General features: G+C 73.0%; 28 protein-coding genes and 1 riboswitch. Of the genes, 12 read left to right on the forward strand and 16 right to left on the reverse strand.

All coding sequences use genetic code 11. The features are described from left to right. Window positions 1–3: 3 nt before the first annotated feature. The 4 genes from ABZ565_RS17480 to ABZ565_RS17495 form a co-directional block, all read right to left on the reverse strand. Window positions 4–1509, reverse strand: coding sequence for a DUF4246 domain-containing protein (locus tag ABZ565_RS17480; RefSeq protein WP_361026900.1), 1506 nt, complete (start codon window positions 1507–1509; stop codon window positions 4–6). 75 nt (window positions 1510–1584) lie between these two features. Next, the gene (locus tag ABZ565_RS17485; protein WP_361026903.1) at window positions 1585–3300 is read right to left on the reverse strand and encodes a PP2C family protein-serine/threonine phosphatase; all 1716 of its coding nucleotides are present in this window, start codon (window positions 3298–3300) and stop codon (window positions 1585–1587) included. Between the two features lie 112 nt (window positions 3301–3412). Then, complete coding sequence (locus ABZ565_RS17490) at window positions 3413–4210, reverse strand: triphosphoribosyl-dephospho-CoA synthase (protein WP_361026906.1); 798 nt, start codon at window positions 4208–4210, stop codon at window positions 3413–3415. A 186-nt stretch (window positions 4211–4396) separates the two neighbouring features. After that, the gene (locus ABZ565_RS17495) at window positions 4397–5386 is read right to left on the reverse strand and encodes a polysaccharide deacetylase family protein (protein WP_361026909.1); all 990 of its coding nucleotides are present in this window, start codon (window positions 5384–5386) and stop codon (window positions 4397–4399) included. A gap of 359 nt (window positions 5387–5745) precedes the next feature. On the opposite strand from ABZ565_RS17495, the gene ABZ565_RS17500 reads away from it, so the two are divergent. Both ABZ565_RS17500 and ABZ565_RS17505 read left to right on the forward strand, forming a co-directional pair. Continuing rightward, window positions 5746–6933: a cellulose-binding domain-containing protein gene (locus ABZ565_RS17500; RefSeq protein ID WP_361026912.1), complete on the forward strand. Its 1188-nt coding sequence runs from the start codon at window positions 5746–5748 to the stop codon at window positions 6931–6933. A 144-nt stretch (window positions 6934–7077) separates the two neighbouring features. Then, a complete protein-coding gene (locus ABZ565_RS17505; protein WP_361026915.1) occupies window positions 7078–7236 on the forward strand; it encodes a hypothetical protein in 159 nt (52 codons plus the stop codon). 52 nt (window positions 7237–7288) lie between these two features. Here ABZ565_RS17505 and ABZ565_RS17510 read toward each other — a convergent pair whose 3' ends face one another. Genes ABZ565_RS17510 through ABZ565_RS17520 form a run of 3 tightly spaced genes read right to left on the reverse strand, consistent with a single transcriptional unit; the run spans window position 7289 to window position 10091 of the window. Continuing rightward, window positions 7289–7987, reverse strand: coding sequence for a helix-turn-helix domain-containing protein (locus ABZ565_RS17510; RefSeq protein WP_361026918.1), 699 nt, complete (start codon window positions 7985–7987; stop codon window positions 7289–7291). After that, on the reverse strand, window positions 7984–9216 hold the full coding sequence (gene fahA / locus ABZ565_RS17515) for a fumarylacetoacetase (protein WP_361026921.1): 1233 nt from the start codon (window positions 9214–9216) through the stop codon (window positions 7984–7986). Before fahA ends, ABZ565_RS17510 begins: the two co-directional genes overlap by 4 nt. A 26-nt stretch (window positions 9217–9242) precedes the next feature. Beyond that, entirely contained in the window at window positions 9243–10091 is an 849-nt protein-coding gene (locus ABZ565_RS17520) for a hypothetical protein (protein ID WP_361026924.1), read from the reverse strand. A gap of 176 nt (window positions 10092–10267) precedes the next feature. On the opposite strand from ABZ565_RS17520, the gene ABZ565_RS17525 reads away from it, so the two are divergent. The 4 genes from ABZ565_RS17525 to katG all read left to right on the forward strand — a co-directional run bounded on the left by ABZ565_RS17525 (window position 10268) and on the right by katG (window position 17219). Next, window positions 10268–11488, forward strand: coding sequence for a chitinase (locus tag ABZ565_RS17525; protein ID WP_361026927.1), 1221 nt, complete (start codon window positions 10268–10270; stop codon window positions 11486–11488). A 190-nt stretch (window positions 11489–11678) separates the two neighbouring features. Next, complete coding sequence (locus ABZ565_RS17530; RefSeq protein WP_361026930.1) at window positions 11679–13901, forward strand: serine/threonine-protein kinase; 2223 nt, start codon at window positions 11679–11681, stop codon at window positions 13899–13901. A gap of 36 nt (window positions 13902–13937) precedes the next feature. Then, on the forward strand, window positions 13938–14552 hold the full coding sequence (locus tag ABZ565_RS17535; RefSeq protein ID WP_361026933.1) for a class I SAM-dependent methyltransferase: 615 nt from the start codon (window positions 13938–13940) through the stop codon (window positions 14550–14552). A 435-nt stretch (window positions 14553–14987) separates the two neighbouring features. Further along, window positions 14988–17219: a catalase/peroxidase HPI gene (katG, locus tag ABZ565_RS17540; RefSeq protein ID WP_361026936.1), complete on the forward strand. Its 2232-nt coding sequence runs from the start codon at window positions 14988–14990 to the stop codon at window positions 17217–17219. 60 nt (window positions 17220–17279) lie between these two features. Here katG and ABZ565_RS17545 read toward each other — a convergent pair whose 3' ends face one another. The 5 genes from ABZ565_RS17545 to ABZ565_RS17565 form a co-directional block, all read right to left on the reverse strand. Next, on the reverse strand, window positions 17280–20561 hold the full coding sequence (locus ABZ565_RS17545; protein WP_361027005.1) for a GH92 family glycosyl hydrolase: 3282 nt from the start codon (window positions 20559–20561) through the stop codon (window positions 17280–17282). A 281-nt stretch (window positions 20562–20842) separates the two neighbouring features. After that, complete coding sequence (locus tag ABZ565_RS17550) at window positions 20843–23053, reverse strand: helicase (RefSeq protein ID WP_361027008.1); 2211 nt, start codon at window positions 23051–23053, stop codon at window positions 20843–20845. Between the two features lie 164 nt (window positions 23054–23217). After that, window positions 23218–23850 carry an isochorismatase family protein gene (locus ABZ565_RS17555; RefSeq protein ID WP_361026939.1) on the reverse strand — a complete coding sequence of 211 codons (633 nt, stop codon included), beginning with the start codon at window positions 23848–23850 and terminating at the stop codon, window positions 23218–23220. Window positions 23851–23882: 32 nt separating this feature from the next. Beyond that, window positions 23883–25541, reverse strand: a complete 1659-nt coding sequence (locus ABZ565_RS17560) for a (2,3-dihydroxybenzoyl)adenylate synthase (protein WP_361026942.1) — start codon at window positions 25539–25541, stop codon at window positions 23883–23885. 51 nt (window positions 25542–25592) lie between these two features. Continuing rightward, window positions 25593–26435, reverse strand: a complete 843-nt coding sequence (locus ABZ565_RS17565; protein WP_361026945.1) for a 2,3-dihydro-2,3-dihydroxybenzoate dehydrogenase — start codon at window positions 26433–26435, stop codon at window positions 25593–25595. A 421-nt stretch (window positions 26436–26856) separates the two neighbouring features. After that, window positions 26857–27041: riboswitch (cyclic di-AMP (ydaO/yuaA leader) on the forward strand. 3 nt (window positions 27042–27044) lie between these two features. Between ABZ565_RS17565 and ABZ565_RS17570 the strand changes: the two genes are divergently transcribed. The 4 genes from ABZ565_RS17570 to ABZ565_RS17585 all read left to right on the forward strand — a co-directional run bounded on the left by ABZ565_RS17570 (window position 27045) and on the right by ABZ565_RS17585 (window position 32599). After that, on the forward strand, window positions 27045–27911 hold the full coding sequence (locus tag ABZ565_RS17570; RefSeq protein WP_361026948.1) for a LysM peptidoglycan-binding domain-containing protein: 867 nt from the start codon (window positions 27045–27047) through the stop codon (window positions 27909–27911). A gap of 220 nt (window positions 27912–28131) precedes the next feature. Then, on the forward strand, window positions 28132–29658 hold the full coding sequence (locus ABZ565_RS17575; protein WP_361026951.1) for an esterase: 1527 nt from the start codon (window positions 28132–28134) through the stop codon (window positions 29656–29658). 85 nt (window positions 29659–29743) lie between these two features. Then, the gene (locus ABZ565_RS17580) at window positions 29744–29929 is read left to right on the forward strand and encodes an antitoxin (protein ID WP_361026954.1); all 186 of its coding nucleotides are present in this window, start codon (window positions 29744–29746) and stop codon (window positions 29927–29929) included. A gap of 189 nt (window positions 29930–30118) precedes the next feature. Next, a complete protein-coding gene (locus ABZ565_RS17585; protein ID WP_361027011.1) occupies window positions 30119–32599 on the forward strand; it encodes a SpoIIE family protein phosphatase in 2481 nt (826 codons plus the stop codon). Window positions 32600–32773: 174 nt separating this feature from the next. Here the strand turns inward: ABZ565_RS17585 and ABZ565_RS17590 are convergent, their stop codons facing one another. Beyond that, the gene (locus ABZ565_RS17590; RefSeq protein ID WP_361026957.1) at window positions 32774–34246 is read right to left on the reverse strand and encodes a DHA2 family efflux MFS transporter permease subunit; all 1473 of its coding nucleotides are present in this window, start codon (window positions 34244–34246) and stop codon (window positions 32774–32776) included. Between the two features lie 79 nt (window positions 34247–34325). Here ABZ565_RS17590 and ABZ565_RS17595 point away from each other — a divergent pair, with 79 nt between their 5' ends. Further along, window positions 34326–35036, forward strand: coding sequence for a TetR/AcrR family transcriptional regulator (locus ABZ565_RS17595; RefSeq protein WP_361026960.1), 711 nt, complete (start codon window positions 34326–34328; stop codon window positions 35034–35036). On the opposite strand, the gene ABZ565_RS17600 is transcribed toward ABZ565_RS17595, so the two are convergent. From ABZ565_RS17600 to ABZ565_RS17610, 3 genes are all read right to left on the reverse strand, one after another. After that, window positions 35026–35823, reverse strand: a complete 798-nt coding sequence (locus ABZ565_RS17600) for an alpha/beta fold hydrolase (RefSeq protein ID WP_361026963.1) — start codon at window positions 35821–35823, stop codon at window positions 35026–35028. The two genes, ABZ565_RS17595 and ABZ565_RS17600, sit on opposite strands and share 11 nt — an antisense overlap. Window positions 35824–35890: 67 nt before the next feature. Further along, window positions 35891–37213 carry a geranylgeranyl reductase family protein gene (locus tag ABZ565_RS17605; protein ID WP_361026966.1) on the reverse strand — a complete coding sequence of 441 codons (1323 nt, stop codon included), beginning with the start codon at window positions 37211–37213 and terminating at the stop codon, window positions 35891–35893. A gap of 162 nt (window positions 37214–37375) precedes the next feature. Further along, window positions 37376–37861, reverse strand: coding sequence for a potassium channel family protein (locus ABZ565_RS17610; RefSeq protein WP_361026969.1), 486 nt, complete (start codon window positions 37859–37861; stop codon window positions 37376–37378). 343 nt (window positions 37862–38204) lie between these two features. Here ABZ565_RS17610 and ABZ565_RS17615 point away from each other — a divergent pair, with 343 nt between their 5' ends. Next, entirely contained in the window at window positions 38205–40805 is a 2601-nt protein-coding gene (locus ABZ565_RS17615; protein ID WP_361027013.1) for a SpoIIE family protein phosphatase, read from the forward strand. Window positions 40806–40997: the final 192 nt, after the last annotated feature.

Genomic DNA, 40997 nt, shown 5'->3' on the forward strand with positions numbered 1-40997 from the left:
TACTCAGTGCTCGCAGAGGGAGAACTCCCGCTCGAAGAGCTGCTCGTTGTGCTCGTCCACGAAGAACTTGCGCTCCCGCATGAGCTCTTCGCGGTACGTCTTGGCCTCTTCGAGCGTCATGGTCGACGTCTCGGCCCAGGGCTGCTGCGGAGGCACGTCGGCGGTCGAGACGATTGTCTCCGACGGGTCCACCAGGAAGAACGCCAGGATCTTGCGGTGCCCGGCACGGCTCGGGTCCGCGAGGCGGAACGAACCCACGCGGTGCTGAAGGATGTTGGGGAACGCCAGACAGCGGCCGGCCGGGGTCGAGGCGGAGCCCAGTACCTGGTTCAGCGCGCCCTCGTTCTCCAGGCCGTACACCTCACGCACGCCGGTGTAGTCGCTCTGCTCGTAGTCCGGATCGTCGACCGCGGTCCGGAAGCCCAGCCGGCTCTCCGTGATGTTCTCGCTGTCCCAGTAGTAGATGCCGGTCGAGACGATCCGCTCGTTCAGCATGCCCTCGACGTGCCAGGAGCCCCCGGCGTACTCGGGCTTCTCCGGCGTCAGACCGATCGTCGCCAGCTTGGTGATGACCTGGAGCCGGCGTCCTCGCAGACTGACCGGGGAGTCGTCGCACGGCTCGGGCGGGGTGTACTCCGGGGCGTCCGGGACGGCCGGGCGACGGTTCTCGTACCAGTCGTCCTGGGCTTCCTCGTGCGCCTCGACCGCTCGCTCGTACGCTTCCTTGTCGCTGAAGTCGTCCTCGTCCGGGTACTCCGGCTCCGGGCCGTACCAGCCGTACGGGTCGGCCTCGATCCGCAGGGGCCGCGTGCCGCGCAGATCGGTGAGCACGTTCTCCCACAGCGGGAGCATCCGGGTGAACAGCTCCGGCAGGACGGCGGCGAGCTCCCGATGGTCCTCGGGGTGGACGTTGTTCACGTACGAACGGAAGACGGCCTCGCCGTCCGCGCTGACGTCGACGTCCGTGGGCAGCCACTGGAACCGGTCCGAGAACTCGTACTTCGAGTAGCGGTTCGTCGGGTTCTCCCAGGCCCGCTCCGGACCGCCGCTCACGTCCCGTACCAGGCAGAACAGCGAGGGATGCACCAGGTCCAGCACCTGGCCGTCCGACCCCGGATGCCAGTCCTTCGCCGCCTCGGGGACGTCCTCCAGCACCCGGACCGCTTCACGCAGCCGCGACCGCAGCTCCTCGTCGATCAGCGTGTCCGACTGCCAGACACCGTCGACGGCGGACACCTCTATGCCGGTACGGGCGTCCCGCAGCCGCGCGTAGTACGCGAGTTCGGCCAGCACGTAGCGCACCTGCGCCTCGGTGAGGCCCTGGTCGATCGCCTCCCGGGTCCACTTGGCGGCTATGGCGGTGTCGTGCATCTTCTCGAACCATCCCGGCTTCGCCCGAAGGTGCGCACTGCACGCGATCATCTCCAGCTCGCGCAGGGTCCGGGGCGCCGCGGACGTATGGGAGCGGGAGGTGTGGAACGGCAGCGGAAAGGCGGACAGGCCAGTCAACTCTCTTGGTCCTTCCAGGCGGTGAGTGGTGGCCGGAAGACTACGGGAGCCCGCTGACACGACCCCGGACACGGGTCAGGGCCGGCGCAGGGCCAGGAGCGTCGCGTCGTCGGTGCAGTGGGGACCGTCCAGGCGGGCCACGAGCCGTTCGACGTAGTCCTGGAGCCCGGCGTGGCCGGGGCCCGGCGCGGCCTCCCGGAAGCAGCGCTCGGCCGCGTCGAGGAAGCGGAGCGTGTCCTCCTCGGGGTCGGCGGGACGGCGTTCGGTCAGCCCGTCCGAGTACATCAGGACGATGTCGCCGGTCTCCAGCGTGGTCTCGGTGGCGCTGTAGGACGTGCCCGGCAGCACGCCCAGGGTGAGCCCCGGCCCCCCGGCGGGCGCCGGCAGCTGACCGGCGCGGCCGTCACGCAGCAGCACCGGGCGCGGATGCCCGGCGCAGGTCCAGCGGAGCAGGGTGCGCTCGGGGTGGTAGCGGGCGATGATCGCGGTGGCGGTGGACTCCCTGTCGTCCGCGCAGGCCACCTCGTTGAGCCACTGCGTCAGCCGCTCCACGGGCTCCGAGGTGTACGCGAGCCCCGCGAGCGCGTAACGGAGTTTGGCCATCAGGGTGACCGCCTCCAGGCCGTGGCCCCGGGCGTCGCCCAGCGCGAGCAGCAGACGCCCGTCGGGCAGCCCGCGGGCCTTGTACCAGTCACCGCCGACCCCGGCCCCGCGCGCGTCGGGGCGGTAGACGGCCGCCGCCTCCAGACCGTAGCCGTCCAGCTCGTCCTGGAAGTGGGGCAGCACCGCGTCACGCAGGACACCGGCGACCTCCGCGACGGCCTCGGCGCGCTCGTGCTCGCGGCGCGCGTCGTGCTCGGCCCGCCGTGCCGCCTCCCGCCTGCGCCGGTCCGTGGTGACGTCGATCAGGACGGCCCGCAGGGCCCACACCAGCCCGCCGGGCGCGATGCGGACGGGCTCGGCGACCATGCGGAAGACGCGCGCGCTGCCACGGAAGCGCAGCTCGCACTGGGTGACGCGCTTACGCAGGAGCACGTCGTACAACGCCTGGTACAGCGTGGGCAGGCAGTCCGGTGTGGTGGCGGCGGCCAGATCGGCCAGGCTGGGCACCGGGACGTCATCCGCCAGGCCGAGCACCTGGCGGAACCCCCGGGAGGGCTGGATGCCGTCGTCGGCGAGATTCCACTCCGCCCAGCACGTGCGCACCAGCTGCTGGGCCGCGGCGGCCATGGTGAGCCGGCCGCCCGGCTCCCAGGTGAGCAGGAAGTGGTCGCCGCAGGGTGCGATCCGGACCTCCGCGCTGATCCGCACCGGCCCGGTGCGCGTGTTCACCAGCCACTCCACCGTGTCGCTCAGCTGCGGTGCGCCCCGGCGGTGCGCGTCGGCCAGCATGCGCGGGATCGCCGTTGCGGCCAGGGAGGGGACGCGTTCGAAGAGCGAGACCGGCCCGGTCCACGGAGGCAGGGCCTCGCCGGGGAACCGGGAGGCCGCGTAGGCGCGGGCCGTGGCGTTGCGGGCGAGGAGGACGACGTCCCGGATCTCGCCGTCCTCGCCGAGCTCCGGGGTCAGCAGCAGGGCCGCCACCGGGAGGGCGTCGAGCACGTCCTGACCCGAGGGCGGGGGAGCGGCGACGGTGTGCGGGGGCGGGGGCCCCTCGTCGGGGGCGGGGGCCCCGTAACGCTCGGCGTACCGGGTGACGCGCCGGCGCTGCGCGTCCAACAGTGCCCGGACCGCCTGGAGTTCCAGACGTGCGCGTGTGCTGCCCGCAGGAGCGGGTTCGTCCACGGGCATGTCGGGCCTCTCGTTGCGGGTGTACGGGCGGCGCCGGAACAGCATCGGGGCGGGGGAGCGGGGGCGCCACTCGGTGTACGCCGGGTGGCGGCTGCCCGGCCACCGGCTCGGCTCAGGCGGCGACGGCGAGCGGCCGGCTGTCCACGGAGTCCAGGAAGAGCACCACGGTGAGCAGCGCGCCGCTGGTCGCCGGGCAGATGCCGTACCGGGTCAGCTGCTCGTCCAGCTCGGCCAGGCGCCGGCGCCCCTCGGGCATCCCGGCGCCCCCGGCGGCCAGGACCGCGGCGGCGTCCTCCTTGACCATGCGCAGCGCGAGCGGTCCCTTGTCGCGTATCACCCGCTCGTCGTCCGTGGCCGCCATCAGCGTCAGGAGCGCGTCGAGCTGCGCGGTCTCCTCGGCCACGCCCCGCGCCCGGGCCGCGCGGACGGCGGAGAGCGCTGCCTCGGTGGTGGTGAGGCTGTGCCACTTGGCGCGGCCCGACAGCAGCCGGTAGTCGTCCCGGAAGTCGCCGGACGGTTCCGCCCGTTCGTCGAGGACGAGGGCCTGCGCGCAGGCGTCCCGGGGGCCCTCGGCGCCCTGCGCCCACGCGGCCGTGAGCAGGCACAGCGCGCGGGCCGCCACATCGGACCCGTGCAGGGACGCGGTGTGGGGCACCTCCTCCTGGGCCGCCCGGCAGGCGGCGGCGAGCCGGCCGGTGTCCGCTCCGGCGGCGGCGGCCTCGCGCAGCGGGCCGTGGAGCCGCACCCCGACGTCGACGAGCGAGGAGAACACCGAGTTCGCCGGGGTCTGCGCGGTGCGGCAGTCCGGCAGCCCCGGCTTGGGGGTGAGGAACACCTCGCGGGTGAAGGCCGCGACGGCGAGGTCCGCGAGGCCGTCTGCGTCGGTCCGGGGCAGGTGCTGAGAGGGCATGCGTTTCGCTTCCACTGGGCGGTGCGGGCGGACGGGTCCGGCACGGGGCCGGGCTCACAGGGTGATGCCCGCACCTCTCGGGTGGGAAAACCGGGACGAAGGGCCATAAAAGCCACATAAGTCGCCAGTCCTCGTCAGTGCTTCCCCCCCCGCCGGTCCCGCGTACCGCCCAGTGGCGGGCCGGCGTCAGCCCGTGGCGCAGGAGACGGTCGGCCAGGTCCAGGTGCCGTTGGTCTGGATCGTCAGCCCCCAGTTGTTGCCGCTGCCGTTGGGCTTCGCGGTCAGCACCTGGGCGCCGGGGTAGGAGGCGCTGACGTTCCAGGTGGTGAGGACCCGTTCCGGGGAGGGGAGGCGCAGGGTCACCGTCCAGTTGGACGAACCCGTGACGGCGACGTTGAGGTTGTAGCGGTCGCCCCAGCTCTGGCCGGCGGACAGGGTGGCCGTGCAGCCGCCGGTGTTGCCGCCGTCTCCGCCGCCGTTGCCGCCGTCGGGCGCGACGGCGCGCCCGGTCTGCGGCGAGATCATGCCGGAGCACAGACCCCGGGAGGCGAGCGACTGGGCGATGCGCGGGATGGCGGCCAGGGTGTTGGCGGGCCACTCGTGCATCAGGATGACCTGGCCGCTGGAGAGGCGTGACACGGCCTGGACGATCGCGTCGGTGCTCGCCCCGTTCCAGTCCTGCGAATCGACGTCCCAGATCACCTCCGTGAGCCCGTACTTGGCCTCGACGGCCTTGAGGGTGGCGTTGGTCTCCCCGTACGGCGGCCGGAACAGCTTCGGTGTGCCGCCGCCGGCGTTGGCGATGGCCTGCTGGGTCCGGGAGACCTCCGAGTCGATCTGGGCCTGGCTCTGCTGGGTGAGGTGGGGGTGGGTGTAGCTGTGGTTGCCGACCCACATACCCGCGTCGACCTGGGCCTTGACCTGCGCCGGGTACGAGGCGGCGAACTGGCCCTCGTTGAACATGGTGGCCCGCAGGCCGTTCTGCTTGAGGGCGTTGAGCAGGGCGGGGGTGTGGTCGTTGGACGGGCCGTCGTCGAACGTCAGGCCCACGTAGCCGTTGCAGGTGGCGGCCTGGGCCGGGGCGGCGGCCGTGGCGGTCAGTCCCAGGGAACTCGCCGCGGCGAGCACGAGCCCCGCCGCCAGGGCGGCCGGGCGGCGGTGGAATCGGAGACGCATGAGGGGGTCCTCCAGATGAGGGGAGTTCCGGCCGCACGGGCGGCACGGCCGGGCCTGAGCACGGAGTTTTTGGGCCGCCTCCGGCGACTGTCAATAGTTTCGGCAACTGTTTCGAAAGCGTCGGTCTCGTACGGTTCCGGCTTGTGCTGCAACGGTGCACGTCAGATGGTATGCGGTGCCGTTCCCGGGAGTGCGGCTGCGGCGGTAGGGGCTGCGGTGGCGTCGCGGCAGGAGCTCGCACGGCGAAACTTTCGAGTCCTCGGAAGTCCCGCGCCTGCCGCCATATTGACAGTGTGCCGTCAAGTCGCTCTCATGCATGGGAGCGCTCCCATATTTCCCCCCGCCCCGAGGAGGCGCACATGACCACCCACCCCCGCCGCTTACTGCGCAGACCCTGGACGGCGGCCGGCTCAGCCGTCGCGCTGGCCCTGTCGCTCTTCGTCGCCATGCCCGCCGGCGGACCGGCCGCGGCGGCGGAGTCCGCGCCCGGGTGCCAGGTCGACTACACCGCCAACGAGTGGACCGGCGGCTACACGGCCGAGGTCCGCGTCACCAACGAGGGCCCGGCGCTCAGCGACTGGCGGCTGACCTGGACGTACGCCGGTGACCAGCGCATCACCTCCGGCTGGAACGCCACCGTCACGCAGACCGGCCACGCCGTGACCGCCGTCAGCACGGCGTGGAACGGGGCGGTGGCCGAAGGCGGCACCGTCTCGTTCGGCGTACAGGGGACCGCGCAGTCGGGCGGCCCGGCGCCCGCCGACTTCGCCCTCAACGGCGTCTCGTGCGGCGGCGACGGCACCACGCCCCCGACCACACCGCCTCCCACGACACCGCCGCCCACCACGCCGCCCTCCGCCGAGTGCGGTGACGCGGTCGTCTGCGACGACTTCGAGGACCAGGCGGGCCCGGCCCCCGCCGGGAACTGGCGGTTCACCGCACCCGACTGCCAGGGCACCGGGACGGCCGCCGTGGACACGGGGACCGCGCACAGCGGCACCCGCTCGCTGAGGCTCGACGGGAAGGCCGGCTACTGCAACCACGCCTTCGTGGCCTCCACCGCCGATCTGTCGGCGGTCGGCCCCGTGCTGTACGTCCGCATGTGGGTGCGCCACACCACGGCGCTTCCGGCGGCGCACGTCGCCTTCGTGTCGATGCCCGACAGCTCCCAGGGCGGCAAGGCCCTGAGGATCGGCGGGCAGAACGGGGCGCTCCAGTGGAACCGGGAGATCGACGACGCGACGCTCCCGGCGCAGAGTCCGACCGGGGTGGGGCTGAGCAGGCCCCTGCCGACGGGCAGTTGGCAGTGCCTGCGGTTCGCGGTCGACACCTCGGCCCCGGGGCTCGACACCTGGCTGGGCGACGAGCAGGTGCCTGGCCTGCACGCCGACGGCGTCCCCACGCGTGACGTGGACGACCAGTGGCTCTCGCGGACCACCCCGCCCCGGCCCACCGCCCTGCGGCTCGGCTGGGAGAGCTACGGGGTCGGCGACGACACCCTGTGGTTCGACGACGTGGCCGTGGGCTCCGCGCCGATCGGCTGCTGACGGGTGGGCGCGTACCGGCCGTGGTGTCCGGTACGCGCCCGCGCGTGCGTGGTCCGGTTCGTCGTGGTTCGTCCGGGTACCCGGAGGGCGGACTGTCCGCCCCGCAGCGTCTGCGCGCTGCGGGCCACGCGAAGGAGAGGCGCCATGAGCGAGACCACCCCCAGCCAGGCCGAAGGCGGACGGGACGAAGAGGAGACGGACCGGAACGGGCAGGACCAGCCCTCGCGCACCACGCCCTCCCAGGCAGAGGGCGACCGGCGGGACGAGGGGAGCGAGGAGGACGGGCGGGGAAGCCCCGCCTGAGGACACGAGCGACCGCCGGCGGACCGGCGGAGGCGTCTCCGCTCCCGCCGGGTCACTCCATGCCGAGGTGGCCGCGCAGGGTGCCGACCGCCGCGGCGGCTTCCAGGACGTGCGGGACGGCCCGGTCGGCGAGTTCGGGGTCGGAGGTGACCACGTTGATCGCGGCCCGGACGGGCCAGCCCGGCAGGGGGGCCGCGATGCCGTGGGCGCCGATGTTCACCTCGCTGTGGGTGATGACGTAGCCGGCCTCGCGGATCGCCTGCACGCGGGGCGGTTCGGTGGTGCGCGGGGACCCGGAGGCCAGGGCGGCCAGGCCGCCGGAACCGTGGTCCAGGGGGTCGCGGCTGCCCTTGCGGTACCAGAACAGCGGGCCGTCCGTCGGTGGTTCGGCCACCACCGTGGTGACCGCGGCGGTGCCGACGGCCTCGACCAGGCTCGCGGTGGCGTCCAGGCGGCGGGCGAGGCGTTGCAGGACGGGCTCCGCGACGGACCGCAGGCTGGGGCCGGCGCCACCGAGGAGCCCGGTCACGGCCGGGCCCACGGTGTAGCGGCCGCTGTCGTCGCGCGCGGCGAACCCCGTCCGGTGGAGCGAGACGAGCAGCCGGTGCGTGATGGAGCGGTGCAACCCCGTCGCGGCCGACACCTGACTGGTCGTCACACCCTCCGGGTGGCGGCTCAGTTCGACCAGGAGGGCGAGTCCGCGCTCCAGGGTCTGCGAGCCGCCGCTCTCGGAGTCGTTCGGCGGTGTCATTCCACCTCTTCGGGGAGCGGCCGGATGGTGGGGAGGATCCTGCCACGGACCTCGCCCAGGCCGATGCGCCCCCGCGCGCCGGGCGCCGAGTAGCGCAGGACGACCTCGTCGCCGTCCTGGAGGAACGTGCGCTCCTCGCCGCCCGCCGTCCAGGTCTCCTTGCCGCCCCAGGACAGTTCGAGGAACGAGCCGCGCTGGTGCTTCCCGGGGCCGGAGATGGTGCCCGACGCGTAGAAGTCGCCGACCCGCAGCGAGGCGCCGTTGACCGTGAGGTGGGCCAGCATCTGCGCGGGCGACCAGTACATGGACGCGTACGGCGGACGCGCCACCACCGTGCCGTTGACCTCGACCTCCACGTCGATGTCGTAGCCCGACGGGCCTTCCTCGCGCAGGTACGGCAGTACGGCGGGTTCCTGGCCGGGCAGCTCGGTGCGGGCGTGCTCCAGCGCGGCGAGCGGGGTCACCCAGGCGCCGATGCTGGTGGCGAAGGACTTGCCCAGGTTGGGGCCGAGCGGGACGTACTCCCACGCCTGGATGTCGCGCGAGGACCAGTCGTTGACGCCGGTGACGCCGAACACGGTCTCGGCGAACTCGGAGGTCGCGACGCGCTGCCCGAGCGGGACCGTGCGGCCGACGACGAAGCCGAGTTCGGCCTCGATGTCCAGGCGCAGGGACGGGCCGAAGGTGGGCGCCGGGTCGGTGGGTGCCTTGCGCTGTCCGGCGGGGCGGTGCACCGGGGTGCCCGAGACGACGATGGAGCCCGCGCGGCCGTGGTACGCGACCGGCAGATGGCGCCAGTTGGGCATCAGCGCGTCCCCGTCGGGCCGGAAGATGCGCCCGACGTTCGTGGCGTGGTCCACGGAGGCGTAGTAGTCGACGTAGTCGCCGACCTCGAACGGCAGGTGCAGCGTGACATCGGCCAGCGGCACCAGGCGGACGCGGTCGCGGTGCGCGGTGTCGGTGAGCAGGCCGGTCGCCCAGGCCCGGACCTCCGCCCACGCCGTCGCGCCCGCGGCCATCAGCGGGTTGAGCGCGGGCGCGTCGAGCAGCGGAGCCCAGTCGGGGCGCAGGCCGGTGGCGGCGGCGCCCAGGTCCAGGACGTGGTCGCCGATGCGGACGCCGACGCGCGGGGCGGTGTCCGTGGTGGAGAAGACGGCGTACGGGAGGTTGTCCACGTCGTACGCGCTGCCGGCCGCGGCCTCGACCCAGGTGACGGGGTGGGTGGTCATACGTGGTGCCCTTCGGTGACGGGTGGTCAGGTGGTGGCAGGGCCCAGCAGGCCCAGGCCGGTCAGGTCCTCGAGCGGTTCGAGCACGCTGCACGACCCGTACGAGACGAACGCCTCCCGCGCGGCGGCGGTCTCGGCGGCCGGGAGCGCGGTCACGCCACGGGCCAGCGCCTCCGGGTCGCGCTCGGCCAGGGCCGCGCGGACATCGGGCAGGGACGCTCCGGCGCGGGCCCGTGCGGTCGCCAGGAGCACGTTGAGGTAGCCGTGGTGCTCGAATCCGGTGGCGGCGGCGGTGTGCCGGACCGCGTGGTGCAGCCCGGCCGTGCACTTGAAGGCGGCCCCGGCGGCGACGGCCCCGTGGATCCACGCCGCCACCTCGTCCTCGGCCGGGAACGCCGCCGCCTCGGTCCCGCCGGTGCGGAACTTCAGCCGGAAGCCCTGGCGTACGACCAGCGCGAGAGCCTCTTCCCACTCCGGCGCACCGGGGCGCGGCACCTCGACGTACACCGTCCCGGGGAAGCCCAGCGCGGCCGGCTCCTCGATCTGGGGTCCGAGCGGCCGGGCGGGGTCCGGCTTCAACTCCAGGGCCGCCGGCACCAGCCGGTCGGTCCCCGCGAAGGCGGCCAGGACCGCCGGGAGCGCGGCCGGTCCGGCCACCACGCTCACCCGCAGCCCGCCGGGGAACAGCCGGGGTCCGGCCAGCCCGGCCAGTTCACCGAGCCGGTCGGCGCCGATCACCAAGGGGCCCACGAGCTCGGCGTGGCCGGACGCGAGATGCCCGGCGTGATCGGCCACGGCGCGCGGCAGCGGAGCCAGTCCGGGCGGGAAGACCGCGGCGTCGTCCACGAGGTGACGGAAGGCGAGAGGGAAGGGCACGCGCGACACCCTAACCGAGGAGACCGCAATGCGGACGGATCGTGTTCCGATATCGGTCACGCGGCCCCCGATGGCCCGGTGGGAGCTTCAAGAATGCGCAATGGTCTAGGCCAACTCATTGACGTGAATGCGTCATCCTTCGATTCTGGCGGCACCTTCTCCCGACAGGAGCCTCCATGAGACGTCTTCGCGCTCTGCTCTCCGGCGTGGCCACTGCCGCCCTGGCCACCGCAGGGCTCGCGGCCTTCGCCGCACAGCAGGCTTCGGGTGCGTCCGCCGACGCCGCCGCGCTCTCCAACCGGTGGTACGCCGCCGCCCCCTATCTGATGCCGCACGACAACAACCCGCCGGACGCGGGCGCCATCATGGACGCCACCGGCCTCAAGGCGTTCCAGCTCGCCTTCATCCTGGCGCCCAACGGCGGTGGCTGCAGCCCCACCTGGGACGGTACGTCGCCGGTCTCCTCGGACACCGCGGTCGCCTCCGTCATCAGCGCGATCCGCGCCAAGGGCGGCGACGTGTCGGTGTCCATCGGCGGCTACGGGGGGACGAAGCTCGGCCAGACCTGCTCCGACGCGGCCTCCACCGCCGCCGCTTACCAGCAGGTCATCACCAAGTACCAGCTGAAGGCCATCGACTTCGACCTGGAGGAACCGGAGTACGAGAACACGGCCGCCATCGCCCGCGAGATCGGCGCCGCCAAGATCCTCCAGCAGAACAACCCGGGCCTCTACGTCTCGGTCACCACGGCGGCGACCGCCGACGGCACCGGATGGTTCGGCAAGCAGATGCTCAACGAGGCCAAGGCGCAGGGCTTCACGCCGAACAACTTCTCCATCATGCCGTTCGACGGCGGCTTCAACGGGGCCGCCGCCCAGACGAGCGCCCTGACGAATTTCAACGCGATCCTGCGCACCACCTTCGGCTGGGACGAGGCGACCGCGTACGCCCACGAGGGCTTCTCCGGCATGAACGGCCGCAGCGACACCGGGGAGTACTTCACCCAGGCCGACTTCCAGACCGTCCTGGACTTCGCCACCGGCCACCACATGGACCGCTTCACCTTCTGGTCCCTCAACCGCGACCGCCAGTGCACCCCGCCCGACAACAACGGCAAGACCTCCGGAACGTGCAGCAGCGTGGCGCAGGCCGACTGGGACTTCGCGAAGTACTCGGTGAGGTTCGCGGGCGTCACCCCGCCCACCACCACCCCGCCGACCACGCCGCCCCCGACCGGCGGCTGCACCGCCGCCGCGTGGAGCGCCGGCGCCGTCTACACCGGCGGCAACACCGTCTCGTACGGGGGCCACACCTGGAAGGCCAAGTGGTGGACCCAGAACGAGACGCCCGGCTCCACCGGTGAATGGGGCGTCTGGCAGGACCTCGGCCCCTGCTGACCCACTGACCCGCCGATGACCCGCCGGTCCGGTGGGCCGCCCCGGCCCCGGCCGGGGCGGCCCGTACCACGGACCCGCCCGCACGTGTCACCCGCTTTGCTCACCCCCACCACCCTGCGGCTAGTTTGTGTCCAGCACAGACGGGCGGTCCGTGGCGGCACAGGCGCACGGGGACGAGAGGTCGGGAAGAGTGTCGCTGCGCGCAGGCGATCCAGCCGAGATCGGCGGTTATCCGCTGGAGGCGCGGCTCGGTTCAGGTGGCATGGGCACGGTCTTCCTGGCCCGTACGAGCTCCGGCCGGCCCGTCGCGATCAAGCTGATCCACCAGCAGTTCGCCGGCGACAGCGAATTCCGTATCCGCTTCCGCCAGGAGGTCGAGGCGGCGCGCCGGGTCAGCGGCGCCTTCACCGCCGCCGTGGTGGACGCCGCGCCCGAGGCCGAGCAGCCCTGGATGGCGACCACCTACATCGAGGGCCCCACCCTCGCCGAGCGCATCGCCGCCGAAGGCCCGCTGAACGGGTCCGGACTGCGCAACCTGGCCATCGGACTCGCCGAGGCGCTGCGCGACATCCACCGCGTCGGGGTCGTCCACCGCGACCTGAAGCCGTCGAACGTCGTGCTGTCCCCCGAAGGGCCGCGCGTCATCGACTTCGGCATCTCGCGCGCCGCCGACCAGCAGACCCTGACGATGACCGGACGCGTCATCGGCACCCCGCCCTTCATGTCGCCGGAACAGCTCCAGGCACCGCGCGGCGTCGGACCGCGCTCCGACGTCTTCTCGCTGGCGACCCTCCTGGTGTACGCGGCCACGGGCCACGGCCCCTTCGACGCGGACAGCCCCTACCTCACGGCCTACCAGGTGGTGCACGAGGAACCCTCGCTGGACGCCGTACCGGCGGCGCTGCGCACGGCCGTCGAACCGTGCCTGGTCAAGGAGCCCGAGGGCCGGCCCTCGGCCGACGAGCTCCTGGAGCTGCTACGGGACCTGCCCGCCGACCTCGGCGGCGCGGCGGCGGCCGGGCGCGCCCCCGGCCGTACCCGGGACGTGGCCACCCAGCACCACCTGGCCACCCGCGACACCCCGGCGCCGGCCACCCCCGCCCCGGAGGAGACCGGATCCCTCGGCGGTCGACGACTGCGCGGCCGCTGGCGGCCCGTGCTCGCGGCGGCGGTCGCCGTGGCGGCGATCGGCGGGGGAGTCGCCGCCCTCCAGGCGGGCGGCTTCGGCGAGGAGCCGGACGACGGCAAGGCCCGCACGGTCGCCGCGCCCGCCGGCACCCTGCCCGACGGCTTCAGGCCCTGGCGCGTGACGGTGGCGGGCGGCCGCGAGGACATCCCGGACGAACTGCGGTGCGTCGCCCGCGCCGACGCCGTGTTCTGCGGGGGCGGCGGGGTCATCGCCGCCCGCATCGACGTCCGGGACGGCTCACGCGCCTGGACGGCGAAGAGCCCGGGCGTGCCCGTCCAGGGCCTGCACCTCGTCGGCGCCACCGACGACACCGTGCTCGGCTACCGCATCGCCGCCCAGGACGACCCGCGGGGCACCTCCGACGAGGTGGTCGCCCTCGACGCCGACAGCGGCGAGGAACTGTGGGCCACGCCCTCCGGCGCCCAGTCGACGGCCGTCACCGGCCGGACCCGGGACGCCGTGGTGCTCGGCACCGACGTGATCACGGTCGACGCCTCCGACACCGCCTTGGAGGCCAGGGACGCGCACACCGGCGACCTCGCCTGGACGGCGCCGTTCCCCGCCGGCTCCCGGTGCGCCCCCGTCCCCGTGGGCACCCGGCTGCTCGCCATGTGCGCGACCGACGCCGAGCTCGATGCCTCGGCGGTGCGCCACCCGGCCCTGTACCCCCTCGACCCGGCCTCCGGCACCTGGGGCGAGGCCATCGCGGTCGACGGCCCCGCCGTGCCGGTGGGCGTGGCCGGCGGCCGGCTGGTCCTGCTCAGGGAACACCTGGACGGACCGGCGCTCACCGGTTACGACGCGGTGGTCCAGGTCGACCCGGCCTCCGGGAAGGTCACGGACGCCCCGCTGCCCACCACGTACGCGGGCACGCCCGGCATGGCGGACGGCACCGCGTACGTGAGCGGGCGGACCGGCCGCGTCACCGCGTTCGACCCCGCCACCGGCCGGAAGAAGTGGTCCCGGCAGACCAGCGTGGAGGGCGCTTCCGGTCCCGTGGCCGGGGACGGTGCCCTGTTCTTCAGCTCCGCCACCGGCCGTGTGGTCGCCCTGTCCCCGTCCGACGGCACGGTGCTGTGGGCGACGGACCCGAGGGCCGACGGTCCGACCGGCGAGGAGGGCGCGAGCCCCCGCGTGGCCGTCGCCGGGCGCGCGGTGATCGTGGCGGCCGCCCGGAACACCCTCTTCGCCTTCGACGCCGGCCACCCGCCGAAGTCGGGCTGACGGTCGCCCCCCCGGGCCCCGTCTACAGTGGCCCGCATGAACCGCTGGACCGAACTGACCGGAGACACCTCGGGCGAGGACTACGCCGCCCGCTTCGCGGCCCTGGCCCGCAGCGGCAAGGACATGCACGGCGAGGCAGGGTTCTGCGCCGCCCTGGTGCCCGCCGGGGCACGGGTGCTGGACGCCGGCTGCGGCACCGGCCGGGTCGCGATCCGGCTCGCGGAGCTCGGGTACGACTGCACCGGCGTGGACGTCGACGCCTCGATGCTGGCCGTCGCGCGCGAGCAGGCGCCCGGGCTGCCCTGGTTCCGGGCCGATCTGGCCGCGTTCGACCCGGCCGCGTTCTCCATCGACCCGGGGTTCGACCTCGTCGTCGCCGCGGGCAACGTGATGGCGCTGCTCGCCCCCGGCACCGAGGCCACCGTCGTCGCCCGCCTCACCGGAGCGCTGCGCCCGGGCGGTCTGCTGGTCGCCGGGTTCGGCCTGGACGAGGCCCACCTCCCCGTACCTCCCGGCCTCACGCTCGCCGAGTACGACGCCCACTGCGCCGCCGCGGGGCTCGCCCCCGTCGACCGCTTCGCCACCTGGGACGCCGCCCCGTACGACGGCGGCGGCTACGCGGTGAGCGTGCACCGGCGGGGGGACGGCTAGTCGGGCCGCGGTTCCCGTCGCGCACAGGGCCTTCGGGAAGGCTGGCTCGACGCGGTGCATGCCCGTGCGGCCGCCGGACCTCGTGCGGGCGGAGCCGCAGCGCGGACGGCGGGACGAAGGTGCCCCGCACCCGTACCAGGTCCGTCACCGGGTTGCGGCGAGGGCGCAGAGCAGGACGGCCGCGGGCGGCCGACGACGGCGCCCCCTGGCCGTACGAGCATGCAATCCCCCGGGCGAACCATTGTTCCCCGGGGGCAATATACGGCGCCCGTTGATCCATTCCATCGCGTGTTCGTATTGACTTGGACTAGGTCCATCGTAGGATCGGTTCCGGCCGAAGCCAGGGCAGGACGCCCCCTCCGGGCGAGACCGGTCAGGCCACCCGCCCCCCACATTCTCAGAGCACCGAGATCCGCCCCGTCCGGAAGGAATTCCATGACTGAGAACCACGACGCGATCGTCACCGACCCCAAGTCGGAGGAGGCCGGCGGCTGCCCCGTCGCGCACGGTCGCGCGCCGCACCCCACCCAGGGCGGCGGCAACCGCCAGTGGTGGCCGGAGCGGCTCAACGTGCGGATTCTCGCCAAGAACCCCGCCGTGGCCAACCCGCTCGGCGAGGACTTCGACTACGCCGCGGCGTTCAACGCGCTCGACCTGCCCGCCGTCAAGCGGGACATCGCCGAGGTGCTGACCACCTCGCAGGACTGGTGGCCCGCCGACTTCGGCAACTACGGCCCCTTCATGGTCCGGATGGCCTGGCACAGCGCCGGCACGTACCGCATCAGTGACGGCCGCGGCGGCGCGGGCTCCGGCCAGCAGCGCTTCGCCCCCCTCAACAGCTGGCCGGACAACGCGAGCCTCGACAAGGCGCGGCGCCTGCTGTGGCCGGTCAAGAAGAAGTACGGCAAGAACCTCTCTTGGGCCGACCTGCTCGTCCTCACCGGGAACGTCGCCCTGGAGACCATGGGCCTGAAGACCTTCGGCTACGGCGGCGGCCGCGCGGACGTCTGGGAGCCCGACGAGGACGTGTACTGGGGCCCCGAGACCACCTGGCTCGGCGACGAGCGCTACACCGGGGACCGCGAGCTGGAGAACCCGCTCGGCGCCGTGCAGATGGGACTCATCTACGTCAACCCGGAGGGCCCCAACGGCAACCCGGACCCGATCGCCGCGGCGCGCGACATCCGCGAGACGTTCCGCCGCATGGCGATGAACGACGAGGAGACCGTCGCCCTGATCGCCGGCGGCCACACCTTCGGCAAGACGCACGGAGCCGGTCCCGCCGACCACGTCGGCCCCGACCCCGAGGCGGCCCCGATGGAGCGCCAGGGCCTCGGCTGGGAGAGCTCGTACGGCACCGGCAAGGGCGGCGACACCATCACCAGCGGCCTCGAAGGCATCTGGACGGACACCCCCACCACCTGGGACAACAGCTTCTTCAACATCCTCTTCGGCTACGAGTGGGAGCTGTTCAAGAGCCCCGCAGGCGCCCACCAGTGGCGGCCGAAGGACGGCGCCGGCGCGGGCACCGTGCCCGACGCGCACGACCCGTCGAAGAGCCACGCCCCGACCATGCTCACCACCGACCTGTCGCTGCGCTTCGACCCGGCGTACGAGCAGATCTCGCGGCGCTTCCACGAGAACCCGCAGGAGTTCGCCGACGCCTTCGCCCGCGCCTGGTTCAAGCTGACCCACCGCGACATGGGCCCGGTCGTCCGCTACCTCGGCCCCGAGGTCCCGCAGGAGACGCTGATCTGGCAGGACCCGCTGCCCGAGCGCACCTACGAGCTGATCGACGCCGCCGACATCGCCGCGCTCAAGGAGAAGGTCCTCGCCTCCGGCCTGTCCGTCTCCGACCTGGTCTCCACCGCCTGGGCCTCCGCCTCGTCCTTCCGGGGCAGCGACAAGCGCGGCGGCGCCAACGGCGCGCGCATCCGCCTCGAACCGCAGAGCGGCTGGGAGGTCAACGACCCGGACCGCCTCGCGGGCATCCTGCGTACGCTCCAGTCCGTCCAGGAGTCCTTCAACGCCGAGCAGACGGGCGGCAAGCAGGTCTCCCTCGCCGACCTGATCGTCCTCGCGGGCGCCGCCGGGGTCGAGAAGGCGGCCAAGGACGCAGGCACGGACATCGAGGTGCCGTTCACCCCGGGCCGGGTCGACGCCTCGCAGGACCAGACCGACGTGGAGTCCTTCGTCGAGCTGGAGCCCGTCGCGGACGGCTTCCGCAACTACCTCGGCAAGGGCAACCGGCTCCCCGCCGAGTACCTGCTGCTCGACCGGGCGAACCTGCTCAACCTGAGCGCGCCCGAGATGACGGTCCTCGTCGGCGGTCTGCGCGTCCTGGGCGCCAACCACCAGCAGACCTCGCACGGTGTGCTCACCGACGCGCCGGGCACGCTGACCAACGACTTCTTCGTCAACCTGCTCGACATGGGCACGACGTGGAAGTCGACGGCCGACGACCAGAGCGCCTTCGAGGGCCGCGACGCCGTCACCGGTGAGGTCCGCTGGACCGGCACCCGCGCCGACCTGGTCTTCGGCTCGAACTCCGAACTGCGCGCCGTCGCCGAGGTCTACGCGAGCGACGACGCCAAGGAGAAGTTCGTGCGCGACTTCGTCGCCGCCTGGGACAAGGTCATGAACCTGGACCGGTTCGACCTGGTCTGACGACGCCGCAAGGGCCGGCCCCCGACGTGGGGGCCGGCCCTCGCTGTTGCCCGGGTGGCGTCAGGCGGTGGCCACCGCGAAGACGTGGATGATCCCGCCGTCCGTGGCGGACGGCAGCGTCACGGACGCGAGCTGCTTCCCGGCCTGGAGCGCGATGGGCGCCGTCGTGAAGACCTCGGTGCCCACCGGGTCCTTTCCGCCGCCCTGCACATCGCGGTACTCGGTGTGCACCGCCACCGTGTTCCCGTACGACGGCTGCTGCGAGCCGCCGCCCAGCGTCCAGTCGCTGAAGCCGATCTCGGCCTGCTGCGTGGTGCCGTCGGTGTACGTGAGCGTCACCGTGCCCGACGCCTTGCCCTCGGCCGCGCTGCCGAGGAACGCCAGCTTCGTGTCGCCCTGCCCGGAGGAGACGTTCAGCACCTGGGGGCTCGTACCGACCACCTCGATGTTGTCGGGGTCACCGGCGTTCACCTTCGGCCAGCTGAAGTCGAAGCCGCCCGAGGAGACCGTGCCGCCCGGCTTCGCACCGGCCGCCGCGAGCGCCTGGGCCGAGTAACTCCAGCCCTCACCGTCGAAGTTGGCCTGCGGGTTCGCGTCGTCCGCCGAGATCCCGGTGCTGTTGCGGTTCCACAGCAGGCCGTTCCTCTCGGCGACCGTCACCGCCGCCGACGTCTTCGGCAGCTCCGTGCCCGACGAGGACGTGAGCGTCACCGGGACCGTGTAGTAGCCCTCGGCGGTGTCCTTCCCCGCCGACACGGTGAGCTTCGCCTGCGCCGCGCCGCTCGCCGGGACCGTGAAGTCGCCCTCCGACGGGGTGACGGTGACCCCGTCCGGCGCCTCCGCCTTCCAGTGCACGGTGGTGGCCTTCGTCTCCAGGCTCTGCACCTTGACGACCGTCTGCGTGCCCTCACCGCCGGGCTCGACCTTGAGCTGGTCGGGCGACGCACCCGTGAAGTACTTCAGCCCGCCGCCGGGGAAGGACGGCGGGGCGTCGGCCGGTGCGCTGCCCCACGAGGTGTCGGGCGCCGTGCCGAGCGTGAAGTCCAGCCGCCCGCCATGCTCCACGAGCGAGTCATCGACCCAGGTCTTCGTGGACGTACGCCCGTTCACCTTCAGCCCGTGGATGTAGGTGTGGTCCGCCGAGGCGGCCGGCGCCTCGATGGTGATCCTCTTGCCGTGCCCGGTGTGCACCACCGCGTGCGGGAACAGCGGCGCGGTCAGCGTCAGATCGGCGCGGCTCGGGTTCTGCGGATACACGCCGAGCGCCGAGAAGACGTACCAGGACGACATGGTCCCCGCGTCGTCGTTGCCCGGAATCCCGCCGGGACCGTCGGTCCACAGCTGGTCCAGCTCGGCGCGGACCGTCTCCTGCGTCTTGTACGGGGCGCCGAAGTAGTTGTACAGGTAGGGCGCGTTGATGTCGGGCTCGTTCGTCGGGTCGTAGCGCGTGTCGTCCTTCGCCGAGAAGTCGAACTTCCCGTCCGGCGTACGGAAGAACGCGTCGAGCCGCTCGGTGGCGCGCTCGTTGCCGCCCATCGCGCCGGCGAGACCGGCCACGTCGGAGTAGACCATCCAGGTGTACCGGGCGCTGGTGCCCTCCACGAACCCGGCTCCGGTGCCGGGCGTGAAGGTGCCCGCCCAGCTGCCGTCGGACTTCCGGTCGCGTATGTACCCGCCGTGCTCGGTGGCGTTGGCGTCGAACACGTTCGTCCAGTTGCCCGACCGGTCCAGGAACCTCTCGGCGTCGCCCTTGTTGCCCAGCCGCCGGGACAGCTCGGACAGACCGTAGTCGGCCGCCGCGTCCTCCAGCGTCTCGGCCGCCCCGCCCCAGCAGTGGCAGTTGTCCGCCGGTACGTAGCCGAGCTCCAGGTACTTGTCGAGTGCGGGGCGCTGGCCCACGCACTCCACGTTGCAGCCGGAGCTGTCGGAGTCGTTGGCGGTCGGCACGGTCGCCGCCTTCACCAGCGACTTCAGCGCGCCCCTGACGTCGAAGTCACGGCCGCCGAAGGCGTAGATCCCGGCCAGCGCCGCGTCGGAGGGGTCGCCCGACATCACGCTCGTCTTGCCGTTCTCCAGCAGCCAGCGGTCCCACTCCCCGTCCCGCTGGTTGGCGTAGTTGAACAGGGACTGCGCGTAGTCGCTGCCCGCCCGCGGGTTGAGCAGCGCCATCAGCTGCACCTGCGCCCGGTACTGGTCCCAGCCGGAGAAGGTGCCGTACTGCGCCTTCTGCCCCTTGGACAGCCGGTGCGGCTTGCGGTCGGCGCCGAGGTAGCGGCCGTCCACGTCGCTGGTGAGGGTCGGCTCCAGCATGGAGTGGTAGAGCGCGGTGTAGAACGCGGTGCGCTGCGTGTCGGTGCCGCCGCCGATCTCGACGGCCTTCAGCGCCTTGTCCCAGTTGGCCGCGGCCTGCCGCCTCACCGCGTCGAAGCTCCTGCCGGGCCCGTTCTCCTTACGGAGGTTGGCCTCGGCGTTCGCGGCGCTCACGTATGAGACGGCCACCTTGGCGCGCGCCTCGGTGGTGCCGTCCGCGAAGGTGATGTACCCGCCGGAGCCCTTGCCCTCCACGGCGTTGCCGGACGAGCTGTAGCCCGTACCACCGGAGGCGGAGGTGGAGCCGGGGGTGAGGGTGCCGTCCTTCCAGGTGCCGACCTTCGCGAAGGGCTTGTCGAAGTGGGCGGTGAAGTACAGCGTGTAGAGGTCCTTGCGGTTGTTGGCGCTCTGCGGTCCGCAGAAGTTGCCCGCCGTGACCGAACCCGTCACCGTCCGCGCGGCCTTGTCGATCCGCACGGTGGCGTCGGTGCTGCCGGTCTCCGAGTTGGAGGTGCGGAAGAGCATGCTGGCGGGCTTGTCCGCCGGGAAGCCGAACTTCCCCGACCCCGTCCTGGCCGTCGTGGTCAGCGCCGCCGAGGCGCCACTGGCCAGGCCGACCTTGTAGTACCCGGCGCTCGCCGTCTCGTCGTCGTGCGAGAAGTCGCCGGCGTACTTCGCGTCCGTGGTGTCCGAGGTGGGGGAGGAGTCCACGTCGCCCACGTACGGCATGATCGGGATGTCGCCGTTCGCGCCCGAGCAGCCCACACCGTTGAGGTGGGTGAGGCTGAAGCCGCGGATCTTCTTCGCGTCGTACTGGTAGCCGCCGGGAGCGGGCGTCGAGACCTGCTTGCCCCTCGAATTCTGCGGGCTCCACGCCAGCATGCCGAACGGCTGCACGGCACCCGGGTAGGTGTTGCCCGCGTTGGACGTGCCGATGAGGGGATCGACGTACGACACCGGGTTCTTCACGAGATCCCTGCCCGGCGCGGCCGAAGCGGGGGTGGTGGCGACCGCGAGCCCCGCGACGGCCATGGCGGCGGCCGTGACGGAGCCCACGGCCCGGATCGCGGTGTGCGTACGACGTTTGTGCGTCTGTGGCACCGTTCCTGCCCTTCTGATGTGACGGACGGTCAACGCGGCGCGAGGCCGGCGCCGTGACCGCGGAGGAACGACGTCGCCCCGACAACGTTGTCAACGACGTGAGGATGCTCCTCCTGCCGGTCCGGGGTGTCAAGGCTCCCCGGAATCCGCCCGTCCGGCCGGGCTGTCCTCGTACAACAGCCCGGCCCGCGCACCCGGTTGACCCGGGCCCGTCAGCGCAGGGACGCCGGAAGCGCCTCCCGGTGCAGGATGCCCAGCCGCTGCGTGGCACGGGTCAGCGCCACGTACAGGTCGCTCGTCCCGAACCGGCCCGGCTCCACCACCAGGACGTGGTCGAATTCGAGGCCCTTGGCCTGCCGGGGCCCCAGCAGCACCACCGTCCGGGTCAGATCCGGCTCGCCGCCGGGCGCGACCCCGTCCAGCGGTGCCGCGATCTCCTCGTGCAGCTCGCGCGGCGCGATCACCGCGAGGCGCCCCTCGTCGGGCGTCAGCTCCTGGACAGCCCGCGCCACCGCGCCCGCCAGGTCCGCCCCGGCGTCCCGCACCCACGGCACCTCGCCCGTGGAGCGCACCGACCCCGGCGGCTCGAACGACGGGTCCTCGGCCCGCAGCACCTTCGCCGCGACCTCCATCACCTCGGCGGGCGTACGGTAGTTGACCCCGAGCCGCACATGCTCGTACCGGTCGCCCACGTACGGCTCCAGAATGTCCTGCCACGAGCCGACCCCGGCCTCCTCCGAGGTCTGCGCCGGATCGCCCACCAGCGTCATCGACCGGGTCGGGGACCGCCGCATCAGCAGCCGCCACGCCATCGGCGACAGCTCCTGCGCCTCGTCCACGATGATGTGCCCGAACGCCCACGTCCGGTCGGCGGCGGCCCGCTCGGCCGCGCTGCGGTGGTCGGCCTCCTCCTGGCGCTCCGCCATCCGCTCCGCGTCGATGATGTCGTGTGCGGCGAGCAGCTCCGACTCCTCGTCCTCGAACTCGAAGGACTCCGAGCCCCGGGACAGTTCGAGGACGCCCTGGGCGTACGCGATCCGCTCCTGGCGCTCCGCCTCGGCCGCCGCCCGCTCGGCACTGTCGTCGGCCCCGAGCAGTTCGGCCGCCTCGTCCAGCAGCGGGACGTCGGCCGGGGTCCACCCGCCCTCGCCGGGTGCCCGCCGGATGGCCGCCGCGTCCGCCTCCGGCAGGTGGACCGGCTCGGCCAGGTAGTCGGCGAGGAAGCCCTCCGGGGTGAGAGCCGGCCACAGCTCGTCGATGGCGGCGTGCACGTCCTGGCTGACGGCGACCGCCTTGCCGAGCTGGGCGATGTCGTCCGGGCCCAGGAAGTTCGGGCCGCCGTACGGGTCGGCGCCGATGCGCTCGGTGAGCTGGGCGGTCAGCGCGTCGATGATCCGGAACGCGAAGTGCGGCCGGGCGAGGTTGTGGGGCAGCCGGGTGTCCCGGGCCGCCTGCCGGGCCTCGTAGGCGATCTCCCAGTCCAGGATCAGGTCGCCGTCGTCGTGCGGGACGATCAGCGGGGCGCCCGGCTCGGGCAGCAGCTGCCGGTCCCGCACAGCGAGCGCCAGCGCCTCGGCCATGGACGCGCCGCCCTTCACGGCCGCGGCCCGGGGCGTGTCCGTGGAGCGGGCGTAGACGCCGGGGAACAGCTCGGCCTGGGTGGCGAGCAGGACGCCGGTCTCGCCGAGCGAGGGCAGCACCTCGCCGATGTAGCTGAGGAAGGCCGGGTTCGGGCCCACGATCAGCACCGCCCGCTTGGCCAGCAGCTCCCGCTGCTCGTACAGCAGGAACGCCGCCCGGTGCAGGGCGACGGCCGTCTTTCCGGTGCCGGGTCCGCCCTCGACCACCAGGACACCCCGGTGCGGAGCCCGGATGATGCGGTCCTGCTCCGCCTGGATGGTCCGCACGATGTCCGCCATGCGTCCGGTCCGCGCCGAGTTCACCGCGGCGAGCAGGACCGTGTCGCCGCTCGGGTCCTCGAAACCGGTGCGCTCCCGGTCACCGACGTCCAGGATCTCGTCGTGCAGCTCGGTGACCGTGCGGCCCTCGGTCGTGAGGTGGCGGCGTCTGCGCAGACCCATGGGGGTGTGGTTCGTGGCGAGATAGAAGGGGCGGGCGACCGGGGCGCGCCAGTCGATCAGCAAAGGCGTGTGTTCGCTGTCGTCCTCGCGGATTCCGATACGGCCGATATGGTGCGCGACTCCGTCCGTGAGATCGATACGGCCGAAACAGAGCGAGCCGTCCACCGCGTTCAGAGCGGCGAGCAGACCGGAGCGCTCGGCGACCAGGACATCGCGTTCGAGCCGGGCCTGCTGGCCGGTGCCGACCGGTGTCAGGGCGGCCCGGACGTGCTCGGCGGCGTCACCACGCAGGACGTCGACACGGTGGTGGAGCCGGTCGATGTATTCCTGCTCCTTCTGCAATTCGGCGCTTTCCCGAGTTGACAAAACAGCTCCCTGGCGGATATGGTGATTCTTGTTGGCCCCCGTTGCGGGGCCTTTCTCTATGGGCGCACAGAACCACTCAATATACGTGAGAAAATCCCCGGTCCGCAATTGCGGACCGGGGATTTCGAATGCCTGCCCGCTCAGATGGCTTGCAGCAGTTCCTCCGTCGTCGTCACGACCGCGCAGCGGCCCGCCGCCCAGCGCAGCGCCATGTCGTGGTCCTCGCGCGAGAAGTCCGCGACCGCGTCGGCCACCACGAACGCCTGGATGTCGCGCATCCACGCGTCGGCGGCGCTCATCAGCACGCCGATGTGCGCGTACACACCGGTGATCACCAGCTGGTCGCGGCCGCCGTCGCGGATGAGGGACTCCAGCTCGGTGCGGACGAATGCGCTGTACTTCCACTTGGTGAGGACCGTGTCGCCCGGCGCGGGCGCCACCTCGTCCGGTGCGGCCAGGGCTTCCGGGTCGTCCGCCATCCCCGGCCCCCAGAAGTCCAGCTGGAGACCGCGCTCCTCGGCGCTCTGGCCACCGCGCTGCGCCGAGTGCACCACCGGGATCCCGGCGCCGCGGCTCGCCTCGATCACGCGGGCCGTGTTCGCGAGCATGCCGGTCAGCGGCTCCTCGCCGGGGCGGTAGGCGCGCAGGAAGTGGTTCTGGAGGTCGTGGACGAGCAGCACGGCGCGCGCCGGGTCGACGGTCCAGCCGACCCGGTTCGCCGGGAGCTCACCGGCGCCGGGCAGGGGATAGGGGGCGATGGCGGGAAGTGCCATGGGGAAGCCTTTCGGTGCCGCGCGGGGCGGACTCAGTTCTGTGCGGGGGGAGTTGACGCGGAGGCGGGGGCCGCACCGGTGCGCAGGCCCTTCTTGCTGACCTTGCCGATCCCCGTCTGCGGGAAGACGTCCACGAATTCCACGAGGTCGGGCACCTTGTACGCGGCGATGCCGCGCTCGCGCACATGCCGCTTCACGGCGAGCGCCCCGAGCGGTTCGGCGCCCTCGCGCAGAATCACGTACGCCAGGGTGCGTTCACCGAGATACGGATCGGCCACACCGACCACCGACACGTCGTGCACCGACGGATGGGCGAGGATGATGTTCTCGATCTCCTCGGGCGCGACCTTCTCGCCGCCGCGGTTGATCTGGTCCTTCGCCCGCCCCTCCACGACGAGATGGCCGCTCGGAGTGCGGCGCACGATGTCACCCGTGCGGTAGAACCCGTCCGCGGTGAACGCGCTCCTGTTGTGCTCGGGGGCGCGCCAGTAGCCCCGGATCGTGTACGGCCCCCGGGCCAGCAGATGCCCGAACTGCCCGTCGGGAACGTCCTGTCCGGCGTCGTCCACGATGCGGACCTCGTCGTCCTCGGAGATCGGCCGGCCCTGGGTGCTGACGACGGTCTCGTAGTCGTCGTCCAGCCGGGTGTAGTTGACGAGTCCCTCGGCCATCCCGAAGACCTGCATCAGCCGGCAGCCGAGCGCCGGTTCCAGGCGCCGGGCCGCCGTCTCGCTGTACTTGGCGCCGCCCACGAGGATGAGATCGAGGCTCGACAGGTCCTGCTCCGCCGAAGCGGCCGCGTCCGTCCACACCAGGGCGAGCGGCGGGACCATGCCCGTCATCGTGACGCGTTCCCGCTCGATGAGCGGGAACGCCGTGGCCGGATCGGGGCGCGGGCACAGGACGACCGTGCCGCCCGCGTACAGCGTGCCGAGCCAGCCGGGCGAGCTCATCGGGAAGTTGTGCGCGGCGGGCAGAACCACGAGGAAGCGGGTGTCCGCGTCGACGCCGCAGATCTCGTTGGAGCCGCGCAGCGAGTAGATGTAGTCGTCGTGCGTACGGGGGATGAGCTTGGGGACCCCTGTGGTCCCGCCCGACAGCTGGAGGAATGCCAGGTCGTGCGGCTCGGGCCCGATGTCCGGCTCCCGGGCCGCTTCGCACGGCACGTCGGACAGGGCGGTGTGCTCGCCCGGGTCGCCGACGACGAACACGTGCTTCAGGGTGGGCGCCTGCTCCCGTACGGCGGTGGCCAGCGCCCGGTGGTCGAAGCCGGCGTGCCGGTCCGGGATGACGTAGGCGACGGCCTCGGCGAAGGAGCAGAAGTAGCCGATCTCCGTCTGACGGTGGGCGGGCAGCGCGTACACGGGGAGCGCGCCGATCCGGAAGAGGGCGAAGACGACCTCCGCGAACTCGGCGATGTTGGGCAGTTGGACGACGACCCGGTCGCCCTTGGCTATACCGCGCGCCCGGAAGCCGGCCGCCAGCCGGGCCGCGCGCTCGTCCAGCTCCCGGTACGTCCAGGCGCGGCGCTCGGGCGCGGGGTCGATCAGCGCGACCCGGTCGCCATGGGCCTCGGCCCGCTCGCGCAGCATGCCGGTGAAGGTCTCGCCGCGCCAGTGCCCGGCCGCGCGGTAGCGGGCGGCGAACTCGGCGGGCCAGGTCGGGGCGTCTTCGTACGGTGAGGCAGTCATCGTTCCAGGTCTCCAGGGGGAGGGCCGTTTTCGGGGCGCCGGGCGGACGGGTCAGGCGCGCAGGGTGGCGCCGCCGTCGACGTACAGGTCGTGCAGGGTGATGTGGCGGGCCCGGTCGGACACCAGGAAGGCGACCGCCTCGGCGATGTCGGCCGGTTCGGCGATCCGGCCGAGCGGGATGCCCGTGCGGTAGCTCGCCAGGTCCCCGGCTATGACGCGCTGAGCGGCGGGGCCTTCGTCGTGGGCCTCATCGGAGGGCCACATCCCGCGCTGCATGTCGGTGAGCGTGGAGCCGGGCGAGACGGTGTTGCAGCGGACGCCCCGGGGAGCCAGTTCCAGACCGAGGCACTTGGTGAACATGACGGCCGCGGCCTTCGACGCGGCGTACGCCGCCATGGTCGTGCGGGGGATGCCGGCGGCGTTGGACGCGACGGTGACGATGCTGCCCGCGCCCCGGTCCGCCATCCGGCGGGCGGCGGACCGCGAGACGTGGAACACCCCGTCGGTGTTGACGGCGAACGTCGCCCGCCAGTCCTCGTCGGTCAGCTCGGTGACGGGTGAACACCGCAGTATCCCGGCCACGTTGACCGCGATGTCGAGGGCGCCGAGCGTGTCCTCGGCCTCGGCGACCAGGGCCTCGACGGCCGCGGCGTCCGTGACGTCCAGCGCCCGGGCGACGACGCTCCCTTCGTACTCCCGGGCGAGGGCGTCGACGCCCTCCGGGGCCGCGTCGGTCGCCAGGACCCGGCAGCCGCGTGCGACGAGGGCCCGCACGACCGCCTCGCCTATGCCGCGTCCGGCTCCCGTCACGAGGGCCAGCCGGCCGGTGAGTTCCCGGTCGGCGGGGGCGGGGACGGGGGGACGACGGGAAGAAGGGGCGGAATGCGGCGCCATGGTCCTGGGGTCTCCCTGTGACGGCGAACGGGGACGGCAACACTTAGGTAAGCCTAACCATAGAGTGATCACGCGAGCCAGGGGGTCGGAACCGGCGTCACGACCCGCCCGCACGCTGCGCGATGCCCCTTTTGTCCTGTAAGGGCAAGAAGTCAATTGAGGGCGTTTAGGGTGGATTTGATGCTGTCAGATGCACTCAAAACGGACGCATGCGCACATTCTGATTTCAGTGGGCAGCGTCACGTCGGCCGTTTCTGACGCGCAATCCGATCTCCCGGTTCCCAGTCGTGCCAAGAAATTTGCCTTCCCTCGGCGCGGGCGATCATGAGCATTTCCTTTGATTGATCTTGCAAAACAATTGTGATCAGCAATTCCGGGCTTGTTCCGGCCGTCGTTTCTCGCTTACGGTCCCGTCATCAATCCGGATGGAACGCCGAATCCTGCCGCCGTCCGGTAACCCGACCACTCACGTACGGCAGGAGCGGGGGACCCAGGTTTGCCGCCGGTCCGGAATCCGGAGCGGCTAGGGGTGAAGTCGCCATGCGCGACCGGACATCTCCAGTCCGAACCCGACAGCTCACCTCGCAGGCGACGGAGAGGAAATACGCCATGCCCATCCCGGGTAAGCACCGTCGTGCCAAGTCCGCGTCCCTGACCCGCGGTTTCATCGCCGTCAGCGCGGGCGGAGCCGTTCTCGCGCTCCCCCTGATCGCGGCCGGATCGGCCTCCGCCGCCCCCGCCAAGAGCGTCGTCGCCGAAAAGGCAGCGGCCCCGACTTCCGTCGCCGGCAAGGAAATTGCCGTGCGCAAGGCCGCCCCCACCACCTATTCCGTGGTGTCCGGCGATTCGCTTTACAAGATCGCCCAGGGGTATTCCCTCAGTGGCGGCTGGGAGCGGCTGTACAAGGACAACCGCAGTGCTGTCGGCAGCAACCCCGACCTCATTCACCCGGGTCTGAAGCTCTCCATCGGCGCCAAGTCCGAGGCCGCCGCCCCGAAGGCCGCGGAGAAGAGCGTATTCAAGGCGGAGACCGCCGAGAAGAACGGCGACACCGCCCCCCGGGCGGAGAGCGCCGACCGCGCCGACCGCTCCGAGCGCACCGTCGTCCCGGTCGCCGCCGAGAAGCCCGCCGAGACCCAGACGGCCGTCGCGTACACCGACGACCTCGACGGCTGGATCAAGGAATCCCTGGCCATCATGGCGCAGCAGGGCATCCCCGGCAGCTACGACGGCATCTACCGCAACATCATGCGCGAGTCCTCGGGCAACCCGATGGCGATCAACAACTGGGACGTCAACGCCGTCAACGGCACGCCCTCCAAGGGCCTGCTCCAGGTGATCCAGCCCACCTTCGACGCCTACCACGTGCCCGGTACGTCGATGGACATCTACGACCCGGTCGCCAACATCACGGCCGCGTGCAACTACGCCGCCGCCACGTACGGCTCGATGGACAACGTCTTCGGCGCGTACTGATACACACCCGCCCCGGGCTCGGGGCAGGGCCGTGAGCAGGGGTGGAAAGAAGCGGAAGCGCTTCTTTCCACCCCTTTCACGTGCTGTACCGCTCTTGTTGCGAGAAATCCGTACAACCCTTGGGCCACAAGAGGTGTCGAACAGGGCGTCCAGGAAGACAGCGGGCTCTTCCCGGCACCCCCCGGATCCGCCCGGCCATCCTTGATCCAAGGAGCCACTTGTGCGTACGCACCGTCCGGCCGCCGTTCTCGCGGCCTCGATCCTCCTGCTGACGGGCGCGGCCATCGCCGCGCCCTCCGCCTATGCCGGCCCGTCCGCGCCCGGCGCCACGCAGGCGAAGGACCGCAACACCGACTTCAACGGCGACGGCTACGACGACGTGCTCATCGGCGCGCCGGGGGCCACGATCGACAGCAAGCAGGGCGCAGGGTTCGTCACCGTCCAGTACGGCTCCCGCAGCGGCCTGGGCACCAGCCCCTCCGCCGTCTTCAGCCAGAACACCGCCGGGGTGCGGGGCGCCGCCGAGACGGGCGACGCCTTCGGCCAGTCCGTCGCCACCGGTGACCTGAACGGCGACGGCTACGACGACGCGGTCGTCGGCGTCCCGGGCGAGGACATCGAGCCCGTGGGCGACGCGGGGGGTGCCGTCGTGCTGTGGGGGTCGCCGCAGGGGCTCACCGGGGCCGACAGCGACTGGCTCCAGGCCGCCGAGCCCCGCGCGTCGGCGAGATTCGGCAGCGCGCTCGCGGCGGCCCACTTCAGCCCCGACGTCCCCGGCGACGAACTGGCCGTCACCGACCGGTACGACCTCATCCTCTTCCGCTACGAACCCGCCCTGCTGAAGAAGGACGCCGCGCCTCTCGCGCCCGCCCAGCGCGAGAACGTGATCCCGGCCGAACCCGGACACGAGATCGACCCGAAGTCGCTGACCACGGGCGACTACGACGGCAACGGCCTGGCCGACCTCGTCGTCTCCGGGACGACCACGGGCACGAACCCGGGGGAGGGCTGGTCCGCCTGCTTCTCCGGACAGGTCCAGGGGCTCCGCTTCGAGCGCTCCCTCCGCGGCGGCCCCGTCGTCGCCTCCGGTGACATCAACGGCGACGGCTACGACGACCTCGTCACCGGGACGCCGAGCCGCCCCGACACCACCGGCGGGGGCGCCCTGGACGGCGGTGTGGTCGGCGTCTACTACGGCAGCGCCGGCGACGGCCCCGTCGTCGGCGCCGCCGGACCCGGCACCGAACCCGTCTGGTGGACGCAGGACTCCCCGGGCGTGCCCGGCGTCTCCGAGCAGGGCGACGGCTGGGGCAGCGACCTGTCGGTGGCCGACACCGACGGCGACGGTTACGCGGACGTGGCCATCGGCGCCCCGCTGGAGGACATCGGCGCGCCGGACCCGGACCTGTCCCGGGGCGACGCGGGAGCCGTGTGGGTGCTGCGCGGCGCGGCCGGCGGTCTGACGGTGTCCGGGGTCCGCTCCTGGGACCAGGACTCCGGGGAAGTGCTCGGTGTGCCCGAGACCAACGACCACTGGGGCGGCCAGGTGCGCCTGATCGACCCCGACGGCGACGGACGGTTCGGCCTGCTGGCCGCCGCCCCCGGCGAGGACGTGTTCAACGGGGTCGTGTGGGTGCTGCCCGCTGGCCAGGGAGGCGTGACCGCCACCGGATCGTGGACCTTCGACGGCGGATCGCTCGGCGCGCCCCGGACGCACGCCCACCTCGGCGAGGCGATCGACGAGTAGGACCGCCCGTACCCGCCCGTCCCGGAATGCGAGGGCACGGCGGGGCGTGGATGCTGGAACGGTCAGCGTCTCTAGGAGGTCAGTCATGAGCATGCTCGACAAGATCAAGGGCATGATCAAGGGGCATCCGGACCAGGCCCGCCAGGGAGTCGAGAAGGGCGGCGACTACGTCGACAAGAAGACCGGCGGCAAGTACGGCGGTCAGGTCGACTCGGCCCAGCAGAAGCTCAATGACCAGTTCGGTGACCGACCGCCGGACGAGGGCCGGTAAGCGCTCGCACGGGCCGTGAGGGAGCGCTCGCGCGGGCTGTGAGGGAGCGGTGGACGCCACAGCCGTGGCGTCCACCGCTCCTGCGCGTCGTGCCCCCTCGGCCGCCCGTGCCGGGGGCGCCTCCGACGTGCCGCACCGCCCGCCCGGGCGCATCCTGGCTGTGTGACCTGGCACGGCGCGGCCGGGCGGATGCCGTTCGGCCCGAGCGACGGCCCGCCCGCAGGACCGGAGAACGGCCGGGCGCCGGGCGACCTGTCCCTGGTGCTCGCCCAGTCCGTCGTGCACGCCATCGAGGCGGTCGGCGGCCAAGCCGGCGGGGTCTACCTCCCCTCGCGCACCCCCGGCCTGCTCAGGCTGGCCGTCCTCGCCGGGCTCCCCGGCCCCCTGTTCCGCCCCTGGTGGCGGATGCACGTGAACCGGCCGTTCCCGGTCGCCGAGGCGTTCCGCACCGGCAGCCCGGTCTACCTCGCCGACGCGGAGGACGCCATGCGGCGCTTCCCGCAGCTGATGGCCGGACTGCCGTTCCCCTTCGGCTCCCTGTACGTGCCGGTGGCGCGCCGCCGCGAACCGGTCGGCGTCCTCGTGGTCCTGCGCGCCGCGACCGGCGACGACCCGGTGCCCGCCGCCGACCGGGACCGGCTCCAGCGCATCGCCCACGGCCTGGGCACCGAACTGGCCGCCCTCGCGGAGGCGGGCACCCGGCCGGAGTGGGAGGGCGAGCCGCTCCCCGTACAGCTGCCCGCCAGGACGTCGCCGCCCGTGCGCATCGGCCGCTTCGACTGGAACCTCGCCACCGGTGCCGTCGAGGCGGACGACGACCTCTCCGCGATCCTCGGCACCGGAGCCGGGCGCTTCGCCGGCACCATCGAGGCCCTGGCCGCCCGGCTCGCACCGGAGGACGTCTACGGCCTCTGGGCGCTGGCCCGGCAGGCGGCGGGCTCCGGCGGCCCCGTCGTGCGCCGGATGCGGCTGCGCGGCCCGGACGGGCGCTCCCATCTGCTGGAGGTCTCCGGGCGCCGGCGGGACGACGAGGGGCCGGGCGGGCACCTGACCGGCTTCCTGGTGGACCTGGGCATCGGCCCGGTCGTCGCCGAGGCCGCCGACCGGCTGCCGCGCGGCATCTTCTCGCTCGACCGCTTCGGCCGGATCACCTACGTCAACCCGCTCGCCGAGGAGATGCTCGGCCGGCCCCGTGCCGCCCTGGTCGGCCGGGTGCTCTGGGAGGTGCTGCCCTGGTTCGCGAACCCGGCGTACGAGGACCACTACCGGGCCGCGATGATCTCCGACGCGCCGGTCCACTTCCTCGCCCGCCGCGACCCGCCCCCCTGGCTCTCCGTCTCCCTGTACCCGGGACACGACGGCCTGACCGCCGTCCTCACGCCCGCCGAGAAGCCCGCCTACGCCCCGGACTCCGTCGTCACGCCCGGACTGGGGCTCGGCTCGCCGGCCGACCGGTCCGCCGCCCTCTACCGGCCGGTCGCCCTCGCCATCGCGCTCACCGAGGCCGTCACCGCCCGCCAGGTCTCCCGCGTGGTCACCGATGAGCTGCTTCCGGCCTTCGGCGGCCGGCAACTGGCGATCTATCTGCTCAAGGAGGGCCACCTCTACCTGGAGTGGGAGACCGGCTTCCCGCACGGCTTCCTCGACCGGTTCGACGCGGTCGGCCTGGACGCCCGCATCCCCGGCGTGGAGACGCTCACCACCGGGCGCCCCATCTTCTTCGAGTCGATGCAGCGCCTGGCCGCCGCCTACCCGGGCATCCCCATGGACACGGACGTCGGCGCCCGCGCCTTCCTCCCGCTCATCGCCTCCGGGCGGCTCGTCGGCTCCTGCATCCTCGGCTTCGACCAGCCGCGCGGCTTCAGCCCGGAGGAGCGTACGGTCCTGACCGCCCTGGCCGGACTCATCGCCCAGGCCCTGCAGCGGGCCCAGCGCTACGACACCGAGGCCGCCCTCGCCCGCGGCCTCCAGGACGCCCTGCTGCCGCACCGGCTGCCCGCCGTCCGCGGCATCGACACCCAGGGCCGCTACCTCGCCGGCACCCAGGGCATGGACGTCGGCGGCGACTGGTACGACGTGATCGAGACCCACGGCCGCCTCGCCCTCGTCATCGGGGACGTGCAGGGGCACGGCGTGGCCGCCGCCGCGACCATGGGCCAGCTCCGCAGCGCCGTACGGGCCTTCGCGCTCAGCGGCCACGACCCCCAGGAGGTCATGAGCGGCACCAACCGCCTGCTCATCGACCTGGACACCGGCCAGTTCGCGAGCTGCTGCTACATCGTGACCGATCCGGCCACCGGCCGGACGCACGCCGTGCGCGCCGGGCACCCCCAGCCCGTCCTGCGCCGGCCCGACGGCACCGCCGAGGTCATGGAGCTCCCCGGCGGCATCGTCCTGGGCATCGACGCCGAGGCCGTCTACCCCGTCACCGAACTGCACCTCGACCCCGGCGCCACGCTCGCCCTGTACACCGACGGCCTGGTCGAGCAGGCGGGCACCGACATCGACGTCGGGGTCGAGCGGCTGCGCTCCACCCTCGCGGGTCTGGGCGCCGCCCCGCTCGCCGACACCGCCGACCACGTCATCCGCCGCGCCCGCCAGGCCGCGGACCGGCCCGACGACATCGCCCTGCTCCTCGCGGCCCGGTGGACCGGGGAGGACGGTGGGTGAGCGCCTGAGCATGCCTGCGGCAGCCGCGCCCGGACCCGCCACCGCGCCGCCCCCGCCGCAAAGCGGCCAGGTGTTCCGAACTCCTCGACGCGCGGGGCCGGGGCGACGGCTCATGGATACCTCCGGAGGGGGCGAATACGCGGGTCGGCGAGGAGCCGCGGGCGACCGCGGGACTCAGGTGCGACCGGTGACGGGCTTCGGGCCGGCGGACGTCTCCACCGGCGCTTCGCCGGCGGCCGGTCCGGCCTCGGGCCTGCCCGGCAGCAGCAGCCCCGCGGCGAAGACCACCACGGCCGCCGCGACCGGCCACCGGAACGCGTGGGAGAAGGAGTCGGCGGTGGGGGTCGCGTGGGAGCCGCCGCCCTGGAGGATCAGGGCGACGACGGCGATGCCGAGCGAGGCGCCGATCTGGTTGAGGATGAAGACCGCGCCCGTGGCACCGGCGACCGACTCGCCCGGGACCGTCTTGTAGACCGAGCCCATCGTGGGCGCACCCACCAGGCCCATGCCGAAGCCGGCGGCGAACTGCGCGGCGGTCAGGGCGGCCTGGGGCGTACCGGAGTCCGAGCCGGTGAAGACCAGCGCACCGGCGCCTATCAGCAGCGCACCGGTGGGCACCAGCCGGCGGGCACCCACCTTGTCGGCGAGGCTGCCCGCGATCGGCATCCCGATCAGGGTGCCGAGGCCCAGCGGGGCGAGCAGCAGCCCGGACTCCAGGACGCTGTGGCCGCGGACCTGCTGGTAGTAGAGCGGCAGCAGGAAGAGCAGCGAGAACAGACCGCCGCCGAGCAGGAACATGGTGGTCACGCTCGCGCTGAAGCCCTTGCCGCCGAACAGCCGGAGGTCCAGCAGCGGCGTGACCGAGGTGCGCAGCGCGTGCACGCCGTACGCGACGAACAGGGCGACGCCCACCGCGAGCCCGATGATCACCTTCGTACTTCCGAAGCCGTTGCCCCCCGCCTGGGACAGCGCGAACACAAGGGCGGCGAAGCCGGGGGAGAGCAGCGCCACGCCCAGCGCGTCGAACGGCACGGGGTCGCCGCCCGGCGGCGGGTCGGCCGGCAGCACCCGGATGGCCAGCACGATCGCGGCCAGCGCGAAGGGGATGTTGACCAGGAACATCCACTGCCAGGAGAAGTTGTCCAGCAGTAGCCCGCCGACCACGGGGCCGATCACCGGGCCCAGCGTGATCGGTACGGAGACCAGGCCCATGACCCGGCCGATCCTGGCGGGCCCCGCGGCGCCCGCGACGACCGTCATCATGATCGGGTCGACCATGCCGCCGCCGAAGCCCTGGACGACGCGGAAGGCGATCAGGCTCTCCGCGTTCCGGGCGAAGGCGCAGAGGGTCGAGCCGATCAGGAACACCGAGAGGCCGAGCAGCCACACGCGCTTGGCACCGAACCGGACCACGGCCCAGCCCGCCAGCGGAATCGCCAGGGCGACCGCGAGCAGATAGCCGGTGGTGACCCACTCGATGGTGGCCAACGTCGCGTGGAACTCGCCGCCCAGGGTGCTGATCCCGACGTTGACGATCGTCGCGTCCAGATACGACATCATCCCGCCGAGCACCATGACGCCGACCAGCGTCAGCAGAGCGGCATCGAGGCGGGCGGGCCCGTTCCCCACCGCTTTCCTTACATGCATGGCAACTCCTTTGAACCATCCCAGTCAGAAAATTTAACTGGGTAGTTAAATCAGGTGGCCGGCACCGTAGCATGGGCGCATGAGCGTTGGCGAGAACGAAGAGACGGACGGGCGCCCGGCGGACCGCGGGCGCCTCGACAAACGCCGGGCGATCGTGGAGGCGGCCCTGCGGGTCTTCGCCCAGGTCGGATACGCGCAGGCGAGCCTGGACGTGATCGCCGCGGAGGCCGGGGTCTCCAAGCCGACGATCTACAACCACCTGGGCTCGAAGGAAAGGCTCTTCCGGTACGTCCTGACGGAGACGGCCGCCCGGTCCAACGCCAAGACCCTGGACGTCCTCACCGACTTCCCCACTGACCCGGAGCGGTTGCGCCCCGCGCTGGAGGACCTGGCCACCAAGCTGGTCGACTGCTACTGCGACGAGCAGTCCGAGGCCGTGCGCCGGCTGTTGTACGCGGAGTCCGTGCGCTTCCCGGACCTCTTCGACGCGGTACGGGCCAGCGGGCCCAACCAGTTCACCGAGGCGCTGGCGGGCCGCCTCGCCCGGCTGGCCAACGCCGGGCACCTGCGGGTCGAGGACCCGGTCAGGGCGGCCAACCAGTTCATCGCGCTGGTCTACGACGAGCTGCCGGTGATGAGCGCGCTCGGCACCCGCCCGCTCGACCCGGCGGAAGTCGCCGAGGTCGTCACGGCGGGCGTCGACACCTTTCTGCGCGCCTTCGGCACCGGCAAGGAAGCCCCCGGCGCGCCGGGGGCGGCGTCGGGGGCTTCGGGCCGGGTCAGCGGCTGAGCCGCCCGTGCGCCGGAGCGGCGGCCAGGGACACGGCCAGCTCCGCGACGGCCGGCAGATGGTCGTTCAGGAAGAAGTGCCCGCCCGCGAGGACCCGCATCGCGAACGGGCCCGTGGTCGTCTCGCGCCACGGCGCCACGTCCTCCGGCGCCACCTCCGGATCCCCGTCCCCGGTGAGGGCGACGACCGGGCACGTCAGGAGACCGCCGCCCGGCACATACCCCGCGACGGCCGCGTAATCGGCGCGCAGCGCCGGCAGGATCATGTCGAGCAGTTCCGGATCGGCCAGCACGGCCGGGTCCGTGCCGCCGAGCTCGCGGACCCGCGCGAGCAGCGCCTCATCCGTCTCCGGCCAGCCGGAGCCGAGGCGCGAGGGCGCCCGCCGGCCGGACACGATCAGCGCCGCCGCCCCGTGGCCCGGTACGCCGGACAGCCGCAGCGCCACCTCGTGGGCGAGCGAGGCGCCCATGCTGTGCCCGAGGAGGACGCGCGGCCCGGCCGGCGCGGGGCCGGCCGCCAGGGCCTCGGCGATCAGGTCGGCGAGCCGGTGCAGATCGTCGACGGGCGCCTCGCGGTAGCGGTCCTGCCGGCCCGGGTACTGCACGGCGCGCACGCCCAGCGCGTGCCGGACGGCGTCGGACAGCGGGCGCCAGAACCCGGCGGCGCCGCCCGCGTGCGGGAAACACACCAGCTCGGCGCGGGCGTCCGGGGCGTGGTAGCGGCGCAGCCAGGCTTCCGGACGCGCGCCCGCTCCTCGGCTCGCCTCTTCGGTCTCTTGCTTGTGCATGGATTGCCTTCGGTTCTCACATCTGGTGTGCAGGGTGTCCACCGGCGAGCGATGAGCACGTCCCGGATCAGCGGCGCCGGACGCCCGGCGCGGGGACCAGGCGGACCGCCGTGTTCAGGACATGGTCGATCGCGTCGCGCGAGGGATGCTCCGTGAGGTTGGTGAGCAGCCGGGCCAGGGTGTTGAGCAGGGCCGGCGAGCCCATCACGTACCGGTTCAGCACCGGCTGGAAGCCCGATCGGCTGAAGATCAGATCGGCGGCCGTGTTACCGAGCCGGTAGTAGCGGCCCCAGCGCCGGTTCATCTCGGCCGGGTAGTGGCGCAGTGCCCGTTCCCGCCTCGGCCCCGGTGGCAACGCCAGTGCGAGGGCCGTCGTCTCGGCGGCGACCTCGCCCGCCTCCATCGCCTGCCCGATGCCCTCGCCGTTCCACGGGCTGACCATGCCCCCGGAGTCACCGACGAGCAGGAACCCCCGGGTGTACAGCGGGTGGCGGTTGAAGCCCAGCGGCAGGGCGGCGCTGCGCACGGGCCCCTCGGCGTTCTCCTCCCGCAGCCCCCACTCCTCGGGCGTACGGGCGAGCCACCGGTCCAGCGTGGCCCGCAGGTCCGCGCTGCCGTGCCGGCGGTGGGGGAGCGCGCCCAGACCGACGTTCACCCGGCCGTCCCCCATGGGGAAGATCCAGCCGTACCCGGGCAGATAGGCGTCGCTCCTCGGGAAGCGGAGGTCGGCCCACAGCTCCAGGAAGTCCTCCCGGGAACGCTCCGGGCTGCGGTAGTAGCGCCGGGCGGCCGTGGCGATCTGCCGCTTGGCGTCCCGCTCAAGACCCATGGCGAGTGCGATCCGGGCCGAGGCGCCGTCGGCGGCGATCACGACGGGCGCCCGGTGCACCACCGTGCCCGCCCCGGACACCGCCGTCACCCCGGTGATCCGGCCCGCCCGGTCGGTCACCGGCTCCTTCACCTTCACCCCGGTACGCAGCCGGGCACCGGCCGCGACGGCGTGCCGGGCCAGGATGTCGTCGAAGTCGTGCCGGCTGCGGGTGAGCCCGAAGTCCGGGAAGCCGCCCAGCGCCGGCCAGTCGATCTCCACCTGCCGGGGACCGGCCACCCAGCGCATCCCGCGCGACCGGGTCCAGCCGGGGGCCTGGATGTCGACGCCCATGCGGATCAGCTGGTGCACCGCGCGCGGGGTCAGGCCGTCCCCGCAGACCTTCTCGCGGGGGAAGCGGGACTTCTCCAGGAGCAGCACATCGACCCCGGCCCTCGCGAGGTGGTAGGCGGCGGACGAACCGGCCGGCCCCGCACCGACCACGATGACCTGCGCCTCCTCGGCCGCGCCGTGAGCGGTCTCCTCGTCCGGCGGCGACTGCTCTGCACGCGTCTCCCGCATGGGGCTCCCTCCTCGGTCCGGCGCCGCCGCCCGGGGACGACGACCCTGTACACCGCCATCCTGCCGGTTTCCCGGGCCCCGGGGAGGGTGATCAAAAATGCCGGTGTCCGGCACCGGGCCGTTCATACACGGCCGGGTGGTCTCCGCGTGACTTCCCGCCGTTCAGCCCGGCGGCCTGCGCCCCGCATCGGCGAGCAGCCGCTCGATGCGGTCGAAGCGCTCGTGCAGCAGCCGCTCCGTCTCGTCCCGCACCTGGCGCGCGGCGTGCTCGGCCTCGGCGGCCGCCCGGTGGCGGCGCCGCTGCTCATGCCCGACGAACCAGGTCGCGAGCGCGGCCGTGACCATCCCGTACGTCGTGATGCCGACGCCCATCACGACGACGGCGACGATCCGCCCCCACAGCGTCACCGGGAAGAAGTCCCCGTAGCCGACGGTCGTCGCGGTCTCCACCGACCACCACAGCGCCCGCGGGTACGAGGTGATCGTGGCGTGCGGGGCGTGCCGCTCGGCAACCAGCACCAGCCAGGAGCCGGCCAGCACGGTCAGGGCGAGCAGCACCGTCGCCCAGCCCGCCGCCTTCAGATGGAGCGAGCGGTTCTCCCGGCCGAGCAGCAGCTCGACCGCCTTGGTCAGGAATACAGGCACCATTTCCGGATCATCGGGCGACGACGGCGGTCCCGCCGCCCGGGCACGCGCCCGCCGCCCGCGCGTCACCCGATCGCGCCCGGCCCGGCCCGCCGGGGAACGCGGACCGGTCCCGCACGCCGATCGCCCTGGGACGATCCGTGTTAAACCTGGATATGTGGGTGGCACAGGTCGATTGCGGGCGAGGTTTCACCGCTCCGCCCGGCGTCCGCGGCGACATGAGGGCGGCCGCCCGGGCGGTGACGCTCCCGCGCCCACCGAGCCACCGCGCGGGCGGTCCTCCCCGGGGCGCGGTCTGCTCTCCCTCTTCAGCGTCCGCACCGTCGCCGGGCAGTTCTTCGTCCTCATGCTCGGCATCGTCGTCCTGCTCGACGCCGCCGCCGTCGTCGCCCTCGTCGTACAGGGCCGGCGCGACAGCATGAGCGCGGCGCGGGCCCAGTCGCTGAGCGTCGCGGAGACCTTCGCGCACGCCCCGGGCGTGGCGGCGGCGCTCGACAGCAAGGACCCCACGGCCGCCCTCCAGCCGCGCGCCGAGGAGATCCGGCAGAGCACCGGCGTCGAATACGTCGTCGTGGCCGGCACCAACGGCGTCCGCTACACCCACCCCGACATCGCGCTCATCGGCAAGCAGGTTCCCGGCCCCTACAAGGAGGCCCTGGAGAACGGGCCGGTCACCCGGACCGTCGCCGCGAGCCGGGGGAGGGCCGTCAGCTCGGCGGTGGCCGTCCCGCGCAAGGACGGAACGGCCGCCGGGCTCGTCGCGGTGGGCATCAAGGTCGAGGCCGTGAACAAGCTGGCGTACCCGAGCATCCCGCTCACCGTCGGCGCCGGGGTCGCCGCCCTCGTCCTCACCACGGCCGGCGCCGCCCTGGTCAGCCGCCGGCTCAGCCGCCAGACGCGCGGCCTCGGCCCGGCCGAGATGACCCGGATGTACGAACACCACGACGCCGTGCTGCACGCCGTGCGCGAGGGCGTCCTCATCATCGGCGCCGACCACCGGCTGCTGCTCGCCAACGACGAGGCCCGGCGGCTGCTCGGCCTCCCGCCGGACGCCGAGGGCCGCGCGGTGACCGACCTCGGGCTCGCGCCCGGCACCGCGGAACTGCTCGCCTCCGGGCAGGTCGCCACGGACGAGCTGCGGCCCGCCGGGGACCGGCTGCTCGCCGTCAACCTCCGCCCCACCGAGGAGCGCGGCGGCCAGCCCGGCATGGTCGCCACCCTCCGCGACACCACCGAACTGCGGGCCCTCACCGGCCGGGCCGAGACCGTACGGGAACGGCTGACGCTCCTCTACCGGGCGGGCGCGCTGATCGGGACCACCCTCGACGTCACCACCACCGCCCAGGAGCTCGCGGACGTCGCCGCCCCCGGATTCGCCGACAGCGTGACGGTCGACCTGGCCGACGCCGTCCTGCGCGGCGGGGAGCCGAGACCGCCCGCCGGCGACACCCTGGAGCTCCGCCGCACCGCCGTCCGCAGCGCCGCCGAGGGCCACCCCCTGCACCCGGCCGGACACGTCATCGGCTACCGGCCGACCACCGCCGACGGCCTGGGCACCGGCGCCGGGCACACCCGGATCGTCTCCGACCTGGCCGCCTCCCAGCAGTGGCGCGAGACGGAACCGGAACAGGCCGACGGCCTCCTGGACCACGGCTACCACTCACTGCTCTCCGTCCCGTTGCGGGCCCGCGGCGTCATCCTGGGCATCGCCAACTTCTGGCGCGCGCACAATGGGGACCCCTTCGACCTGGACGACCTCTCCTTCGCCGAGGAACTGGTGGCCCGCGCCGCGGTCAGCGTCGACAACGCCCGCCGCTACACCCGCGAGCACCAGATGGCGGTCACCCTTCAGCGCAGTCTCCTCCCGCGCGGCCTGCCCGAGCAGAACGCCCTGGACGTCGCCTACCGCTATCTGCCGGCGCAGGCGGGCGTGGGCGGCGACTGGTTCGACGTGATCCCGCTCTCCGGAGCCCGGGTCGCACTCGTCGTCGGCGACGTCGTCGGGCACGGGCTGCACGCGGCGGCCACCATGGGCCGGCTGCGCACGACGGTCCTCAACTTCTCCACGCTCGAGCTGGCACCCGACGAACTCCTCGGCCACCTGGACGAACTGGTGGTCAGGATGGACCAGGACGAGGAGTCGGGCGGCGGCTCGATCACCGGCGCCACCTGCCTGTACGCGATCTACGACGCCGTGTCCGGCCGCTGCACCGTCGCCAGGGCCGGCCACCCCGGGCCCGCGCTCGTGCTGCCCGACGGCACGGTCGGCTTCCCGGAAATCCCGGCCGGACTGCCCCTCGGGATCGGCGGCATGCCCTTCGAGATGACCGAGCTGGACGTCCCCGAGGGCAGCCGCCTCGTCCTGTACACGGACGGTCTGGTGGAGCGCCGCGACCGGGACATCGACGACGGCCTGGAACTCCTGCGCCGCTCGCTCGCCGACCGCGACCGCACTCCCGAGGAGACCTGCGACGACGTGCTGGAGGCCATGCTGCCCAGCCGCCCCGGCGACGACGTGGCCCTGCTGGTCGCCCGGACCCGCACCCTGGACCCGTCCCGGCGCGTTCAGTGGGACGTACCTCCGGACCCCGCCGCTGTCGCCGGAATCCGTAAGCAGGCCATGCGCTGGCTCTCCGACCGGGGCCTGGACGAGGAGGGCTTCGTCACCGAGCTCATCCTGAGCGAACTCGTCACCAACGCCATCCGCTACGGCTCCGAGCCCATCACGGTCCGGCTCCTGTACGACAGGGCCCTGACCTGCGAGGTGTCGGACTGCAGCAGCACCTCCCCGCACCTGCGCTACGCCACCACGACCGACGAGGGCGGCCGGGGCCTCTTCCTCGTCGCCCAGTTCGCGGAGCGCTGGGGGGCCAGGTACACCGACCGGGGCAAGGTCATCTGGTCCGAGCAGGCACTGGGCGGCCCGCCGCCGGCCGGGCCGGTGTGAGCGGACGCGGGGCCCGGCGGTCTGCCGCGCCCCGCGCCGATTCAGCTCATGTGCCGGATGTCCTGCGTGTCCCCGTCAGGGGTAGGACACCACGTTCGACGGGACGGTCGAGGTCCCGGAGGTCGGGGAGCCCGTGTCGTTGATGACGTGGTTGTACTGTCCCTGGCCGCCGAGCGAGACGACGAGCAGGTC

Source organism: Streptomyces sp. NPDC016469 (assembly GCF_040632905.1).
Classification (GTDB): domain Bacteria; phylum Actinomycetota; class Actinomycetes; order Streptomycetales; family Streptomycetaceae; genus Streptomyces.

Bases quoted from the DNA above. Each gene is read 5' to 3' on its own strand.
- ABZ565_RS17485 (WP_361026903.1), bottom strand. From the start codon at position 3,300: ATGCCCGTGGACGAACCCGCTCCTGCGGGCAGCACACGCGCACGTCTG.
- ABZ565_RS17490 (WP_361026906.1), bottom strand. From the start codon at position 4,210: ATGCCCTCTCAGCACCTGCCCCGGACCGACGCAGACGGCCTCGCGGAC.
- ABZ565_RS17495 (WP_361026909.1), bottom strand. From the start codon at position 5,386: ATGCGTCTCCGATTCCACCGCCGCCCGGCCGCCCTGGCGGCGGGGCTC.
- ABZ565_RS17500 (WP_361026912.1), top strand. From the start codon at position 5,746: ATGACCACCCACCCCCGCCGCTTACTGCGCAGACCCTGGACGGCGGCC.
- ABZ565_RS17505 (WP_361026915.1), top strand. From the start codon at position 7,078: ATGAGCGAGACCACCCCCAGCCAGGCCGAAGGCGGACGGGACGAAGAG.
- ABZ565_RS17510 (WP_361026918.1), bottom strand. From the start codon at position 7,987: ATGACACCGCCGAACGACTCCGAGAGCGGCGGCTCGCAGACCCTGGAG.
- fahA (WP_361026921.1), bottom strand. From the start codon at position 9,216: ATGACCACCCACCCCGTCACCTGGGTCGAGGCCGCGGCCGGCAGCGCG.
- ABZ565_RS17525 (WP_361026927.1), top strand. From the start codon at position 10,268: ATGAGACGTCTTCGCGCTCTGCTCTCCGGCGTGGCCACTGCCGCCCTG.
- ABZ565_RS17535 (WP_361026933.1), top strand. From the start codon at position 13,938: ATGAACCGCTGGACCGAACTGACCGGAGACACCTCGGGCGAGGACTAC.
- katG (WP_361026936.1), top strand. From the start codon at position 14,988: ATGACTGAGAACCACGACGCGATCGTCACCGACCCCAAGTCGGAGGAG.
- ABZ565_RS17545 (WP_361027005.1), bottom strand. From the start codon at position 20,561: ATGGCCGTCGCGGGGCTCGCGGTCGCCACCACCCCCGCTTCGGCCGCG.
- ABZ565_RS17555 (WP_361026939.1), bottom strand. From the start codon at position 23,850: ATGGCACTTCCCGCCATCGCCCCCTATCCCCTGCCCGGCGCCGGTGAG.
- ABZ565_RS17560 (WP_361026942.1), bottom strand. From the start codon at position 25,541: ATGACTGCCTCACCGTACGAAGACGCCCCGACCTGGCCCGCCGAGTTC.
- ABZ565_RS17565 (WP_361026945.1), bottom strand. From the start codon at position 26,435: ATGGCGCCGCATTCCGCCCCTTCTTCCCGTCGTCCCCCCGTCCCCGCC.
- ABZ565_RS17570 (WP_361026948.1), top strand. From the start codon at position 27,045: ATGCCCATCCCGGGTAAGCACCGTCGTGCCAAGTCCGCGTCCCTGACC.
- ABZ565_RS17580 (WP_361026954.1), top strand. From the start codon at position 29,744: ATGAGCATGCTCGACAAGATCAAGGGCATGATCAAGGGGCATCCGGAC.
- ABZ565_RS17585 (WP_361027011.1), top strand. From the start codon at position 30,119: ATGCCGTTCGGCCCGAGCGACGGCCCGCCCGCAGGACCGGAGAACGGC.
- ABZ565_RS17590 (WP_361026957.1), bottom strand. From the start codon at position 34,246: ATGCATGTAAGGAAAGCGGTGGGGAACGGGCCCGCCCGCCTCGATGCC.
- ABZ565_RS17595 (WP_361026960.1), top strand. From the start codon at position 34,326: ATGAGCGTTGGCGAGAACGAAGAGACGGACGGGCGCCCGGCGGACCGC.
- ABZ565_RS17600 (WP_361026963.1), bottom strand. From the start codon at position 35,823: ATGCACAAGCAAGAGACCGAAGAGGCGAGCCGAGGAGCGGGCGCGCGT.
- ABZ565_RS17605 (WP_361026966.1), bottom strand. From the start codon at position 37,213: ATGCGGGAGACGCGTGCAGAGCAGTCGCCGCCGGACGAGGAGACCGCT.
- ABZ565_RS17610 (WP_361026969.1), bottom strand. From the start codon at position 37,861: ATGGTGCCTGTATTCCTGACCAAGGCGGTCGAGCTGCTGCTCGGCCGG.
- ABZ565_RS17615 (WP_361027013.1), top strand. From the start codon at position 38,205: ATGCTCGGCATCGTCGTCCTGCTCGACGCCGCCGCCGTCGTCGCCCTC.